Raw genomic sequence first — 41,491 nt, 5'->3', positions numbered from 1 at the left:
CCGCCAACCACGGCGACCCGGCGCCCCCACCGCCCGGATACGGCCCGCCGCCGGGTTACGGCGCACCGCCGCCCGGCTACGGCCCGCCACCCGGATACGGCGCCCCGCCCAAGCCCGCGTTCAGCGTCGGTGAGGCCTTCAACTGGGCGTGGAACACCTTCACCAGGAACGCCGTCGCGTTGATCGTTCCCGCGCTGGTGTACGGGCTATTGCTCGGAGTGGCCACCGCGCTGATCACACTGAGCCAGAACATCGGCGCGACCGGCACGAGCTCCGACGACTACGACTTCACCTTCACGACCAACCTGACCGGACCCGGATACGGGATGCTGGCCCTCGGCTACCTGATCGCCTACGCGGTAAGCGCATTCGCGCAGTCGGCGTTCCTGTCCGGCTGCCTCGACCTCGCCGACGGGCGCGCGGTCACGGTCGGCTCGTTCTTCAAGCCACGCAACCTCGGCATGGTGTTTCTCGCCGTGCTGATCGTCGAGGTGCTCACCTCGATCGCGTCGGCGTTGTGCTTCATCCCGGGGCTCGTCCTTGGCATCTTCACCCAGTTCACCGTCCCGTTCGTGATCGATCGCTCGGAGTCGGCCATCAAGGGCTTCACCTCCAGCTTCTCGCTCGTCGGGTCGAATTTCGTCAACGCGCTGCTGGTGTGGCTGGTCGCGTTCGCGTCCTTCCTCGTCGGGTTCCTGTTGTGCGGTGTGGGCCTGTTGGTGGCGGCCCCGGTCGCCTCCCTGGTGATCATCTACGCCTACCGCAAGCTGACCGGCGGCCAGGTCGTCCCCGTGCCGCAGCCCGGTTACCAGCCGGGTCCACCGCCGGGACCGCAGCCGGCGTAAGCGCCGGTCCGCGTTCGAAGTTACGGCGCTGTTAGCCGCGGCTGCGGTGCGCTGCGGCCTTGTGCCGCCTGTGATGAGATCACCTTGTTATGAGCATCAAAGTCGCGCTGGAGCACCGCACCAGCTACACCTTTGACCGGCCGGTCCGGGTGTATCCGCACGTGGTGCGGCTGCGGCCCGCGCCCCATTGCCGCACGCCCGTCGAGGCCTACTCGCTGCGCATCGAGCCGGACGAGCACTTCATCAACTGGCAGCAGGATGCGGTGGGCAATTTCCTTGCGCGCCTTGTGTTTCCGAACCCGACTCGGCGGCTGACCATCACCGTCGGGCTGATCGCCGACCTCAAGGTGATCAACCCGTTCGACTTCTTCATCGAGGACTGGGCCGAGATGTGGCCGGCGCAGGGGTTGACGTACCCCAAGGAGCTCGCCGACGATCTGGAGCCATACCTGCGGCCGGTCGACGAAAACGGTGACGGGTCGGGTCCCGGCGAGCTGACGCGGGCCTGGGTGCGCAACTTCTCGGTGCCCGCCGGCACGCGCACCATCGACCTGCTGGTCGCGCTCAACCGCGCCGTCAACGCCGATGTCGCCTACAGCGTGCGCATGGAACCCGGCGTGCAGACACCGGATCACACGCTGCGGACCGGCGTCGGCTCGTGCCGCGATTCGGCGTGGCTGCTGGTGTCGATCCTGCGCCAGCTGGGGCTGGCCGCCCGCTTCGTGTCCGGCTACCTGGTGCAGCTGGCCTCCGACGTGGAGGCGCTCGACGGGCCGTCGGGCCCCGCCGCCGACTTCACCGACCTGCACGCCTGGACCGAGGTGTACATCCCCGGTGCGGGCTGGATCGGGCTGGACCCGACGTCGGGATTGTTCGCCGGCGAGGGCCACATCCCGTTGGCGGCCACCCCGCAGCCGGCGTCGGCGGCGCCGATCAGCGGCGGCACCGAACCGTGCGAATCGGTGCTGGAGTTCTCCAACACCGTCACCCGGGTCCACGAGGACCCGCGCGTCACCCTGCCCTACACCGACGATGCGTGGGAGACGATCCGCGAGGTCGGCCGGCGCGTCGACGAGCGGCTGGCCGCCGCCGACGTGCGGCTGACCATCGGCGGTGAGCCGACATTCGTATCGGTGGACGATCAGGTCGCCGAGGAATGGACCACGGCCGCCGACGGCCCGCACAAGCGGCAGCGCGCCTCCGACCTGGCCGCGCGCCTGCGAGAGGCGTGGGCGCCCAACGGGTTGCTGCAGCGCGGGCAGGGGCGGTGGTATCCGGGAGAACCGTTGCCGCGCTGGCAGATCGCGTTGTATTGGCGCACCGACGGGCGACCGCTGTGGAACGACGGCGCGCTGCTCGCCGACCCGTGGCTGGGCGACCCGGCCCCGGTCGATGCCGACGCGGGCCACCGCCTGCTCGCCGCGATCGCCGACGGCCTGGAGCTGCCGCCCTCGCAAGTTCGGGCCGCCTACGAGGACCCGCTACACCGGCTGGCGACCAAGGTGCGGCAACCCGAGGGCGACCCGGTGGACCCGGCCGACGATCTCGACCCCGAAGACGGTGCGGACTCCCCCGCCGGGCGCGCCGCCCTGCTGGCACGGCTCGACGAATCCATCACCGCCCCAGCGGCTTTCGTGTTACCGCTGCACCGCCGCGACGACGGCCAGGGCTGGGCGAGCGCCGACTGGCGCCTGCGCCGCGGTCGAATCGTGTTGCTGCACGGTGATTCTCCCGCGGGTCTGCGGCTGCCGCTCGATTCCATCAGCTGGCGTCCGCCGCGCCCGTCGTTCGAGGCCGATCCCCTGACCGTCGGCGACGAGCTGTCGATCGAGTCGGGCACCGCGGTGTTGGAGGACCCCGACACCGCGCCGCCCACCGCCATGGTCGCCGAGGTTCGCGACGGGCTGCTCTACCTCTTCATGCCGCCCACCGACGCGCTGGAGCATTTCGTCGACCTCGTCGCCCGCGTCGAGGCCGCGGCGGCCAAGGTCGACTGCCCGGTCGTGATCGAGGGCTACGATCCCCCGCCGGACCCGCGGCTGCGCTCGACCACCATCACGCCGGACCCCGGGGTCATCGAGGTCAACGTCGCGCCCACCGCGACCTTCGCCGAGCAGAGTCAGCAGCTCGAGACCCTTTATGAGCAAGCGCGATTGGCTCGCCTGTCCACCGAGTCCTTCGACGTGGACGGCACCCACGGCGGCACCGGCGGTGGCAACCACATCACCCTCGGCGGCGTCACGCCCGCCGACTCGCCGCTGCTGCGGCGGCCGGACCTGTTGGTCTCGCTGCTGACGTACTGGCAGCGGCACCCGTCGCTGTCGTACTTGTTCGCCGGCCGGTTCGTCGGCACCACCTCGCAGGCTCCCCGGGTCGACGAGGGCCGCGCCGAGGCGCTGTACGAACTCGAGATCGCGTTCGCCGAGATCGCGCGGTTGGGGGGCGGTGGTCCTAAGAGTGTGGCGAAGCCGTGGGTGATCGACCGCGCGCTGCGGCACCTGCTGACCGACATCACCGGCAACACCCACCGCGCCGAGTTCTGCATCGACAAGCTCTACAGCCCCGACAGCGCTCGCGGCCGGCTCGGCCTGCTGGAGCTGCGGGGGTTCGAGATGCCGCCGCATCTGCGCATGGCGATGGTGCAGTCGCTGCTGGTGCGCTCGCTGGTGGCGTGGTTCTGGGACGAGCCGCTGCGCGCCCCGCTGATCCGCCACGGCGCCAACCTGCACGGCCGATACCTGTTGCCGCACTTCTTGATTCACGACATCGCCGACGTGGCCGCGGACCTGCGCGCGCACGGCATCGCGTTCGAGACCAGCTGGCTGGACCCGTTCACCGAGTTCCGTTTCCCCCGCATCGGCACGGCGGTTTTCGACGGCGTGGAGATCGAACTGCGCGGCGCGATCGAGCCGTGGAACACCCTCGGCGAGGAGGCCACCGCGTCCGGGACCGCCCGCTACGTCGACTCCTCGGTCGAGCGCATCCAGATCCGCATCATCGGCGCCGACCGGCACCGCTACGTGGTGACGGTCAACGGCTACCCGGTGCCGCTGCTGGCCACCGACAACCCCGACATCCACGTCGGCGGGGTGCGGTTCAAGGCCTGGCAGCCGCCGAGCGCGCTGCACCCCACCATCAGCACCGACGTGCCGCTGCAGTTCGAGCTGGTCGACCTGACGACGGGCACGTCGCGCGGCGGGTGCACCTACCACGTCGCGCATCCCGGTGGGCGGGCCTACGACGAGCCGCCCGTCAACGCCGTCGAGGCCGAGGCGCGCCGCGCCCGCCGCTTCGAGGCGACCGGCTTCACCGCAGGCAAGCTCGATCTGTCCGACATTCGGGAGAAACAGGCACGGATCTTCACCGATATCGGCGCGCCGGGCATCCTCGACCTGCGCCGCGTGCGTACCGTGCAGCGGTAATGGCGTCTGCGGACATGACATTCGGCATCGGTGCGGGGTCGGCGCCCCCGGCCGACCACTACGACGCCGACCGCCTGCTGGCTGGGTACCGCGCCGCGCGCGCCCAGGAGGCGCTCTTCGATCTACGGCACGGCCCGGCCGCCGGCTATGACGAATTCGTCGACCGGGACGGACGCGTGCGACCGGCATGGACGGAACTCGCCGACACCATCGCCGAACGCGGCCGGGCGGGGCTCGACCGGCTGCGCTCGGTGGTGCGCGGCCTGATCGACAGCGACGGCATCACCTACACCGACGTCGACCGCACCGAACACGGCCTCGAGCCGCGGCCGTGGATTTTGGACACGCTGCCGCTCGTGCTCGCGGCCGCGGAGTGGGACGTGCTGGAGGCCGGGCTGGTGCAGCGGTCCCGGCTGCTCGACGCCGTGCTCGCCGACCTGTACGGACCGCGCAGCCTGCTCACCGAGGGGCTGTTGCCGCCGGAGCTGTTGTTCGCCCATCCCGGTTATGTGCGCGCGGCCAACGGCATCGAAGTGCCCGGGCATCACCAGCTTTTCCTGCACGCCTGCGACGTCAGCCGGCTGCCGGACGGGACCTTCCAGGTCAACGCCGACTGGACACAGGCGCCGTCGGGCGCCGGCTACGCCCTGGCCGACCGGCGCGTCATCGCACACTCGGTTCCCGATCTCTACGAACGGATCGTGCCGCGACCGACGACGCCGTTCGCCCAGGCGCTGCGGTTGGCACTCATCGATGCCGCGCCCGACGACGCGCAGGACCCGGTGGTGGTGGTGCTCAGCCCGGGCATCTTCTCCGAAACCGCCTTCGACCAGGCGTATCTCGCCACGTTGCTGGGTTTCCCGTTGGTGGAGAGCGCCGACCTGGTGGTGCGCGACGGCAAGCTGTGGATGCGCTCGCTGGGCACCCTGAAACGCGTCGACGTCGTACTGCGCCGGGTCGACGCCGAATACGCCGACCCCCTCGATCTGCGCGCCGACTCCCGCCTGGGCGTCGCCGGTCTGGTAGAGGCGTCGCACCGCGGGACCGTGACCGTCGTGAACACGCTGGGCAGCGGCATATTGGAAAACCCTGGGCTGCTTCGGTTTTTGCCCGAGCTGTCCGAGCGCCTGCTCTCGGAGGCGCCCCTGCTGCAGTCCGCGCCGGTCTACTGGGGCGGCATCGCGGGTGAATGCTCACACCTGCTGGCGAATCTTTCTTCGCTCCTGGTGAAGTCGACCGTCGGCGGCAAAACCCTTGTCGGCCCGACCCTTTCGTCATATCAGCTGACACGGTTGGCGGCCGCGATCGAGAAGATGCCGTGGCAGTGGATCGGCCAGGAACTGCCGCAATTCTCGTCGGCGCCCACCGACCATGCCGGAGTGTTGTCGTCGGCCGGCGTCGGCATCCGGTTGTTCAACGTGGCCCAGCGCAGCGGGTACGCCCCGATGATCGGCGGCGTCGGCTATGTGCTGGCGCCCGGGCCGGCCGCGTACACGCTGCAAACCGTTGCTGCTAAGGATGTTTGGGTGCGCCCGACGGAGCGTGCGCGGGCCGAGACGGTGACCCTGCCGTCGCCCGCGCCGCCGGCGAAGACGGCCGCGGGCACCTGGGGCGTCAGCTCGCCGCGTGTGCTGTCCGACCTGTTCTGGATCGGCCGCTACGGCGAGCGCGCGGAGAGCATGGCGCGGCTCCTGCTGGTAGCCCGGGACAGGTTCCACGTCTACCGGCATCAGCAGCACACCGAGGAAAGCGAATGTGTGCCGGTGCTGATGGCGGCGCTGGGCAGGATCACGGGTACCGACGACGACGACGACCGTGTCAGCGACGGGGCGGAGATGATCGCCGTCGCCCCCTCGACCCTGTGGTCCCTGACGGTGGATCCCGAGCGGCCCGGGTCCCTGGTGCAGTCGGTGGAAGGGTTGGCGTTGGCCGCCAGGGCGGTGCGCGACCAAATGTCCAACGACACCTGGATGGTGCTGGCCGGGGTGGAGCGCGCGCTGGCTCAGCGGCGGGAGCCGCCGGAGTCCCTCGCCGAGGCCGACGCGCTACTCGCGACGGCCCAGGTGCAGACGCTGTCCGGGATGCTCACCCTGTCGGGGGTCGCCGGTGAGTCGATGGTGCGCGACGCAGGCTGGACCATGATGGACATCGGCAAGCGCATCGAACGCGGCCTCTGGCTGACCGCGCTGCTGCGGGCCACGTTGACCGCCGTCCGTGCGCCCGCGGCCGAGCAGACGATCATCGAGGCGACGCTGGTGGCGTGCGAGTCCTCGGTCATCTACCGGCGCCGCACCGTGGGCCAGGTCAGCGTCGCCGCCGTGGCCGAGCTGATGCTGTTCGACGCGCAGAACCCGCGGTCGCTGCTGTATCAAGTCGAGCGGCTGCGGGCCAACCTCAAGGATCTGCCCGGGGCGTCGGGGTCGTCGCGCCCGGAACGGCTGGTGGACGAGATCGCCACCCTGCTGCGCCGCTCGCATCCCGCCGAGCTGGAAGTCGTCAGCGCCGACGGGCAGCGTGCCGCGCTGGCCGACCTGCTCGGTTCGGTGCACGCCGGGCTGCGCGAGCTGGCCGAGGTCATCACCACCACGCAGTTGGCGCTGCCCGGCGGCATGCAGCCGCTGTGGGGGCCCGACGTACGCCGGGTGATGCCGGCCTAGCGGTGATCGCGAGCGCGGCGAAGCCGGGCGAAGCGGGTCACCGCCATCAGGTCCAGCGGTGATCGCGAGCGCGGCGAAGCCGGGCGAAGCGGGTCACCGCCATCAGGTCCAGCGGTGATCGCGAGCGCGGCGAAGCCGGGCGAAGCGGGTCACCGCCATCAGGTCCAGCGGTGATCGCGAGCGCGGCGAAGCCGGGCGAAGCGGGTCACCGCCATCAGGTCCAGCGGTGATCGCGAGCGCGGCGAAGCCGGGCGAAGCGGGTCACCGCCATCAGGTCCAGCGGTGATCGCGAGCGCGGCGAAGCCGGGCGAAGCCGGGCGAAGCGGGTCACCGCCATCGCCGCTAGCCCCTGGCGTCAATCGGGTTCGTCGTCGTCTTGGTCGCGGAGGAATCGTTCGGGGTGGTGGTAGGTGTTGGTTCGGGGTTGTCCTCGGTCGAGGTGGGGTGGTGGGAGCCATTCGGTTTCGCCGCGGGTGTTGGTGCGGGTGGTCCAGCCTTGTTCGGCGAGGCGGTTGTCGGGGCCGCAGGCCAGGGTGAGGTCGTCGATGTCGGTGCGGCGGGTGGTGGTCCAGCCGGTGATGTGGTGGACCTGGCTGTGGTAGGCGGGGGCATCGCAGCCGGGTTTGGTGCAGCCGCGGTCCTTGCCGTAGAGCATGATGCGCTGAGCGGGGGAGGCGATTCGTTTGGTGTGGTGCAGCGCCAGTGATTTGGCGCCATCGAAGATGGCGAGGTAGTGGTGGGCGTGGCCGGCCCAGCGGATCACATCGCTCATGGGTACCAGGGTGCCGCCGGCGGTCAGGGCCTTGCCGGCGGCGGCCTCCAGGTCCTGCAGCGTGGTGGTGACCACGATCGAGACCGGCAACCCGTTGTGCTGGCCGAGTTTTCCCGAAGCCAACAGGCCGCGCAGCCCGGCGAGGAACGCGTCGTGGTTGCGCTGCGCTGTCGAGCGGGTGTCGCGGCGCACCGCGTCCTCATCAGGTGTCGCATCCACGATCGGGGTGTCGTCCTCGGCGTTGCACGCCCCGGGGGCGGCCAGTTTGGCCAGCATGGCCTCGATGGCGGCGCGTAGCTCCGGGGTGATCAGCCCGCCGATGCGTGACATCCCGTCGCATTCCTGGGCGCCCAGGGTGATGCCGCGTTTGCGGGCCCGCTCGGCGTCGCTGAATTCCCCGTCGGGGTGCAGCCAATCCAGGACCCGCCCGGCGTATTTGGCCAACTCGTCGGGCCGATAGCCGGCGGCCTTGCCGGCCAGGTCGGCCTCGGCGGCCTGGCGGGTCAATGCGTCCACCGCGGCGGGCAGCTGGGCAAAAAAGCCCTGGATGACTTTCACGTGGCTGTCACCGATGACCCCGTCGCGTTGGCCGGCCGCGGTGGCGCTCAGTTGCGGGGCCAGCGGCTCGCCGGTCAACGCGCGCCGCTCGCCCAGATCGCGGGCGTCGGCGATGCGCCGGGCGGCCTCGGCCTTGGTGATGCGCAACCGATCAGCCAGGCCCACCCGCAGTGAGCCACCCAGCTCTGCGGGGCTGGCGTGGGCGTCGAGCTGGTTGATCAACGCGTGCTGGGGTGTGCGCAGCCGGCGGTATACCCGTTCCAGGCGTTCCAGGGCGCGCAGCCGCTCCGGGGTGGTGAGCACGTCAAAAGACAGCTCGCACAACCGGTCCACGTCATGGTCGAGCGCGTCGAACACCTCGACGATCTCCTCACGACCACTGACACCCATGCCGCAAACCCTACGAACGCCCACCGACAAAAACGGCCGCCATGTGACCACTGAAGCCAAAGTGACACAAGGGATTTCAGATGTCGGATGGCTAGAGAGGAAGCCGGGTCACACGTCCGACGTCGTGCGGTCCACGTCGACCCCGTGATAGCGGTGCGGATCGGGCAGCCGGCGACGCCGCCGCATATGCACCAGCGCCAGGACCGACAGCACGGCGGCGTAGATGCACCAGAGCGACGCGAACGCCTCTAGGTATAGCACCGCAACCAGGACTAGCCCCACCAGGTTTGCGAAACCGAACACCACGATGGAGCGATATCCCGACATCAGGGCCGGCCCGATGACGGCGATGATGTAGAGCACCGCCCACGGGTAGCTTTCGCGGGAGGCGGTTTGATATTCCAGCACGTGCGGGCACCTCATCACCCCGACCGGTTTGGTGAGGACGACGAACGCGAGGTAGGCCGACACCACCGCACCGAGCACCACGAAGGGCGCCACCCGCAGCCGGGCGCCGCGCGGTTCAAGCATCAGGATCGCCAACGGGACCAGTAAAGGGAGCACCGGCAGTGCGATGAACACATAGGCGTGCATCGCAAAGTTGGCCATCTCGGCCGAGGCAAACCGATTGGGCCACACCACCGCCTCGAGGAACTGGTGGACCGAGAACACCGCGGGCAGCGAGGCGAAAGGCACCTCACGCCAGTGCTTCACCTCCCGCAGGGTCGCAACCGCGACCGGCAAAAGGGCGGTACCCACCACCAGATCCGCCGTCATCGAAAAGCACATGGCTAACCCGCGATGGCGGCGGGCCCCCGCGACTCGGAGGTCACCTCGTCGATCACGGTGTAGATGAACTTCATCTTCTCCAGCACCGCGACGGGCAGCACGAACGGGTACAGGTCGTCGTGACCCATCGACCGGTTCACCATGTTCAGCGACCAGGACAGCGGCAGCCACATGTCGATGATCGTCTGAAAAGCGCTGGGCCCCAACGCAGGCCGGTCGAAAGTGGCCGATGCCGACGCAAAGCCGCACCATGCCGAGGTGTCCAGCGTGTCGCGGATGTGCAGGTAGTGGGCGAACGTCTCGGCCCAGTCCTCGGCGGGATGCATGGTGGCGTACGACGAGACGAAGTCTTCCTGCCAGTCCTCGGGCGGCCCCTCGCTGTAATGGCGGTCCAGGGCCTCCTGGTAGTCGGCGTCGGGATCACCGAACAGCTCGTTGAACCGCGCCAGGTAATCGCTGGACGGGGCGATCAGCCGGTAGAAGTAGTAGTGCCCGATCTCGTGCCGGAAGTGTCCCAGCAGGGTGCGATACGGCTCCTCCATCTCCACCCGCAGCTGCTCGCGGTGCACGTCGTCGCCCTCGGCCAGATCCAGCGTGATGACGCCGTTGTCGTGCCCGGTCATCACCTTCTCGCGCGCGCTGGACAGCAGATGGAAGGCCAGTCCCTGCTCGGAATCTTGATCGCGCCCGATGATCGGCAGCTTCAACTCGTGCAGCTCGGCGATCAGCCGCCGTTTGGCCGCCTCGGCCCGGGCGAATTCTGCCAAGCCGGCGGTGTCGGCGTCGTTGGGCCGCACGGTGGTCAGCGCGCAGGACGCGCACAGCAGGCGCGGATTGTTGACCGGCACCAGCCAATTGCATTCGGCCAGCTGCAGGTTGGCGCACAGCTGATACTCGGCGGCGTCCACGAAACCGGCGTGCTCGCCGGCGTTCTCCTCGGCGATCACCAGCAGAGCCATCTGCTCGAGCGAGAACCCCAGCGCGCTACCGCAATTCAGGCAGGTGGAGTTCTCGAACGTCAGGCGCTGGCCGCAGTTGGGGCAGTTGAAGTCACGCATGGAGCACATCCCCTTCGAAGGGCACCACGTCGACGGCGACGTCGATCACGCTGTGTTCGGAATCGGTGTAAATGATTCCCCGCAGCGGCGGCACGTCAGCGTAGTCGCGGCCCCGTCCGACGATGATGTAACGCTCGTCGACCAGCTGGTCGTTCGTGGGGTCCAAACCCAGCCATTCGAACTGGCCGGGCTCCTGCGGTGTCCACACGCCCGCCCAGGCGTGGGTGGCGTCAATACCGATCATTCGATCCTTCCCCGGTGGCGGGTCGGTGGCCAGGTAGCCGGACACGTAGCTGGCCGCAAGACCGTTGGCGCGCAGGCAGGCGATCGCCAGCCGTGCAAAGTCCTGACATACCCCTTCCCGGGCCGCCAGAACCTCATTGACACCGGTGGAAATCGTCGTCGACCCCGAGCGGTAGGTGAAGTCGGCGAAAATCCGCGACGCGAGGTCGCGCAGCACGTCGACCAGCGGCCGCCCCGGAGCGAAGCTGGGCGCCGCGTATTCGCGGACCTCGTCGGTGATCTCGGGCGGGTTCAGGTCCAGGGTGAACTCCGCGGCGAGCGCTCCCCTGCCCCCCGTCGGGCGGGCCGCCTCCCACGGTTGCACCGCCGGGCCGCTGGTGTAGCGCCCGGGAGGCGGCGGATACACGTCCACGATGGAGTCGCTGGTGACGGTCAGGGTGTGGTGCGGCTCCGTGACGTGGAAGTACGAGCTGATGTTGCCGTAGACGTCGCTGCTGGTGGAGACGTCGGCGGGGGCGGGATCGATGGTCAGCTCGTGCACGATGCACCGCTGCCGCATCGAATCCCGCGGGGTGAGAAAGCCGCGGCCATACGAACTGGTCACGACGTCGGAGTACCGGTACTCGGTGCGGTGGGTGACTCGGTGCCGGCGGGCGACCGCGGCGTCAGCTTCAGGCACAACGCTGATCACATCACACCGGGCCGTTGCGCGCCGTCCCCGGCGCGAAACCGTTTGCCAATACGGCGGCACGCGGGCGAAACCGAGAGCACAATCGAGATGTGGCCACGTGGTACGACGTCGCCCGCATCGTTCGTGAGCTGGCACTGACCTCGGAGCCGTCACCGCATGAGTGGCGGGTCGGCAAGAAGTTGCTGGCCTGGGAGCGGCCATTGCGTCCGTCCGAACGCGAGGCGCTGGCCCGCGAAGGCCTGGAATCGCCCGCCGGCGAAGTCCTCGGCGTGCGGGTGTCCGACGAGGGGGTCAAGTTCGGGTTGATCGCCGACGAGCCGGGCGTGTATTTCACCACCCCGCATTTCGACGGCTACCCGGTGGTGCTGGTCAAGCTCGCCGCGATCGCGGTCCGCGACCTCGAGGATCTGATCACCGAGGCGTGGTTGACGCAGGCCCCGAGGAAGCTGGTCCAGGAGTTCCTGGCCGACTCGCGCTGACTCGGTCACACGTGCCGAAGGTCGATGACCCGTTGCAGATCGTCGACGCAGGCGCTGACGACGTCGGCCAGGATCAACTGCGTCTTCTCGCGCGCGGCTGACTGCAATTCCGAAGCGTGATGGCGCGCGGAGGCGGCGTACGCGCATGCGCCGGCGGGATCGCGGTCCGCGAGTGCGGTTCCGGCCCCCAGCGCCACCAACACCGTGTGCACGGAGCTCGGAAGCCCCTCGCGGAAGCCGTCGGCGTTGTTGGCGACGGCACGGGCGAGTTGCAGCACCGAACCGGCCAGCAGGGCCACGTGCACGGCCTGATGGTCGGCGGCCTGGACGGTGTCCCGCAGGCCCCAGCGTCGCGGGGCGATGGTGACGACGTGGCGGGCGGTGGTGCGCGCCTCGAGCAGCCCGCTGAGCTGCTCCTGCACTCGGTCGACCGCCGTCAACGGCCAGTCGGGAGGGGGTTCCTTGCGCCCGACGGCGATGTCCGCGGTTCGCGACAAGACGTCGTGCAGCACGCTCAGCACGCCGACGCGCGCGGTGCGCAGCAGCTGCAGCGGGTCGGCGGGGAACAGCAGGACCGCGAAAACGATGGCCACCGCACCGCCGATCAGCGCGTCGAAGATGCGTTCCAGGCCGACACCGCCGCGGTAGAGGGCCAGCACCAGGATCGCCGACACCACGGTCTGGTTGGCGAACATCATGCCGTGCCCGATGAAGCCGCCCCCGATGAACACCGCGGCGCCCAGCGCGACGAGCGCGGCGACCGCGATGGGCACTGCCCCGGGCCCCAGCACGCCCTGCACCACCGAGCCGACGCCGATCCCCAGGGTTACCCCGACCATCATCTGGATGGCGCGTTGCGCGCGGAGGACGTTGCTCGTCGACAACGACACCGCGGCGGCGATCGGCGCGAAAAACGGCTGCGGGTGCCCCAGGACATCGTGCGCGAGGTACCAGGACAGGCCCGCGGCGAACGCGGTCTGCACCAGGTTGAACCACACCACCCGCAGCCGTTTCAGGCCCGCGCGGGCGGCGGCGAGAGCCGCGGGAGCCGTCGTCCGCCGCGAGGTGCCCACGGGCTTAGGTGCGCTGCAACTCGAACAACGGAATGACCCGGCTGGTCTTGGACTGGTACTCGGCGAACACCGGTGCCGCGGCGGTGATTGTCGGCAAGACGTCCTCGCGTTCGGCGGTCGAAAGCTCGCGGGCCGTGACGGCAAACTCCTCGGTGCCGACCTCGACGCGGGCCTGCGGGTTGGCCCGCAAGTTGTGCACCCACGCGGGGCTGACCGGGGAGCCGGCGAAAGATCCGATGATGATCAGCTTGCCGTCGATGTCGAAGTATGCCAACGGCGAAACCCGGGTCTGCCCGGACTTGGCGCCGGTCGTGTGCAGCAGGAGCAGGTTGGCGTTCTCGAACTGGCCGCCCACTTTGCCGTCGTTGGTCCGGAACTCGTCGATGATGCTCTTGTTGAACGCGTTGATCGTTTCGGTGTCAGGCATTTCAGTCATGCCCGGTCAACCTTTTCGGGCTTGGCGTCTATTCCGGACTCCCTGCGCTGCTGGGCGGTGATCGGCGCGGGCGCATCGGTGAGCGGATCGACGCCGCCGCCGGTCTTCGGGAACGCGATCACCTCGCGGATCGAGTCCACCCGGGACAGCAATGCGTTGATGCGGTCCCAGCCGAAGGCGATCCCGCCGTGTGGCGGCGCGCCAAAGGTGAACGCCTCCAACAGGAATCCGAACTTCTCTTCCGCCTCGGCCTGGTCCAGGCCCATCACGGCGAACACCCGCTCCTGGATGTCGCGGCGGTGAATACGGATCGAGCCGCCGCCGATCTCGTTGCCGTTGCAGACGATGTCGTAGGCGTCGGCCAGCACGCTGCCGGGATCGGTGTCGACCACGTCGGAGTACTCGGGCTTGGGCGAGGTGAACGCGTGGTGCACCGCCGTCCACGCGCCGGAGCCGACGGCCACGTCGCCGGCGGCGGTCGCCTCGTCGGCGGGCTCGAACAGCGGCGGGTCCACCACCCAGACGAACGCCCACGCGTCCGGGTCGATCATGTCGAGCCGGCTGGCGATTTCCCCGCGCGCGGCGCCCAACAGGGCGCGCGACGACTTCGGCGGCCCGGCCGAGAAGAAGATGCAGTCCCCTGGTTTCGCCCCGACGTGCGCGGCCAACCCCTCCCGTTCGGTGTCGCTGAGATTCTTGGCGACCGGGCCGGCGAGCGTGCCGTCGTCACCGACCAGCACGTAGGCCAGCCCGCGGTGCCCGCGCTGCTTGGCCCACTCCTGCCAGCCGTCCAGCGTGCGCCGCGGCTGCGACGCCCCTCCGGGCATCACCACCGCACCGACGTACGGTGCCTGGAAAACACGAAATGTGGTGTCGGAGAAGAACTCCGTGCACTCGACGAGCTCCAGCCCGAACCGCATGTCCGGCTTGTCGGACCCGAACCGTCGCATCGCTTCCGCATAGGTGATCCGCGGGATCGGCGTTGGGACCTGGTATCCGATCAACGCCCACAACGCGGTCAGGATCTCCTCGGAGATCGCGATGATGTCCTCGGCGTCGACGAAGCTCATCTCCATGTCGAGCTGGGTGAACTCGGGCTGGCGGTCGGCGCGGAAATCCTCGTCGCGGTAGCAGCGGGCGATCTGGTAGTAGCGCTCCATCCCGGCCACCATCAGCAATTGCTTGAACAGCTGCGGGCTCTGCGGCAGGGCGTAGAACGAGCCCGGGTGCAGCCGGGCCGGCACCAGGAAGTCGCGCGCGCCTTCAGGCGTCGAGCGGGTGATGGTCGGCGTCTCGATCTCGACAAAGTCGTGACCGGCCAGCACCGCACGGGCTGCGGCATTCACGTTGGAGCGCAGGCGAAGTGCCGCGGCGGGGCCGTCGCGGCGCAGGTCGAGGTAGCGGTACTTCAGCCGCAGCTCCTCGCCGGCGGGCTCGTCGAGCTGGAAGGGCAGCGGCGCGCTGTCGCCGAGCACGGTCAGGGAGTCGACGTTGACCTCGATGTCGCCGGTGGCGATCTCGGGATTGGCGTTGCCTTCCGGGCGGATCTCGACGACACCGGTCACCGCGACGCAGAACTCGGCGCGCAACCGGTGCGCCTGGGCCAGCACCTCGGCATTGCGGAACACCACCTGCGCGATACCGGAAGCGTCACGCAGGTCGATGAAGATGACCCCGCCGTGGTCGCGGCGGCGAGCCACCCAGCCCGCGAGCGTCACCTGCTGCCCGGCGTCGCTGCTTCTCAGCGAACCGGCGGCGTGGCTGCGCAGCACAAACACTCCTTTTTCGGCGGGCTTGGGACGAGTGACCAGTCTAGAGGAGGTACTTTCGGACCTATTGCCACCACCATCGCACTAGTCGGACCCGGCGCCGTCGGCACGACGATCGCCGCGCTGCTGCACAAGGCCGGGCACGCGGTGCAGGTGTGCGGCCGCACGGCCCGCGCCCGCATCGAATTGCGGCCCGACGACGCCGATCCGATCGTGGTGCCCGGCCCGGTGTGCACCGATCCCGACCAGGTCACCGCCACCGTCGACGTGGTGGTGCTGGCGGTCAAGGCCACCCAAAACGACGCCGCCGCCGGATGGCTCGCCCGCCTCTGCGGCCCACACACCATCGTCGCCGTGCTGCAGAACGGCGTGGAGCAGGTCGAGCAGGTGCAGCCGCATTGCCCGTCGTCACCGGTGGTCCCCGGGATCGTCTGGTATTCGGCCGAGACCCAGCCCGAGGGCTGGGTCCGGCTGCGCACCGAAGCCGCCCTGGTGCTGCCCAGTGGGCCGTCGGCCCAGACGCTCGCCGAGCTGCTGCGCGGTGCCGGCTGCCGGGTCGAGTGCGACCCCGACTTCATCACCGCGGCCTGGCGCAAGCTGCTCACCAACGCGCTGGCCGGGTTCATGGCGCTGTCCGGGCGGCGGTCCGGCATGTTTCGCCGCGACGACGTCACCGAACTGTCGCGCCGCTACGTCGCCGAATGCCTGGCGGTAGCCCGGGCCGAGGGCGCCCGGCTGCCCGACGGCATCGTCGACGAGTTGGCCGGCATGTTCCGCCATGTTCCCGAGGACATGGGCACCTCGATCCTGGCCGACCGGGAGAACCGTCGGCGGATGGAGTGGGACATCCGCAATGGGGTGATCATCCGCAAGGCCCGCACCCATGACTTGGCGACGCCGATCAGCGACGTCCTTGTGCCGCTGCTGGCCGCGGCGAGCGACGGCCCCGGCTAGATTAATTTCATGTTCCCGTGCGAGCGCGTCGACCTGGGCTTCATCGACAGCGCGCCCTTCGTGTTCCGCAACAGCGTCGACCTCGCCATCACGCCCGAGCAGTTGTTCGAGGTGCTCGCCGACGCCCAGTCCTGGCCGCGCTGGGCGAGCGTGATCACCAAGGTGACCTGGACCAGCCCCGAGCCGCGCGGCGTCGGCACCACCCGCGTCGTCGAGATGCGCGGAGGGATGGTCGGCAACGAGGAGTTCCTGGCCTGGGAACCGTTCAGCCACATGGCTTTTCGGTTCAACGAATGCTCCACGCAAGCCGTCGCCGCGTTCGCCGAAGACTACCGGGTCGAAGTGATCCCGGGTGGTTGCCGGTTGACTTGGACCATGGCGCAAAAGCCCGCGGGCCCGGCCAGACTGGCGATGTACGTGGTCGGGCCGCTGCTCAACCTGGGCCTTCGCCGCTTCCTGCGCAACCTGCGCAGCTACACCGACGTCCGGTACTCCGCGACCCAACAACATTAGGAGCCTGCCATGTCCTTCAACGAGGGTATGCAGATCGATACCAGCACCGCGTCCTCCTCGGGTGGGGGCGGGATGGGCATGGCGATCGGGGGCGGCGGCCTGGGCCTGCTCATCCTCATCGGCGCGTTGCTGTTGGGCGTCGACCCGGGCCGCGTGCTGAACCAGCAGGGGAACACCAGCGGCTACTCGGCGCCCGGGTTCGACCTGAGCCAGTGCAAGACCGGGGCCGACGCCAACAAGTACGTGCAGTGCCGCGTGGTCGCCACCGGTAACTCGGTGGACGCGGTGTGGCACCAGCTGATGCCCCGCTACACCCGGCCGCATGTGCGGCTGTTCACCGGTTCGGTTGACACCGGCTGCGGACCGGCCACCACCGCGGTGGGGCCGTTCTACTGCCCGGTGGACCAGACCGCCTACTTCGACACCGACTTCTTCCAGGAACTCGTCGACAAATTCGGTTCCAGCGGAGGGCCGTTCGCGCAGGAGTACGTGGTCGCCCACGAATACGGCCACCACGTGCAGCAACTGCAGGGCGTCCTGGGTCGCTCCCAGCAAGGGGCCAAGGGCGCCGGCGGCAACGGCGTCCGCACGGAATTACAGGCGGACTGCTACGCGGGCATCTGGGCGCACTACGCGTCGACGGTCAAGCAGGAGAGCACCGGCGTCCCCTACCTGCAGCCCTTGAGCGACCAGGACATCCAAGACGCGCTCTCGGCCGCGGCGTCGGTGGGCGACGACCGCATCCAGAAGGAAGCGACCGGCCGGGTCAATCCCGAGTCGTGGACGCACGGATCCTCGGAGCAGCGGCAGCATTGGTTCACCGTCGGCTACCAGACGGGCGACCCGAAGCAATGCGACACCTTCTCCGCCCCGAGTTTGGGTTAGTCAGCTAGTAGCTGCTTCGGCTCGGCGCGGCCTTCCTCGTCGAGCGGCAGCAGCGGTGCGCGGGGGCCGCCGACCAGATCCCGAACCCGGCGGTGCTGCCGATCCGCCATGCGCGCGTCGGGCGGGTGTCTTAGACTTCTACCCCGCCGCACGACGCGAAAGGCTCGCATGTCGGATCTGACGCAGGAGCGCACCGACATTGCGGATGTGTCGGTCTGGACGCCCTTGCGTAATCAGGTTTTCCGCGCCCTGTTCATCGCGCAGTTCGTCTCCAACGTCGGCACCTGGATGCAAAGCGTGGCGGCGCAATGGTTTCTGGTCGAAGGGCACAGCAGCGCCACCGTCGTGGCACTGGTCCAGACCGCGAGTCTGGGGCCGACGCTCCTGTTGGGATTGTTCGCCGGCGCGCTGGCCGACGTGTTCGACCAGCGGCGGCTGCTGATGGTCCTGCAGTCGTATGCGGTATTGGTGGCGCTGGTGCTGGCGGGGCTGACCTACTTCGGCCGGCTCACCCCGACGGAGCTGCTGCTGTTCACCTTGGCCATCGGCGTCGCCTCCGCACTGACCGCGCCGGCCTGGCAGGCGATTCAGCCCGAGGTCGTTCCGCGCGAGCAGATCACGGCCGCCGCGACTTTGGCCAGCGTCTCGGTCAACGTCGCCCGCGTGGTCGGACCCGCCATCGGCGGCGTCGTCCTCGCGCTGACCGGGCCGGCAGCGGTCTTCGCGATCAATGCGATCTCGTTCGTGGGCATCATCATCGCCCTGGCGGCGTGGCGACGGCCCAAACAGATCGCGCCCGTCGAACGAGAACACCTGGGCCAGGCGATCCTCACCGGACTGGCGTACGCCGCCAACGGCCCGATCTTTCGCAGGATCCTGCTGCGCGCCGCCCTTTTCGTCTTCCCCGCCTCGGCACTGCTGGCCCTGTTGCCGGTGGCCGCCGCCGACACCTGGCACCTGCGGGCCAGTGGCTACGGTATGGCGCTGGGCGCCATCGGTTGTGGCGCGGTGCTCGCCGTCGCGGTCCCCGCACCGTTGCGCCAGAAGGTGCCGCCCAACACGCTGCTGGCGGGGTGCGCGGCCGCGTACGGCGCCGCCACTCTCGCGGTGGTCTGGCTGCCGTTCGCCGCGGCGGCGCCCTTCCTGGTGTTGTCGGGGATGACCTGGCTGATCACGTTGACGACGTTGAACGCCGCGGCGCAGCTGCATTTGCCGCGCTGGGTTCGGGCCCGCGGGTTGGCGATGTACCTGCTGGTCTTCACGGGCTCGCAGGCGGTCGGCTCGTATCTCTGGGGTGTGGTCGCCACGCGGGAAGGCCTCGGCGTGGCGCTGACGTTGTCGGCGGCGTTGCTGGGGGTCACCGCCCTCAGCGTCGTGCCGCTCGGGTTGCGGCCGGAAACCGGGAAGCTCAGCCGCGACATTTCGCGGGCCTGGCCGTCGCCGATGGTCGTGTTCGAACCCTGCCCGAACGACGGACCGGTGCTGGTGACCGTCCGCTATCGGGTCGTGACGGACACCCTGCAGGACTTCGTCGAGGCGATGAGCGCGGTCCGGCGCTCACGGTTGCGAACGGGAGGCCATAGCTGGGGGCTGTACCACAGCCTGGAACATCCCGACACGGTCCTCGAGAGGTTCACCGTGCCGTCGTGGACCGAATTCAGCCGGCAACACACCGAACGCTGGCTGGAGTCCGACCACGACGGGGTGACGAAGGCGGTCAGCTACACCGTCGACAACACCCGGCGGCACGAGTATTACCTCGCGTTGCGGGTGCACCGATGAGCGGCTTCTACCGGTTCACCAGGGCCGCGTCGAGCAGGTGACGCCCGTGGTGGCGCTCTGCGTCACCACGACCTGGCCGTCGACCGCGATCTGGCATTGAATCTGCGGCGTGTTCGACGAATCGCAGTCCGGCCAGTGGCACCCGCCGCTCGCGTTCACGAACGCCCATTGATTCGGGTCGGCCAGCGTCGTGTTGTACACCAGCGGCTGCCCCGCGGTGAACGCCGTCTGCACGCTGTTCAAGTACTGCGACGAGTTGGCGTTGAAGGCGGCCTGGCTGGGCGGATCGGTGTTCATGTAGCGGACGTTGCCGGTGAGATTGCCGGTGGCGGTGATGGTGTAGGTCACCTGGTGGCCGGCCGGGTCCGCAGATGAGGTCGCGGGCGTGACGGCCAGCGCTGCGGCTGCCGCAAACGTCGCCACCGCGACCCCCGTGGTCACTATTCGCACGTTCGTCATATCGAAAACGCTACCCAATTCGTTACGGGGCTACGCCTGGAAAGGGCCGCGGGATTTGCTCGAGCCGCATGGGCGCCCGTTCCGCGGCGTTCACCGCCCTCGGGTATGAAGCAGGAGTGGCCGACGATCCCGCACACCCTGGCGGAAGGGAACCCGCCCCCGGCATCAGCCGCCGCAGGCTGTTGACCACCAGCGCGGTCTCGGCCGCCCTCGGTGCGGGTGCGGGCGGCGGGGCCGCCATGTTGTGGTCCCACACCAGCGCGCCCGCCCTCTGGTATCAGCCGAGCCGCAACGGCGGCCCACCGGTGACGGGACTGCACCTGCAATTCGGCCGGCATGCCGGCTCCGAGGTAGTGGTGTCCTGGCACACCGTGGACGCGGTCCGGAATCCGCGCGTCATGTTCGGCACGCCCACGTCGGGCCTCGGGCACACGGTGGCGGCCGAAACCCGCACCTATCGGGACGCCAAGTCCAACACCGAGGTTCGCGTGAACCACGCCCGCCTGACAAACCTCACCCCGGACACCGACTACGTGTACGCGGCGGTGCACGACGGCGCGGAGCCCGAGATGGGCACCATCCGGACCGCCCCGTCGGGCCGAAAACCCTTTCGCTTCACCAGCTTCGGTGATCAGTCCACGCCGACGCTGGAGAGACTGCCGGACGGCACATACGGCACCGACAACATCGGATCGCCCGCATCCGCCGACACAACGCTGGCGGTAGAGCGGATGGCGCCGCTGTTCAACCTCGTCAACGGCGATCTGTGCTATGCCAACCTCGCACAAGACCGTATCCGCACCTGGTCGGCCTGGTTCGACAACAACACGCGGTCGGCGCGTTACCGGCCCTGGATGCCGGCGGCGGGCAACCACGAGAACGAATTGGGCAACGGCCCAATCGGTTACGGCGCGTATCAGACGTACTTCGCGGTCCCCGATTCCGGCTCCAGTCCCGAGACCCGCGGCCTGTGGTATTCGTTCACGGCCGGCTCGGTGCGGGTGATCAGCCTGAACAACGACGACGTGGCGTTTCAGGACGGCGGCAATTTCTACGTGCACGGCTACTCGGGTGGCGAGCAGAAGCGTTGGCTGGCAAACGAACTCGCCACGGCGCGGCGCGATCCCGAAATCGACTGGATCGTCGTGTGCATGCACCAGACGGCGATCTCCACCGCCGACAAGGCCAACGGTGCCGACCTGGGGATCCGCGAGGAATGGCTCCCGCTGTTCGACGAGCACCAGGTCGACCTGGTGGTGTGCGGGCACGAACACCACTACGAGCGGTCGCACCCATTGCGCGGCACGCTGCCGAGCGACACCCGAACGCCGATACCCGTGACCACCCGCGACGACGTCATCGACTCCACCAAGGGAACGGTGCACCTCGTCATCGGCGGCGGCGGCACTTCCGCCCCCACGAACGGGTTCTTCTTCCCCGAGCCGCGCTGCCGCGTGCTGACCGGTGTCGGCGCGTTCGACCCGGGGCTCGGGCGCAAGGCACCGATCTACGTCGTCGAGGACGCGCCATGGTCCGCATTCCGCGACCGGGACAATCCCTACGGCTTCGCGGCATTCGACGTGGACCCCGGTAACCCCGGCGGCAACACCTCGATCAAGGCCACCCACTACGCGCTGAGCGGGCCGTTCGGCGCGGTGACGGTGGTGGACCAGTTCACCCTGACCAAGCCGCGCACCGACCGGCCGGCCTAGTTCAAAACAGCGTCGCCTGAAGGGGTTCCGGCTCCGCCTGCATCGGCGCGACGGGTTGGCGGAACGAGCGATGCTCACCACCCAGCCGGTACTTCGCGATCAGTGGCGCCGCCCGCTTCCGCAACATCTCGCGGTAGTCGGCCGGCAGGTACGCCCCGCGCCGGTAGAGCTCGCGATAGCTGCCCACCAGCTCGGGATGCGAGCGGGCCAGCCAGGACATGAACCAACCGCGGGTCGAGCCGCGCAGGTGCAGCCCGAAGACCGTCACACCGGTGGCGCCCGCGGCCGCGATCTGACCGAGCAGCCGATCGAGGTGTTCTTGCGAGTCGGTCAGGTGCGGCAGCACGGGCGCCACCATCACATGGCAGTCCAGGCCGGCCTCGCGGATCGCGGCGATCAGTCCCAGCCGCGCCTGCGGCGTGGGCGTGCCCGGCTCGACGTCCCGATGCAGGTCCGCGTCACCGATCGCCAGCGACACCGCGACCGAGAGCGGAACCTGTTGCGCCGCGGCGGCGATCAACGGCAGGTCGCGGCGCAGCAGCGTGCCCTTGGTCAGGATCGACAGCGGTGTCCCGGATTCGGCGAGGGCGGCGATGATGCCCGGCATCAGCGCGTAGCGCCCCTCCGCCCGCTGGTAGGGGTCGGTGTTGGTGCCCAGCGCGACGGTCTCGCGTCGCCACGACGGCCGCCGCAGCTCGCGCCGGAGCACCGCGACGACGTTGGTCTTGACGATGACCTGGCTGTCAAAGTCATTGCCGCAGTTGAGGTCCAGGTATTCGTGTGTCGGCCGGGCAAAGCAATAGCGGCAGGCGTGCGAGCAGCCGCGGTAGCCGTTGACGGTGTACCGGAAGGGCAAGGCGGAGGCGTCCGGCACCTTGTTGAGCGCGGACTTGCAGAGCACCTCGTGAAACGTGATCCCCCCGAACTGCGGGGCCCGCACGCTCCGGACAAAACCGATCCGCTGCAGCCCCGGCAGCGCCCCGTCCTCGACGGGCCGTCCGTTGACCGCGATGGCCTGGTCCGCCCAGCGCATGACCTATTCGAACATTAGTTCGATCTGGAGTCAAGCACCGTGGGCAGATGTGGCCGGGCATCTCGATCGTCGGAGGCGGCGGCGGGGCTACCGCCGGCGATGGCCGCACCCCGCGACTTTGAGCGTGGCCGACGAGTCTGCGCGGTGCCTGTTTCTCAGGGCCGGCGTCTCAATCGAATGCCAAAACGCGAGTGGTCGAGCATGAGTGGCAGCGGTCGGTGTGGGTGCGGATAGGCACCGGTCGCCGCCGGGCTGCGCTCGCCGAGTACGGCCGTCAATACCGCGACACCGATTCGCAGCGCAAGGTCGGCGCCAGGGCATGCTTGCGGCCCGTGACTGAAGAAGTTGAATGACCACGACGATTGGGCGGCCCCTTGGGTCCACACTATGGGATCGAACTGATCGGCCCCGGGGAAACGGCTGGTGTCGCGATGGTTGAAGGTGTTGACGATCATGACTTGTGTTCCCGCGGGCACGATCTCGCCGTCCCACTCGGTGGGCCCGGTGAGGGTTCGCGCCAACACGGGGGTGCTGGGCCAGAGGCGCATCGCCTCGGATAGGCAGCCCACGAGGTAGTCGTGGGCACTGTGTTCGTCGATTGCGTTCTGCGCGTTGAGGAGAATCTCGGTGTGTGTGGCCAGCAGCGCTAGACAACGCCAGAGATTGATGGCCAGGGTGTCACCCATCGCGAACATCCAGTGGATGACTTGATGGGTCGGGTACGTGATGTCGGAGGCGGGCGCCGCGGCGAATTGCCCCACCAGGCTGTGTGCGTCCGCGGCTTGAACGTAGCGGCTCAGCGCGGTCAGGAAGGTGTCGAAAAGCTCGGGGTCTCCCCTGCCGGGCGGGTTGGCTTTGGTCATCAGCGTCACGAGTTGTACCGATATTTTTTGGTCGTCAGCTGCGTTGTCGCCGAGAATGATTCGGCGCGCGATTCGCTGTATCACGCTGTGAAACCGCGGCCAGTCAAGGTTGTCGGGCATGGCTCGGGCTTCCTGGTCCGCGACGGTGTCGCAGCGGTGGGCGACCGCGCCGCCACCGGCGGCGTGCGCCAGGACAGCCACGGTGAATCGGCGGCGGTCGGACCAATGGTCGCCTCGTGAGATGGTCAGGGCGTGCGGCTGGAATTTGTTCATTCCGGAGAGTTTGGGCTCGGGGTCGGACGCGAAAGGCTCTGGCGCGTGGGAGAGTACGAAACGGATCTGATCCGGGCCGAAGACGAGCAGCGTGGGCTTGCTTCCCACCTTCACCCAGATCGGTCCGTCACCGTAGCGCCGGTGCAGCGCGGTGAGCAGCCGGTGTGCGCCGCGGGCGACACCGGCTCGGTTGAGCGCAGCGGTTACCGCGGGTCGGCGGCTGAAGAGGCCCTCGGCCACATTGGGCAGCGCCACCAGGGCGGTGAAGCGCAGGTCCTCCAGTGTGGTGGTGCGCGGGAGGGCGAGCGTGCGACTCGTCAAAATTGCTCACTTTTGACGAGGGCGGCCTCGATGTGGCTGAGCAGTGCACGGCATGCGGGCTTGGCTTCCGGAACGGGCAGCAGCGGGTAGACGTGAATCGCCCCGGGCTGCTCGTGGTAGGCAATGCGGCCGGTGCCGATGCTGTCCCGCAGCCGGCGGCAGTCGGCGACGAAGATGTCGCGGTCGCCGACGTAGAGGTCGATGGGTGGAAGATTGTGCAGCCCACCGAAGATGGGACTGACCCGGTAGTCGTCCGCCGGCAGGTGTCCGGCCCATACGCGGCCGCACTCGCGCAGGCCGGGAACCGCGAGCCAGGGGTCGCGCTTGGCGAGGGTCGGGATGACGGGATTGGTCAGTGCGATGTCGAGCCACGGACTGATCAGGGTGAGCCCGAGCGGCTGGGTGGCTCCGGCGCTGATGGTGGCCTGGGTAGCGGCGAGCGCCAGGCCCGCGCCGGAGGAGTCACCGGCAACATAGGTGGGCCCGTCATGCGCGGCTCGGCCGATCACCTGCCCGACAAAGTCGATCGCTTCGTCCGCATGGTGTTGCGGCGCAAGTCCGTAGAGGGGGACGTGCACAGGGCGCCGGGTCGCGTCGGCGATCGCGCAGACGAGTTTCCAGTGTGCGGGCGCGATCTGGTTGACGTAGGCGCCCCCGTGGACGTAGACCACCGACGGACCGCGGGTAGGAATCGGCGTACCGCTCGCCGATTGCACTGTGTAGCAATCGAACCCGCCCACGGTGGCACTGGTCAGATGGTAACGAGCTGACGTCGCTATCCGAGAGGGTGGTCCGCCGCTTTTCTTGGGCCGATTGAGATAGGCGCGCGCGCTCCGCGCGCTGGCATAGGTGCGAGGTCGCCGGACGAGTCGCCCGTAGGTAGCGATGGCATGCATCTGCCAGGACATCGGCCTACCGTTCGACTGCGATCTTGAAGACAGCGCTGGTGATCGTCCCGAATGCGTTTCCGCCGCCGATGAACAGCCGTTTGGTGTCGTAGCCCGCGACGTCTTTCATGTTCTGGCCGCCGAAGCGGGCCGCGGCGGCACCGTCGGGCAGGACAACCTCGACACCGAGCAGTCCGTGGCGCACCTCTAGACGTTCATCGCCGGTAGCGTTGGCGATCAGTTCGCCGACGGTGCGGTCGAGGCCCTCTGTTGGGATGGCCGGGCAGGTCACACCTTGCTCGTGGAGTTTGCGCGACAGGTCGCCGAGGGTGACCGCGGCGCCGACCACCAGGTTCAAGTTGCCGGTGTTGACCTCTACCGTGGTGTCGTCGCCGTCGGCGTGGGGTGCGGAGTTCGGACGACCTTCGAGCGCCGCGCGCACGGCGGCCTCGAACGCAGGCAGCGGGGGTTCTTCCGGTGACGGTTCGGGCAGCATGATGCCGGGGTTGAACGTGTGCGCGGGATCGAAGACCCGCTTGAGGATGCGTTGAGCGGCGATCTCGACCGGGGTGAAGCGTTTGGTCATGAATTGGATTTTCTCGGTACCGACCCCGTGCTCGCCGGTGATCGTTCCATCCAGCTTCAACGCCGCTTCGATGATCTCGTTGTTGGCGGCCTCCAAAGCCGCGGGCGCGTCGGGGTTCTCCTTGTCGTAGAAGGTGGTCGGGTGGAGGTCCCCGTCTCCGGCATGTCCGGTCACGGCGATGAACAGCAGGGCATCCGAGTGTCGTTTGGCGGCGTCCTGGATTGCCTGCTGCATCTCCGGAATGTGTTGGCGTGGGACGGTGACGTCGCCGATGAAGAAGCCTTTGCCGCTGTGCACGACGGCGTCCGGGGCGTGGAGGCGCCCGTACCAGAGCTTGGCGCGGGCCTCGTCGTCGTCGGCGCGGCGCACCTCGGTGGCGTGTTGTCGCAGGACCTTTTCTACGATCGCGCCGTCGCGGTCGACCTCGGCGGCGGTCCCGTCGACGTCGATGAGCACGATCGCGTCGGCGTCGGTGGGATAGCCGGTGTCGGTGAACTGCTGCAGGCCGTTGATGCCGGCTCGATCGAGCCACTCGACCGCCGCGGGCACGGTCCCGGTCCGGATGATCGCAGAGATGGTTTCGGCTGCCTCCCGGGCGGTGTTGAAGCTGCCCATCAGGCTGCGAGTGACCGGCGCGATGGGGCGCAACGCGACGGTCGCCTCCGTGAGGATCGCCAGGGTACCTTCCGACCCGATCAGCACACCGAGCAGATCCGGGCCGTCGTCGGCCGCGCTGAGGTTGATCACGGTGCCATCAGCCAGAACCGCTTCGACGCTGAGGACGTGGTTGTAGGTAACGCCGTACTTGAGAGCGTGTGGCCCACCGGCGTTTTCGATGATGTTGCCGCCGACGCTCGCCAGATGTGCCGATACCGGGTCGGGTGAGAACACCAGCTTGTGCGGGGCTAACTGCTGCTGCAGATCGAAGTTGATGACACCGGGCTGGACTCGAGCCGTGCGAGCTGCCGGGTTGATGTCGAGGATCTGGTTCATCTGTGTCAGATCGATCACCACGCGGTCCGCGCCGGCCATGACTCCGGCACTGCAGTTCGATGCGCCGGCCCGGGTAACCAACGAAACGTGATGTTCAGCAGCAACTTTGACTGCGGCGACGACGTCGTCGCGACTGCGCGGGCGCAACACCAGACCGGGTTGCTGGCCGAAACCCCAGTAGTCTTCGGTGTGTTCAACCAGGGTAGCCTCGTCGGCGGCCACCGCGTCGCGGCCCTGAAGCGCCGCGGCGAACGCCGAAATGACCGTGTCATCCACTAATGTCTCCTAGCTGCCGAATCCCGCGGGCACGGGCGTCGTGCGGGCGTTGATCAGGGTGGGACGGTCGCGGTCGGCGATGCCGGCTTTGACCAGTTCGTACACTTCGTCGGAGCTGTGTGCTTCGTGGGCGTCGACGCCGTAACTGGCCGCGGTTCCCACGATGTCGAGTCCGGGAATGTCGAGCCCCGGGACATTCGGGGTCTTCTCCCAGACGCCGAATTCTTTGACCACGCCGTACTCGGCATTGGAGGCCACGACGATAGTGAGCGGGATGTTGTAGCGTGCCGCGCTCCACAGCGCGGTGATCGCGTAGTGGATGGAGCCGTCGCCCATCAACGACACCACCGGGCGGTCAGGAGCCGCGACTTGAGCGCCGACCGACGCCGGCAGCCCCCAGCCGAGCCCGCCACCGGCGGCCGACAGATGTGATCGCGGATTGCCCGGGCGGATGCTTTCGGTCATAACGATCTCGTTGCTGCCCGCTTCGCTGACCCACAGGGTGTCCGCGGGTGCGGCGTGCCCGACGGCGGTCCACAGGTCCGCCGGCTTGAGCGGCACCTGCTCCGACACCCGTTCGGGGACCGCGGCGCGCGGCGCGGGCGCGGCGCGCTGCGTGGGCTTGACCGCCGCCGCCAAGGCCCGGGCCGCGGTGCGAATGTCGGCGACGATCGCGTCACCAACGGGGGCGCGGGCGGCCTCGTCGGGATCGTTGGTGATCTGGATCAAGCGAGCTCCCTCAGGCAGGTACGGCCCGGGCACCAACGGGTAATAGCGGAACACCGGCGTCCCGATCGTGAGGATCAGGTCGTGGCCGGCGAGAAGCCCGGAGATCCAGCCCGCACCCGGAGGCAGCGCGCCGTGATAGAGCCGGTGATTTTCCGGGAACCCGCTCCAACCGGTCAAAGGTGCGGTGAATACCGGTGATTCGGTGCGCTCGGCCAGCTCGATCACCGCGTCGTAGGCGTCGTAGCGGTCGATGTCACCGCCGACAACGATCGCTGGCGACGAGGCGGCGTCGAGTTGTGCACCGACCTGTTCGGCCAGCTCGGTCGGGAAACCCGCCGCGTGGGTCACGGTGCGATCGCGGACCAGTGCGATATCGGCGAGCTGGCCGTCGGTCAGTTCGATCGGCATGTCGTCCATCGGCAGCGAGACGAACACCGGGCCCATCGGCGGGGTGGTGGCCAGGTGGATGGCCCGGGCCAGCACGGCGGGGGACTCGCTGGCGGTCGCCGGCTCGGCGGCCCATTTCACGAATGGCTTTGGTGTTGTGGTGGGTTCGTGATTGGTCAGCAGGCAGTACTGGTTTTGCATGTTCCGGCGCTGGTTGCCCGCGGTGATGATCAGCGGCGTCTTGTTGACGTAGGCGTTGTAGATCTGGCCTTGCGCGTTACCCATTCCAGGGGCGGTGTGCAGGTTGACCACGGCCGGACGGCGGGTGACTTGCGCGTAGGCGTCGGCCATCCCGACCGGGATCATCTCCTGCAGGCCCAGGAAGTAGCGGAAGTCGTCGGGAAAGTCTTGCAGCAGCGCCAATTCCGACGAGCCGGGATTGCCGAACCAGGTGGTCAGGTTGTGCGAGCGGAACAAGTCAAGGATGGCGTCGCGCACTGTGGTCATAAGTGATGGTCGCTTTCATGCGAGTGAGAAGGAGAGTTAGTCGAGTTCCCCGGGCACGGGGTTCAGCGCCCAGCTCAAGGCGAAGTCGGCGACTTCTTCCCATCCCGGTGCGCCGCAGGTGAAGTGGTCTCGCTCGGGGAAGAGTTTGTAGGCGGTGATCGCGGCCGAGTGTTTGGCGTTTTTCGTGTAGTTCTCGTGCTGCACCGCGGGCGGCAGGATGTGGTCGTGGCCGCCGGCGATGAACAGCAGCGGCGCGCGGTCGTCGTTGGCGAAGTTGTAGGTGGTGGCCGCGTGGGGCGTGACGTTGGCCAGGCCGCCCTGGAACAGGATGCGCGCCGGCACCGGAACCGCGTACCGCTCATAGGCGCTCGCAGAGTCGGCTTCGGTGAGCGTGTTGGCGAAGGCGTAATGGAATTGCTTCGCTGTGATGGGCACCGCGCGGTGCACGTTGGCGGGATTTTTCAATACAGGGAATGTAGCCCGAACCTCCGAGAACGGCAGCGCGTTGATGCCCTTGACGGCGGCGCCGTCGATGGACACCCCGGCCCGCCCGTAGCCGGCGTCGAGCAGCAGCTGCACGAAGGTGCCGCCGAACGAGTGGCCCATCAGTATCGGCGGTTGGCTCAGTTCGCCGATGATCTCGGCGAGATGGTCGAAGACTTCCCGCACCCCAAGGTCGGCCAGCGGAGAGGGGTTCTCGCGCAGCGCGGCGACCCCCGTAGGGCCGGGCGCCACACCCGGATAGCCCGGCGTCAAAACCGTGAATCCCCTGGCGCGGTAACGGGCAACCCAGTCCTCCCACGCAAACGGCGTCATCCACAGGCCGTGCACCAAAACGATGGTCTGATCATGGGCGGCGTTCATGACAAGAAGCGTGATCGTTGCGGGAGGACTTCACAATGAACGGCAGCCCAAAGTCGCGATCGTGCGCCTTGTGCCCAGGCACAATAGCGAGCGGCGCTTTACGATTCGCTACATGTTGCAGCAACGACCGCTGACCGTGCTCACCAATCGCGTGCGACAACAGTCGGGCGCAATCGTGACCAAGGTCCTCGCCCGGCTGCGCGCTGAAGTACCCGACTATTTGCCCATCGACGACGACAACGGCGAGACCGTTAGGGGCAACATCGCCGAGTACCTCGACGAAATGCTCGAATGGATCGACCGAGGCACTGACCCCGGCCACCACAGCTTCGATTCCGCAATTCATCACCGCGCCAGCCAAGGTCTGACGCAGTCAAGTCTGTTGCACGCCTACCGCCTCGGCGCAGCGACCATCTGGGACGAGCTCGCACGCCTGGCGGACATCGGCGAAATCGAGAAGGAAGCCCTCATCGCGGCGACACCGTCCATCTTCGCCTGGATGAACACCAATTCGCTTCGCGCACACGCGGTTTTCCGCGAAGTCGACATCCGCAACGCCCGACGCAACGAACAAGTTCGCGCCGCCCTGCTCGATACGGTGCTGTTCAACGAATCCAGCGTCGGGGCAGCGTTCTGGGACGCGGTCGCCGCCCTCGGTCTCCCGCGGACGGGGCAGCTCACGATCATCTCGGCAACCAGCGCTGAGCCTTCGGTGGCGCATTCGCCTCCCGACATCGAGACGCTGATCTCGGCGAACCCCGCTGTTCAGGACTCGTGGTTTCGTCTCACGTCTCATTCGCAATTGGGGGTCGTGTCGCTTCGACGGAATCGCGCGGACGCGCTGGACACCATCGCCGCCACCATCTGCACCGACATCCCCATCATGATTGGCCTCAGCAGCCCCTTCACCGAGGTCGCCGACTGCTCAAAAGCCCGCGCTCAGGCGCAAGTCGCTATGTCAGCCTCGTCGAACAGTCGCCCGAGTACTCGCTACAACCGCGACGTCATCGCGGTCTTGCTCGCCAGCTCACCAGACGCCGCCGCATCCGTAGTGACAACCACATTGGGACCGGTACTCGAGTTGCCAGCCGAACGGCGCGAACCACTCCTCACGACCGTCGACACCTGGCTACAGCGCGGCCAGTCCGTCTCGGCCACCGCCGACGAACTGCACTGTCACCGCAACACCATCAACTACCGATTGCGCCGATTCGCCGAACTCACCGGACGACCGCTGGCCGACAATATCTGGCTGGCTCAAGTCGCAGTGGCGCTGCAAGCCGCACGCAGCTAGTAGATAAACCGCGGTCGATCTGCGCGCCGAAAACTCTTCGGGCAGCTCGCGACTGCCTCCTCCGCGGTCCGGGTTCACGAGCTATTCGAACAACGCTCATGAGCTCGCCGAGCCCCGCGCAAACTCCTCTCGTGCAGCGGCCGCTCAGAGGACGGCGTCGGCAAGGCGATCCACCTGATCGACCCCTGCGACGCAGGGATGGAACACCAGCCCATTGAAACCGAGGTCGCGGTAGGCGCGCACGGTGGTCGCCGCGTCCTGCGGGGTGGTCAGCAGGTCGGCGACGTTGAGCGCTGCGTAGTCCGGCTTGAATCCGTAGTAGCGCTGTAGATGCTCCCGGCCGAGCCGGACAGTGTCCTCATCGCCGAACGCGAAGTTCACGCTGGCGTGCAGCCGCGGCTGCCCCGACCGGTCCGCCTCCCGCCACGCCGCGCGTGCCCGATCGGCGAATGACGCCTGATTGTCGTAGTCGCGCAGGGCGCCGGCCGACCAGCCGTCACCCATCGTCGCGACCCGGCGCATGGTGGCCTCCGACCGTCCCCCGAACAGGATGGGGATGCGCACCGGCCGCGGGCACAACCCCTTGTCGCCGGTGACCGGCGCGGCGCGCCACGCCTCGCGCAACAATCCGACCGTCTCGTCCAGAACCCGTCCCCGCCGGCCGAAGTCGGCGCCAACCGCCGCGTAGTCGTCTGTCCGGTTGCCCACACCCAAACCCAGGCTCAGCCGGTTGCCGGTGCCGTCCGCGATGGTGGCGAGCTGCTTGGCAAGCAGCGCGGCCGGGTAGAGGGGTGCCAGCAAAACGTTTGTGATCAAACCGATTTCACTGGTCGCGCCTGCGGCGAGGGACAATGCGACGATCGAATCGAGGCTTTCGTAGACCAGCCGGTCGATGGTGGCCAGGCTGGCGAACCCTCGTTGTTCCGCCCGGCGGGCCCAACGCACGGTGAGCGGACCCCGCACGTGGGCGATGTGGCTCGGCAGGCCAATTCCGATCTGCATGGGAATCCTCCGCTATTTCTGCATGGTTGTCTGATTGACGGCGGTGAAGATCTCGTCGTACGAGTCTTCGCGCGCGGCGAATCGCACGCGCCGAGCGGCATCGACCACGATCTCGGTGGCGCCCGGGTTGGATCGCAGCAACGAAATGGCCTCGGCGACAAAGGCATCCAACGCGACGATATGAGATGCATTGCCGAGACCGCGCTGAATGTCAGTCTCTACCCGTGGCGGGATGACCTCGACTACCTCAATCGCCGTGTCGCGCAGCTGGTGGCGTAGCGACTCGGTGTAGGAGTGCAGTGCCGCCTTGGTCGCGCAATACGTCGGCGTGACCGCCTTAGGTACGAAGGCCAGGGCGGAGGTGACGTTGACGATTGCGGCATCTCGCTGCGCGAGCAGAGTGGGTAGCAGTGCGGCGGTGAGCCGGATGGGCCCGAGCAGGTTGACCGCCACGGTTTCCTCCGCCGCGGCGGCGTCACCGGCCAGCAGGTCCTCGGTATGCATGATCCCCGCGTTGTTGATTACGACGTTCAGCCCGGGGTGGCGACCCGTCACTTCGGCAACCAGCCCAGCGATGCTGACCGGGTCGCTCTGATCCAGATGCACGCAGTCCATGCCGGGGTTGGCGGCCGCGGCGGCTTGCAGGACCTCGCGGCGCCGCCCGGCGATGATCACCCGGTTGCCCAGGCGGTACAGGGATTCGGCCAACGCTCGGCCGATTCCACTGCCTCCGCCGGTAACCAGGACGATGTTGCGTGTCAGCTTCATGGTGCAAGGCTCGCAGCGTCGGTGACGAAACAACCAGCGTACGGCTCAAAGTGTTGATAAATCCCCACTGGATGCCGAGATCCGCCTATCATTGCTCATGATCGACGCGCTGGACGGACAGATCCTGCATGCCCTACAGATATCGCCCAGGGTCTCGTTCCGCCACATGGCCGAGGTCCTCGGAACGACCGAACAGACGGTTGCCCGCCGCTACCACAGGCTGCGCCGGAACGGAGTCGTCCGGGTCGTGGGTCTGGAGAACCCGTGGGGTGACGGTGACGCCGATTGGGCGCACTGGGTCTGCCGGATACACGCCAAGCCCGACCGCATACCGCAGCTGGCCGACGCGCTGGTTCGAAACCCGGATGTCTCCCACGCCAACGTCCTTTCGGGTTGGACCGACCTGGTGTGCACCATCCGGGCACCGCTCGGCGACAGCCGCGACGACGTGTTGTTGAAGCGGCTTCCGCGAGCGGGTTCGGTCATCGACATCGGCATCGACGCGGTGCTGCACACGTTCGGGCGAGCCCCGAGCGCGCCGTGGACGGGCTACGGCCACAAGCTCACTGGCGAACAGGCCGAGCAAATCCTCGCTGTCGTCGACCGCCCGACAACCGGGCAGACGTGCCGGCCGACCCTCGAAGACCGTCCCATGCTCGATGCGCTGGCCGATGACGGCCGCGCCCCCCAGGTACGGCTGGCCGAGCGCACGGGCTGGTCGGTGGCGCGAGTGCGCAGGCGCTTGGCGGCGCTCGAAGCGGCCGGGGCGTTGCTTTACGACGTCGACGTGCTTCCCGAGCGCCTCGGTTACCACCTCAGCGCCATGCTCTGGCTGACGGTCGCGCCCCGGCACACACACCGTGTCGGGGAACAGATTGCAGCGCACGACCAAGTCGCGTTCGCCGCCGCCGTCAGCGGTAGGAAGAATTTGATGGCGGTGGTCATCTGCCGTGACGTCAGTGATCTGTACGAGTACCTTTCCAACCGCCTCGGGGCAATCGAAGAGGTCCTCACCTACGAGGTCAGCATCCGCACCCAGCGGCTCAAGCAACACGGATCGGTGATCGCGCACGGGCGGCTGATGAACCCGACCCCGCCCGCGCGCTGAGCGCGGTGCCGCGGCGGCCTAGAGGGCACCGAAAATGTCACAACGGTCGTAGAGTGAGCGACGACCCCGTCGTACCTACTCCGGCCGCGAGGCACCCATGACCGAACGCATCGAGGTTCAGCGCACCATCGCGGCGTCGGCGCCGGAAATCTTCGCGGTGCTCTGTGACCCGCAGGGCCACGTCGCGATCGACTCGTCCGGAATGCTGCAAAGCGCCGAAGGCGATCCGGTGCGCGGCGTCGGTGACCGCTTCGTCGTGCACATGGATCGCGAGTCATTGAACGACTTTCCGCAATTCGGCAAGTACGACGTCACCGTCGACATCACGGAATTCGAACAGGACCGCCTGATCGCGTGGACCGTTCTGGGCAAAATTCAGCCTCCGATCGGCCATGTCTACGGCTATCGACTCCAGCCCAGCGAAAACGGTGCGGCGACCGTGGTCACCTCGTTCTACGACTGGTCGAACATCGACCCCAAGTGGCGGGAAGCCGGAATTTTCCCGATTCTGTCCGAGGGCGCATTGCGGGCGACGTTGGGAATTCTGGATCGCACGGTCCGGCGCGGTTATCCGCGCGGATAACGCGTTTTCGGTGAGCGCCTAGACCCGACTGCGGTTTTATCGCGCATTCGGGTGGGTATGACGTTTGGGCCCCTCACGAAAGGACCCGACATGTTGCACTCGATGATTCTGGCGAGTTCGGACCCCGTCGCGGCCGGCTTCATTCTCCGCGGCATCAAGGGAATCTTTGTCGCCATCGGCAGCGTTATCGCCGCATTTATCTGCGCAATCATCGCAATGACGAAGGGCCGCAATCCGCTGGGGTGGGGAATTCTCGGCCTATTCTTCTCGATCCTCACGTTGATCGTCGTCATCATCATTCCGAGCAAGAAATAGCCCGACGGAGGCTACCGGTCTAGTCTCGAAAGAACCTCGGCGACAACAGAATCCGCCGCAACGGGCACCTGATCCCCCGTCGAGAGGTCCTTCACCCCGACCGTCCCCGACTCGATGTCACGGTCGCCGACGACCAGCGCGATGCGCGCCCCGGAACGGTCGGCCGCGCGCATCGCCCCTTTGAGGCCACGGTCGCCGTAGGCCAGGTCGACGCGCACGCCGGCGGCGCGCAGCCGCGCGGCCAGCACCGCCAGCTGGAGCTTGGCCCGCTCGCTCAGCGGCACGCCGAACACGTCGCAGCGGGTCGTCTCCCCCACGGTCTTGCCCTCGGCGCGCAGCGCCAGCAGGGTGCGGTCGACGCCCAGCCCGAAGCCGATGCCGGACAGGTCTTGCCCGCCGAGCTCGTGCATCAGGCCGTCGTAACGGCCGCCGCCGCCGATGCCGGATTGCGCGCCCAGACGGTCGTGCACGAACTCGAAGGTGGTCTTGGTGTAGTAGTCCAGTCCGCGCACCATGCGCGGGTTGATGACGTAGGGCACGCCGAGCGCGTCCAGGTGCGCCAGCACGGTGTCGAAGTGCTGCTTGGCGACGTCGGACAGGTGGTCGATCAACACCGGCGCGTCGGCCGTCATGGCCCGCACGGCCGGTCGCTTGTCGTCGAGCACCCGCAGCGGGTTGATCTCGGCGCGCCTGCGCGTCTCGTCGTCGAGGTCGAGCCCAAAGAGGAAGTCCTGCAACAGTTCCCGATACTGCGGGCGGCAAGTCTCGTCGCCCAGCGAGGTGATCTCCAGGCGGAACCCGTCCAGTCCCAGCGAACGGAAGCCGGCGTCGGCGATGGCGATCACCTCGGCGTCCAGCGCCGGATCGTCGACGCCGATCGCCTCCACACCCACCTGCTGCAGCTGCCTATAGCGGCCGGCCTGCGGCCGCTCGTAGCGGAAAAACGGCCCCGCATAACACAGTTTGACCGGCAACGCCCCGCGGTCCAGGCCGTGCTCGATCACCGCGCGCACCACCCCGGCGGTGCCCTCGGGCCGCAGGGTGACCGAGCGGTCGCCGCGGTCTGCGAACGTGTACATCTCCTTGGACACCACATCGGTGGATTCGCCGACGCCCCGGGCGAACAGGGCGGTGTCTTCGAAGATGGGCAGCTCGATGTGGCCGTAGCCGGCCCGGCGGGCGGCGGCCAACAAGCCGTCACGGACGGCCACGAACTGCGCGGAGTCCGGCGGGACGTAGTCCGGCACCCCCTTGGGCGCGTGAAACTCCGTCACGGGCTGAGGCCTTCGATGAACGGATTGAATCGCCGCTCCGCGCCGATGGTGGTGGCGTTGCCGTGACCCGGCAGCACCACGGTCTCGTCGTCGAGCACCAGGAGTTTTTCCACGATCGAGGTCAGCAGGTCGCGGCCGCTGCCGCCGTGCAGGTCCGTGCGGCCGACCGAGCGTTCGAACAGGGTGTCGCCGGTGAACACCACATCGTTGTCTCCCGCTACCCGGAAGACCACCGACCCACGCGTGTGCCCGGGCGTGTGGTCGACGTTCACGGTCACGCTGCCCAGGTCGAGCTTGTCGCCGTCGCGGTCCAGCTCGACGACCTGCTTGGGCTCGCGGAAAAAGGCACCCGCCATCAGCTGCGCCACCCGCGGACCCAGGCCGTAGATCGGGTCTTTGAGCATGAACCGGTCCTCGGGGTGGATGTAGGTCGGGCAGCCGAAGGTGTCGGACACCTTCTGCGCCGACCACATGTGGTCGATGTGTCCGTGGGTGAGCAACACCGCCGCCGGGGTCAGCCGGTTCTCGTCGAGGATGCGCCGCAGCGGGCCCATCGCCCGCTGGCCCGGATCCACGATGACGGCGTCCGTCCCCGGCCGCTCAGCCAGCACATAGCAGTTGCACTGCAACATGCCTGCGGGAAATCCGGTGATCAACACGGTTCCCAGTTTCCCACGGGCCCCACTTGACACCGGTCGCGGCGCCCACATTAGCCTGAGCTGGCCACTGACGCCTTTCGCGGGCACCCGACTTACCGACCATGGAGGCAGACGGCCGTGCCGACCAATGAACAGCGACGTGCCAACGCCAAGCGCAAGCTCGAACGGCAGCTGGAGCGCCGCGCGAAGCAAGCCAAGATGCGCCGGATCGTGTTGATCGCCGCCGGCTCGGCCGTGGCCGTGGCGGTGGTCGTCGCGGTGGTGCTCACGGTCATCAACACCAAACACGAGCACAAGAGCAACACCGCGACGAGCACGACATCCGCCGCCCCCAGCAGCTCGCCGGAGTCCACGACGCCCCCCGGGCCGACGCCGCCCGTTCCGCCGCTGCCGGCGTTCAAGCCGTCGGCCGACCTGGGTGCCAACTGCCAGTACCCGGCGTCACCGCAACCGGCCGCCAAAGAGGTCAAGCCGCCGCGCACCGGCAAGGTGCCGACCGACCCCGCCCAGGTGAGCGCCAGCATGGTGACCAACCAGGGTCGCATCGGATTGATGCTCGCCAACAACGAATCACCTTGCACGGTAAACAGTTTCGCGAGCCTGATCGGCCAGAAATATTTCGACAACACCAAGTGCCACCGGCTGACCACGTCGGCTGACCTGGGCGTGCTGCAATGCGGCGACCCCAAGGGCGACGGCACGGGCGGCCCGGGCTACCAATTCGCCAACGAGTACCCGACGGACCAATACCCGCCGAACGACCCGAAGGCGCAACAGCCGGTCCTCTACCCGCGGGGCACCCTGGCGATGGCGAACGCCGGTCCCGGGACCAATGGCAGCCAGTTCTTCATGGTGTACAAGGACTCCCAGCTGCCGCCGCAATACACCGTCTTCGGCACCATTCAGCCGGACGGGCTGGCCACGCTGGACAAGATCGCCAAAGCCGGCGTCGCCGGCGGCGGTGAGGACGGCGCACCGGCCTCCGACGTCACCATCACCTCGCTGTTGCTCGACTAAAGCCAAGCAGCGCAACGCCGCTGATTCGAATCGGGCGACCAACGGGTGGTCCACCGCTTAAGGTCGTTGCGTGGGGACAGAGTCTTTCGGGCAATACCAACTGCTGGACGTTTTGGGGCGCGGCGGCATGGGCCAGGTCTACCGTGCCTACGACTCCGCCACCGATCGGGTCGTCGCGTTGAAGGTGCTGCCCCCGAACTTGGCCGAGGATCAGGAGTTTCAACAGCGATTCCGCCGGGAGGCACGCATCGCGGCGAGCCTCAACGACCCGCACGTGGTGCCCATCCACGGTTACGGCGAGATCGACGGTCGGCTCTATGTCGACATGCGCCTGATCGAAGGCCGCGACTTGGTGCAGTACATCGAAGAGAACGGGGGGCGCCTGTCCCCCGAGCGCGCGGTGGCGGTGATCGAACAGGTTGCCGCCGCGCTGGATAGCGCCCACCAGGTGGGGCTGATCCATCGCGACGTCAAGCCGAAGAACATTCTTCTCACCCAGGCGCGCGACTTCGTCTACCTGATCGATTTCGGCATCGCGCGCACCCTGGCCGACACGTCGCTCACGCAGACCGGGCACACGATGGGCACCGTCGCCTACATGGCGCCCGAACGGTTCAGGGGCACAACGGATCACCGCGCCGACGTGTATTCGTTGGCCTGCGTGCTGCACGAGTGCCTGACCGGCAGGCGGCCCTATGCCGGCGACAGCCTCGAGGAACAGCTCAACGCGCATTTGAACACGCCGCCGCCGCGGCCGTCGATGACCGCCGCCGGTGTGCCCCAAGCCCTCGATGCGGTGGTCGCCCGCGGGATGGCCAAAGACGCCGAATACCGCTACCAGTCGGCGATGGAACTCGCCGAAGCCGCCCGGGCGGCGCTGGCCGCCCCGGCCGCGACGGCGGCGTGGAGCCCCCCGCCGGCGCCACCGGCATCGCCACCGGGGCCACCGGCCCCGCAGGAACCGACGCAGGACTTCCCCCCGACGGGCGCCAACCTCGGCGCCGGCCCGCCGTATCGCCCGCCGACGCATTCCCGGCGGCTGCTGCTGGGCATCGTCGGCGCGTCGGCCCTGGCGCTGGCCGCGGTGGTGGCGTTGGTCATCGCGTTGGTGAGCCAGAGCGACGACTCGGCCGGCAGCGCGGCATCGAGCACCCCGACCCGCGCCCGCGTTCCCAACCGGCCGGGATCGAGTTCCGGACCGACCGCGCAGGCAACGGGGACCGTGCCGCCGCTGCCGGCGTTCGCCCCGCCGGCCGATCTGGGCGCCAACTGCCAATACCCGAGCGCGCCGGACGCCGTCGTCAAGCCCGTCAGCCCGCCCCCGACCGGCAGGGTCTCCACCGAACCCGCGCAGATCCCGGCCACCGTTTCGACCAACCTGGGCGACATCGGCATCGAGCTCGCCAACAACGAATCCCCGTGCACGGTCAACAGCTTCGTCAGCCTCGCCAAGCAGCAATTCTTCGACAACACCCAGTGCGCCCGGCTGATCAACTCGACCGACGGAGGGTCGCTGCTGTGCGGCGGCCCCGACGCGGACGGCGCCGGTGGCCCCGGCTATCAATTCGCCGACGAATACCCCACCAACCAATACCCGGCCGGTGACCCCGCGCTGCGGGCGACGGTGGTGTACCCGCGCGGCACCGTGATCATGGCCACCGAGGGTCCCAACACCAACGGCAGCCAATTCGTACTGGTGTTCCGGGATTCGGAATTGGAGCCGCAGAGCACGGTGTTCGGCACCATCAGCCAGGCGGGCCTGGCGGTCCTCGACAAGATCGCCCAGGCGGGCATCGCAGGCAACCGGCAGAGCGGGGCTCCGACCAACCCGGTCACGATCAACTCGGTGCGGATCGGCTGAGCCTCAGGCGGCGGACGTCACGCGGTAGACGTCGAAAACGCCTTCGACGTTGCGCACCACGTTGAGCAGATGCCCGAGATGCTTCGGGTCGCCCATCTCGAAGGTGAACCGGCTGACCGCCACCCGGTCGTTGGAGGTGGTCACCGAAGCCGACAGGATGTTGACCTTCTCGTCGGCCAGCACCCGCGTGACGTCGGAGAGCAGCCGGTGCCGGTCGAGCGCCTCGACCTGGATGGCCACCAGGAACACCGACGACGGCGAAGGCGCCCAGTGCACCTCGATGATGCGCTCGGCCTGCTGCTGCAGCGACGCGGCGTTGGTGCAGTCGGTGCGGTGCACGCTCACTCCCCCGCCGCGGGTGACGAAGCCCATGATCTGGTCGCCGGGCACGGGCGTGCAGCACTTGGCCAGCTTGGACAGCACGCCTGGGGCGCCGGGAACCGAGACGCCGACGTCGTCGCTGCTGCGCGGGCGGCGCAGCATGGTCGTCGGCGTGGACCGTTCGGCGAGATCCTCCTCGGCCTGGTCGATCCCTCCCAGCTCGGCCAGCAGCCGCTGCACGACATGGCGCGCCGACACGTGGCCCTCGCCGATCGCGGTGTAGAGCGCGGACACGTCCGCGTAGTGCAGCTCGCGGGCCACCGCGGCCATGGATTCGGCGTTGACCAAGCGCTGCAACGGAAGTCCGCCGCGGCGCACCTCGCGGGCCATGGCCTCCTTGCCGGCCTCCAGCGCCTCCTCACGCCGCTCCTTGGCGAACCACTGCCGGATCTTCGCCTTGGCGCGCGGCGACACCACGAACTGCTGCCAGTCCCGCGACGGCCCGGCGTTGGGCGCCTTCGAGGTGAAAACCTCGACGACTTCGCCGTTTTCCAGCTTTCGTTCCAGCGCCACCAGCCGCCCGTTGACCCTGGCACCGATGCAGCGGTGGCCGACCTCGGTGTGCACGGCGTAGGCGAAATCGATCGGCGTCGACCCGTTCGGCAGGGTGATCACATCGCCCTTGGGGGTGAACACGAAGATCTCTTGCACCGCAAGGTCGTAGCGCAACGACTCCAGGAACTCGCCCGGGTCGGCGGCCTCCCGCTGCCAGTCGAGCAGTTGGCGCATCCAGGCCATGTCGTCGATCTCGGCGGCGGCGTGCGGATGCGGAACCCCGTTGCGGCCCTTGGCTTCCTTGTAGCGCCAGTGCGCGGCGATGCCGTACTCGGCGGTGCGGTGCATGTCCCGGGTGCGGATCTGCACCTCCAGCGGCTTGCCTTCCGGTCCGACGACGGTGGTGTGCAACGACTGGTATACGCCGTATCTGGGCTGGGCGATGTAGTCCTTGAACCGGCCCGCCATCGGCTGCCACAACGAATGCACCACGCCGACAGCGGCATAGCAGTCCCGGATCTCGTCGCAGAGGATCCGGATGCCGACCAGGTCGTGGATGTCGTCGAAGTCGCGTCCCTTGACGATCATCTTCTGATAGATCGACCAGTAGTGCTTGGGCCGACCCTCCACCGTCGCCTTGATCTTCGACGCGCCCAGGGTATTGGTGATCTCGGCGCGGACCTTGGCCAGGTAGGTGTCCCGGGACGGCGCGCGGCCGGCGACCAGGCGGACGATCTCGTCGTACTTCTTCGGATGCAGGATCGCAAAGGACAGGTCTTCGAGTTCCCACTTGACGCTGGCCATACCAAGCCGATGAGCAAGGGGCGCAATGACTTCCAGCGTCTCGCGGGCCTTGCGCGCCTGCTTCTCCGGCGGCAGGAAGCGCATGGTGCGCATGTTGTGCAGCCGGTCGGCGACCTTGATCACCAGCACCCGGGGGTCGCGGGCCATCGCGGTAATCATCTTGCGGATGGTCTCGCCCTCGGCGGCGGTGCCCAGCACCACCCGATCCAGCTTGGTCACGCCGTCGACGAGGTGGCCCACCTCCTCGCCGAACTCCTCGCTCAAAGCCTCCAGCGTGTAGCCGGTGTCCTCGATGGTGTCGTGCAGCAGGGCGGCCACCAAAGTGGTGGTGTCCATGCCCAATTCGGCGAGGATGTTGGCGACGGCCAGGGGGTGGGTGATGTACGGATCACCGGAATGGCGAAACTGCGTGGCGTGCCGCTGGTCGGCGACCTCGAAGGCGCGCTGCAGCAACGACAGGTTGGCCTTCGGATAGATCTCGCGGTGCACCGCCACGAGCGGTTCGAGCACCGGGTTGAGCGTGGTGCGCTGGGCGGTCATCCGCCGGGCCAGCCGGGCCCGCACCCGGCGCGACGCGCTGCTGGGGGTTTTCAGCGTCTCGGTCGGCGGATCCGGCGGCTCGGCCTGCGCCGTTACCGGCTCCCCGACCAGCAGCGCGTCGCCGACGTCAGTGGGCGCGTCAAGCGCCTGCGCCGCGCTCTTGTCGTCCGCCACGTTGGTCACC

Annotated in this window: 34 protein-coding genes; 15 read left to right on the top strand and 19 right to left on the bottom strand. The window is 68.1% G+C overall.

What is annotated here, in order from left to right:
* The 3 genes from A5711_RS20215 to A5711_RS20205 all read left to right on the top strand — a co-directional run.
* On the top strand, window positions 1-845 hold an 845-nt coding region (locus A5711_RS20215; RefSeq protein ID WP_197520835.1), incomplete at its 5' end, for a hypothetical protein.
* An 89-nt stretch (window positions 846-934) separates the two neighbouring features.
* Complete coding sequence (locus A5711_RS20210; protein WP_067949638.1) at window positions 935-4,267, top strand: DUF2126 domain-containing protein; 3,333 nt, start codon at window positions 935-937, stop codon at window positions 4,265-4,267.
* Entirely contained in the window at window positions 4,267-6,924 is a 2,658-nt protein-coding gene (locus A5711_RS20205; RefSeq protein ID WP_067949636.1) for a circularly permuted type 2 ATP-grasp protein, read from the top strand. The genes A5711_RS20210 and A5711_RS20205 overlap by 1 nt, the downstream gene beginning before the upstream one ends.
* A 355-nt stretch (window positions 6,925-7,279) precedes the next feature.
* On the opposite strand, the gene A5711_RS20200 is transcribed toward A5711_RS20205, so the two are convergent.
* From A5711_RS20200 to A5711_RS20185, 4 genes are all read right to left on the bottom strand, one after another.
* Window positions 7,280-8,644 (bottom strand): HNH endonuclease signature motif containing protein, encoded by a 1,365-nt coding sequence (locus tag A5711_RS20200; RefSeq protein WP_067949634.1) that lies wholly within the window; start codon window positions 8,642-8,644, stop codon window positions 7,280-7,282.
* Between the two features lie 108 nt (window positions 8,645-8,752).
* On the bottom strand, window positions 8,753-9,421 hold the full coding sequence (locus A5711_RS20195) for a DUF6629 family protein (protein WP_231987083.1): 669 nt from the start codon (window positions 9,419-9,421) through the stop codon (window positions 8,753-8,755).
* A 14-nt stretch (window positions 9,422-9,435) separates the two neighbouring features.
* Window positions 9,436-10,491 (bottom strand): putative zinc-binding metallopeptidase, encoded by a 1,056-nt coding sequence (locus A5711_RS20190; protein WP_067949630.1) that lies wholly within the window; start codon window positions 10,489-10,491, stop codon window positions 9,436-9,438.
* The gene (locus A5711_RS20185) at window positions 10,484-11,425 is read right to left on the bottom strand and encodes a transglutaminase family protein (RefSeq protein WP_197500922.1); all 942 of its coding nucleotides are present in this window, start codon (window positions 11,423-11,425) and stop codon (window positions 10,484-10,486) included. Before A5711_RS20185 ends, A5711_RS20190 begins: the two co-directional genes overlap by 8 nt.
* Window positions 11,426-11,514: 89 nt before the next feature.
* On the opposite strand from A5711_RS20185, the gene A5711_RS20180 reads away from it, so the two are divergent.
* A complete protein-coding gene (locus A5711_RS20180) occupies window positions 11,515-11,904 on the top strand; it encodes an MmcQ/YjbR family DNA-binding protein (RefSeq protein ID WP_067949628.1) in 390 nt (129 codons plus the stop codon).
* Between the two features lie 5 nt (window positions 11,905-11,909).
* Here the strand turns inward: A5711_RS20180 and A5711_RS20175 are convergent, their stop codons facing one another.
* Genes A5711_RS20175 through aspS form a run of 3 tightly spaced genes read right to left on the bottom strand, consistent with a single transcriptional unit; the run spans window position 11,910 to window position 15,191 of the window.
* Window positions 11,910-12,977, bottom strand: coding sequence for an aromatic acid exporter family protein (locus tag A5711_RS20175; RefSeq protein ID WP_067949626.1), 1,068 nt, complete (start codon window positions 12,975-12,977; stop codon window positions 11,910-11,912).
* 4 nt (window positions 12,978-12,981) lie between these two features.
* Window positions 12,982-13,413: a nitroreductase family deazaflavin-dependent oxidoreductase gene (locus tag A5711_RS20170; RefSeq protein ID WP_067949624.1), complete on the bottom strand. Its 432-nt coding sequence runs from the start codon at window positions 13,411-13,413 to the stop codon at window positions 12,982-12,984.
* Complete coding sequence (gene aspS, locus A5711_RS20165) at window positions 13,410-15,191, bottom strand: aspartate--tRNA ligase (protein ID WP_156745009.1); 1,782 nt, start codon at window positions 15,189-15,191, stop codon at window positions 13,410-13,412. Before aspS ends, A5711_RS20170 begins: the two co-directional genes overlap by 4 nt.
* A 57-nt stretch (window positions 15,192-15,248) precedes the next feature.
* On the opposite strand from aspS, the gene A5711_RS20160 reads away from it, so the two are divergent.
* The 4 genes from A5711_RS20160 to A5711_RS20145 all read left to right on the top strand — a co-directional run bounded on the left by A5711_RS20160 (window position 15,249) and on the right by A5711_RS20145 (window position 19,316).
* Window positions 15,249-16,136 carry an oxidoreductase gene (locus tag A5711_RS20160; protein ID WP_197520836.1) on the top strand — a complete coding sequence of 296 codons (888 nt, stop codon included), beginning with the start codon at window positions 15,249-15,251 and terminating at the stop codon, window positions 16,134-16,136.
* A gap of 9 nt (window positions 16,137-16,145) precedes the next feature.
* A complete protein-coding gene (locus A5711_RS20155; RefSeq protein WP_067949616.1) occupies window positions 16,146-16,649 on the top strand; it encodes an SRPBCC family protein in 504 nt (167 codons plus the stop codon).
* A 9-nt stretch (window positions 16,650-16,658) separates the two neighbouring features.
* Window positions 16,659-17,534 carry a neutral zinc metallopeptidase gene (locus tag A5711_RS20150; RefSeq protein WP_067949615.1) on the top strand — a complete coding sequence of 292 codons (876 nt, stop codon included), beginning with the start codon at window positions 16,659-16,661 and terminating at the stop codon, window positions 17,532-17,534.
* 168 nt (window positions 17,535-17,702) lie between these two features.
* Entirely contained in the window at window positions 17,703-19,316 is a 1,614-nt protein-coding gene (locus A5711_RS20145) for an MFS transporter (RefSeq protein WP_067949614.1), read from the top strand.
* A 15-nt stretch (window positions 19,317-19,331) separates the two neighbouring features.
* Here A5711_RS20145 and A5711_RS20140 read toward each other — a convergent pair whose 3' ends face one another.
* Window positions 19,332-19,775, bottom strand: a complete 444-nt coding sequence (locus A5711_RS20140; RefSeq protein ID WP_067949613.1) for a hypothetical protein — start codon at window positions 19,773-19,775, stop codon at window positions 19,332-19,334.
* A 68-nt stretch (window positions 19,776-19,843) separates the two neighbouring features.
* On the opposite strand from A5711_RS20140, the gene A5711_RS20135 reads away from it, so the two are divergent.
* On the top strand, window positions 19,844-21,487 hold the full coding sequence (locus A5711_RS20135) for a metallophosphoesterase family protein (protein ID WP_082975781.1): 1,644 nt from the start codon (window positions 19,844-19,846) through the stop codon (window positions 21,485-21,487).
* Between the two features lies 1 nt (window position 21,488).
* Here the strand turns inward: A5711_RS20135 and A5711_RS20130 are convergent, their stop codons facing one another.
* The 6 genes from A5711_RS20130 to A5711_RS20105 all read right to left on the bottom strand — a co-directional run bounded on the left by A5711_RS20130 (window position 21,489) and on the right by A5711_RS20105 (window position 29,206).
* Entirely contained in the window at window positions 21,489-22,520 is a 1,032-nt protein-coding gene (locus A5711_RS20130; protein ID WP_067949611.1) for an Rv2578c family radical SAM protein, read from the bottom strand.
* Window positions 22,521-22,675: 155 nt separating this feature from the next.
* Window positions 22,676-23,977 (bottom strand): cytochrome P450, encoded by a 1,302-nt coding sequence (locus A5711_RS20125; RefSeq protein ID WP_067949609.1) that lies wholly within the window; start codon window positions 23,975-23,977, stop codon window positions 22,676-22,678.
* A complete protein-coding gene (locus tag A5711_RS20120; RefSeq protein ID WP_231987509.1) occupies window positions 23,974-24,693 on the bottom strand; it encodes an alpha/beta hydrolase fold domain-containing protein in 720 nt (239 codons plus the stop codon). The genes A5711_RS20125 and A5711_RS20120 overlap by 4 nt, the downstream gene beginning before the upstream one ends.
* A 196-nt stretch (window positions 24,694-24,889) precedes the next feature.
* Window positions 24,890-26,719, bottom strand: coding sequence for an FAD-binding oxidoreductase (locus A5711_RS20115; RefSeq protein ID WP_067949608.1), 1,830 nt, complete (start codon window positions 26,717-26,719; stop codon window positions 24,890-24,892).
* Between the two features lie 9 nt (window positions 26,720-26,728).
* Complete coding sequence (gene mdlC / locus A5711_RS20110; RefSeq protein WP_067949607.1) at window positions 26,729-28,342, bottom strand: benzoylformate decarboxylase; 1,614 nt, start codon at window positions 28,340-28,342, stop codon at window positions 26,729-26,731.
* A 36-nt stretch (window positions 28,343-28,378) separates the two neighbouring features.
* Window positions 28,379-29,206: an alpha/beta hydrolase gene (locus A5711_RS20105; protein ID WP_067949606.1), complete on the bottom strand. Its 828-nt coding sequence runs from the start codon at window positions 29,204-29,206 to the stop codon at window positions 28,379-28,381.
* Here A5711_RS20105 and A5711_RS20100 point away from each other — a divergent pair.
* Entirely contained in the window at window positions 29,205-30,500 is a 1,296-nt protein-coding gene (locus tag A5711_RS20100) for a CdaR family transcriptional regulator (protein WP_082975780.1), read from the top strand. The two genes, A5711_RS20105 and A5711_RS20100, sit on opposite strands and share 2 nt — an antisense overlap.
* A gap of 144 nt (window positions 30,501-30,644) precedes the next feature.
* Here A5711_RS20100 and A5711_RS20095 read toward each other — a convergent pair whose 3' ends face one another.
* Both A5711_RS20095 and A5711_RS20090 read right to left on the bottom strand, forming a co-directional pair.
* On the bottom strand, window positions 30,645-31,502 hold the full coding sequence (locus tag A5711_RS20095; protein WP_067949602.1) for an LLM class flavin-dependent oxidoreductase: 858 nt from the start codon (window positions 31,500-31,502) through the stop codon (window positions 30,645-30,647).
* Between the two features lie 12 nt (window positions 31,503-31,514).
* Entirely contained in the window at window positions 31,515-32,270 is a 756-nt protein-coding gene (locus A5711_RS20090; protein WP_067949601.1) for an SDR family oxidoreductase, read from the bottom strand.
* 67 nt (window positions 32,271-32,337) lie between these two features.
* Here A5711_RS20090 and A5711_RS20085 point away from each other — a divergent pair, with 67 nt between their 5' ends.
* From A5711_RS20085 to A5711_RS20075, 3 genes are all read left to right on the top strand, one after another.
* Window positions 32,338-33,378 carry an Lrp/AsnC family transcriptional regulator gene (locus A5711_RS20085; RefSeq protein WP_082974385.1) on the top strand — a complete coding sequence of 347 codons (1,041 nt, stop codon included), beginning with the start codon at window positions 32,338-32,340 and terminating at the stop codon, window positions 33,376-33,378.
* Between the two features lie 97 nt (window positions 33,379-33,475).
* On the top strand, window positions 33,476-33,961 hold the full coding sequence (locus tag A5711_RS20080) for an SRPBCC family protein (RefSeq protein ID WP_067949596.1): 486 nt from the start codon (window positions 33,476-33,478) through the stop codon (window positions 33,959-33,961).
* A gap of 90 nt (window positions 33,962-34,051) precedes the next feature.
* A complete protein-coding gene (locus A5711_RS20075; protein WP_067949594.1) occupies window positions 34,052-34,276 on the top strand; it encodes a deoxyribodipyrimidine photolyase in 225 nt (74 codons plus the stop codon).
* 11 nt (window positions 34,277-34,287) lie between these two features.
* Here A5711_RS20075 and hisS read toward each other — a convergent pair whose 3' ends face one another.
* Both hisS and A5711_RS20065 read right to left on the bottom strand, forming a co-directional pair.
* The gene (gene hisS, locus A5711_RS20070; protein ID WP_067949592.1) at window positions 34,288-35,550 is read right to left on the bottom strand and encodes a histidine--tRNA ligase; all 1,263 of its coding nucleotides are present in this window, start codon (window positions 35,548-35,550) and stop codon (window positions 34,288-34,290) included.
* Window positions 35,547-36,209, bottom strand: a complete 663-nt coding sequence (locus tag A5711_RS20065; protein ID WP_067949589.1) for an MBL fold metallo-hydrolase — start codon at window positions 36,207-36,209, stop codon at window positions 35,547-35,549. The genes hisS and A5711_RS20065 overlap by 4 nt, the downstream gene beginning before the upstream one ends.
* Window positions 36,210-36,326: 117 nt before the next feature.
* On the opposite strand from A5711_RS20065, the gene A5711_RS20060 reads away from it, so the two are divergent.
* Together A5711_RS20060 and A5711_RS20055 are read left to right on the top strand one after the other, a co-directional pair.
* Window positions 36,327-37,226: a peptidylprolyl isomerase gene (locus A5711_RS20060; RefSeq protein WP_067949587.1), complete on the top strand. Its 900-nt coding sequence runs from the start codon at window positions 36,327-36,329 to the stop codon at window positions 37,224-37,226.
* A 127-nt stretch (window positions 37,227-37,353) separates the two neighbouring features.
* The gene (locus A5711_RS20055; RefSeq protein WP_082975782.1) at window positions 37,354-39,087 is read left to right on the top strand and encodes a protein kinase; all 1,734 of its coding nucleotides are present in this window, start codon (window positions 37,354-37,356) and stop codon (window positions 39,085-39,087) included.
* 3 nt (window positions 39,088-39,090) lie between these two features.
* On the opposite strand, the gene A5711_RS20050 is transcribed toward A5711_RS20055, so the two are convergent.
* Window positions 39,091-41,481, bottom strand: coding sequence for a bifunctional (p)ppGpp synthetase/guanosine-3',5'-bis(diphosphate) 3'-pyrophosphohydrolase (locus tag A5711_RS20050; RefSeq protein WP_067949640.1), 2,391 nt, complete (start codon window positions 41,479-41,481; stop codon window positions 39,091-39,093).
* Between the last annotated feature and the right edge of the window lie 10 nt (window positions 41,482-41,491).

The organism is Mycobacterium sp. E2238, from assembly GCF_001672665.1.
Lineage (GTDB): Bacteria > Actinomycetota > Actinomycetes > Mycobacteriales > Mycobacteriaceae > Mycobacterium.
This window is presented reverse-complemented; position numbering and strand designations above follow the sequence as displayed.

Bases quoted from the DNA above. Each gene is read 5' to 3' on its own strand.
- A5711_RS20080 (WP_067949596.1), top strand. From the start codon at position 33,476: ATGACCGAACGCATCGAGGTTCAGCGCACCATCGCGGCGTCGGCGCCG.
- A5711_RS20210 (WP_067949638.1), top strand. From the start codon at position 935: ATGAGCATCAAAGTCGCGCTGGAGCACCGCACCAGCTACACCTTTGAC.
- A5711_RS20155 (WP_067949616.1), top strand. From the start codon at position 16,146: ATGTTCCCGTGCGAGCGCGTCGACCTGGGCTTCATCGACAGCGCGCCC.
- A5711_RS20170 (WP_067949624.1), bottom strand. From the start codon at position 13,413: ATGACTGAAATGCCTGACACCGAAACGATCAACGCGTTCAACAAGAGC.
- A5711_RS20055 (WP_082975782.1), top strand. From the start codon at position 37,354: ATGGGCCAGGTCTACCGTGCCTACGACTCCGCCACCGATCGGGTCGTC.
- A5711_RS20135 (WP_082975781.1), top strand. From the start codon at position 19,844: ATGGGCGCCCGTTCCGCGGCGTTCACCGCCCTCGGGTATGAAGCAGGA.
- A5711_RS20095 (WP_067949602.1), bottom strand. From the start codon at position 31,502: ATGCAGATCGGAATTGGCCTGCCGAGCCACATCGCCCACGTGCGGGGT.
- A5711_RS20075 (WP_067949594.1), top strand. From the start codon at position 34,052: ATGTTGCACTCGATGATTCTGGCGAGTTCGGACCCCGTCGCGGCCGGC.
- A5711_RS20150 (WP_067949615.1), top strand. From the start codon at position 16,659: ATGTCCTTCAACGAGGGTATGCAGATCGATACCAGCACCGCGTCCTCC.
- A5711_RS20130 (WP_067949611.1), bottom strand. From the start codon at position 22,520: ATGCGCTGGGCGGACCAGGCCATCGCGGTCAACGGACGGCCCGTCGAG.
- A5711_RS20100 (WP_082975780.1), top strand. From the start codon at position 29,205: ATGACAAGAAGCGTGATCGTTGCGGGAGGACTTCACAATGAACGGCAG.
- A5711_RS20195 (WP_231987083.1), bottom strand. From the start codon at position 9,421: ATGACGGCGGATCTGGTGGTGGGTACCGCCCTTTTGCCGGTCGCGGTT.
- A5711_RS20105 (WP_067949606.1), bottom strand. From the start codon at position 29,206: ATGAACGCCGCCCATGATCAGACCATCGTTTTGGTGCACGGCCTGTGG.
- A5711_RS20190 (WP_067949630.1), bottom strand. From the start codon at position 10,491: ATGCGTGACTTCAACTGCCCCAACTGCGGCCAGCGCCTGACGTTCGAG.
- A5711_RS20140 (WP_067949613.1), bottom strand. From the start codon at position 19,775: ATGACGAACGTGCGAATAGTGACCACGGGGGTCGCGGTGGCGACGTTT.
- A5711_RS20200 (WP_067949634.1), bottom strand. From the start codon at position 8,644: ATGGGTGTCAGTGGTCGTGAGGAGATCGTCGAGGTGTTCGACGCGCTC.
- mdlC (WP_067949607.1), bottom strand. From the start codon at position 28,342: ATGACCACAGTGCGCGACGCCATCCTTGACTTGTTCCGCTCGCACAAC.
- A5711_RS20090 (WP_067949601.1), bottom strand. From the start codon at position 32,270: ATGAAGCTGACACGCAACATCGTCCTGGTTACCGGCGGAGGCAGTGGA.
- A5711_RS20145 (WP_067949614.1), top strand. From the start codon at position 17,703: ATGTCGGATCTGACGCAGGAGCGCACCGACATTGCGGATGTGTCGGTC.
- A5711_RS20205 (WP_067949636.1), top strand. From the start codon at position 4,267: ATGGCGTCTGCGGACATGACATTCGGCATCGGTGCGGGGTCGGCGCCC.